The following is a 57,671-nucleotide window of genomic DNA, read 5'->3' as shown; positions in this document are numbered from 1 at the left end:
CCGGTGGTCTCCAACCTCACCGCCGAGCCTGCCACGTACTCCGCCGCCTACTGGGTGCGCCACGTCCGGGAGGCGGTGCGGTTCGCCGACGGGATCGCGTACCTGGCCGGGCAGCACGTCACCCGGTACCTGGAGGTCGGCCCGGCGGGGGTCCTGGCCGCCATGGCGCAGAACTGCCTGACCGGCACCGAGCTCGTGGTCGCCGCCCTGCGCGAGGACGAGGTCGACAGCGCGCTGCGGGCGGCCGGCGACCTGCACGCCGCCGGCATCACCGTGGACTGGGCCGCCGTGGACTGGGCCGCCGTGAACCAAACACCGGGACGAAGGATCACCCTCCCCACGTACGCGTTCCAGCACCGCCGTTTCTGGTCCGAGCCCGCCGTGGCCACGGGCGGCAGCCACGCCGAGGCGACGTTCTGGGACGCCGTCGACAAGCAGGACTCCGCGAGCCTCGCCGACGTGCTCGGTGTCGGCGACGAGGTGCTGAGCCCGGTGTTGCCGGCGTTGTCCTCGTGGCGCCGGCGCCGCCGGGAGTCGTCCACGGTGGACGTCTGGCGCTACCGGATGGGCTGGCGTCCGGCTGCCGAGATGCCTGCCGGGTCGCCGGCGGGGACATGGCTCGTCACCGGCGTCGGTGACGACGTTGTTGCCGCGCTCAGTGCTGCGGGCGTACGGGTTGTCGACGAGTTGTCGCCGGACGTGTCCGCCGTCCTGAGCGGGCTTCCGCTGCTCGGCACGGCCGCGCTGGTGCGTGAGTTGGTCGCCGCGGATGTTGTGGTCCCGGTCTGGGCTCTGACCCGGGGTGCGGTGCGGGCCGGCGAGCGTGATGGTGCGCCCGATCCGGTGCAGGCTCAGGTGTGGGGCTTCGGTCGCAGTGTGGCGTTGGAGGATCCGCAGCGCTGGGGTGGTCTGATCGATCTGCCGGTCGTGGTGGATGTGCGGGCGGGTTCGCGGTTGGTGTCGGTGCTGGCTCAGCGCGACGAGGACCAGGTCGCCATCCGCGCCACCGGCGTCCTCGTGCCGCGCCTGCGCCGGGCGGCGACACCCGCGGCCCACCCGTTCACCGTCCCCGTCGGCACGGTGCTGATCACCGGTGGCACCGGCGCGCTCGGTGCCGAGGTCGCCCGCTGGCTCGCCGGCCGGGGCGCGTCCCACCTGCTGCTCACCAGCCGCCGCGGCCCGGCGGCCCCGGGCGCCGACGACCTCGCGGCCGAGCTGACCGCGCTCGGCGCCGAGACCCGGATCGTGGCGTGCGACGCCGCCGACCGGGACGCCCTCGCCGCCGTACTCGCCGGCGTCCCGGCCGACGCCCCGCTGGCCGGTGTCGTGCACACGGCCGGGATCGTCGACGACGGCGTGGTCACCGCGCTCACCGACGACCGGTACGCGGCCGTCCTGGACGCCAAAGCCACCGCCGCCGACCACCTCGACGCCCTCACCGCGGGCACCGGACTCCCGTTCTTCGTGCTCTTCTCCTCCGTCACCGGCACGCTCGGCGGCGCCGGGCAGGCCAACTACGCCGCCGCCAACGCCCACCTCGACGCGCTCGCGCAGGCCCGCCGGGCCCGCGGTGACGCCGCCACGTCCCTCGCCTGGGGCCCCTGGGCCGGTTCCGGCATGGCCGCCGACAACGAGGTCGTCGGCCGCCGGCTGCGCCGTACCGGCCTGCGTCCGATGCCCGCCGCGCTCGCCGTCCGGGCCCTGGCCGCCGCCCTCGCCGACGGCACCGACACCGACCTCGTGATCGCGGACGTGGTCTGGCCCTCGTTCGTCCCCACGTTCACCGCCGGCCGGCCCAGCCGCCTGCTCGGCGATCTCGCCGAGGCCCGCGGCATCCTCGGGATGCCCGCGGACGGCAGCGCCGGCGGCGGAACCCTGCGCGACCGGATCGCCGCCCTCCCCGCCCGCGACCGGTCACGGACGATCCTCGACCTCGTACGGGCCCGCGCCGGACAGGTGCTCGGCCACGAGTCCGGCACCGCCGTGGACCCGGACCGCCCGTTCCGCGACATGGGCTTCGACTCCCTCGCCGCCGTCGAGCTGCGCAACGCCCTGCAGGGCGCCACCGGCCTGCGCCTGCCCGCCTCGCTGGTCTTCGACTACCCGGCCCCGGCGATCCTCGCCGAGCACCTGCTCACCGAGCTCGGCGTGGCCGAGGCGGCCCCGGTCACCCTCGCGGCGGTCACCGGTCCGGTCACCGACGACGAGATCGTGATCGTCGGCATGGGCTGCCGCTACCCGGGTGGCGTCGAGTCGCCCGAGGACCTGTGGCGGCTCGTCCTCGGCGGCGAGGACGGCATCACCGGGTTCCCCGACGACCGCGGCTGGCAGCTCCCCGCCACGGCCACGTTCGCCCCGGCCGGCGGATTCGTGCACAACGCGTCGCAGTTCGACGCGGGGCTGTTCGACATCTCCCCGCGCGAGGCCCTCGCCATGGACCCCCAGCAGCGGTTGTTGCTCGAAGTCTCCTGGGAGACCTTCGAACGGGCAGGCCTCGACCCGAGGTCACTGCGCGGGCGCCCGGTGGGCGTCTTCGTCGGCGCCACCACCTCCATGTACGGCTTCGGCGCCGACACCGAGGGCCACGGCCTGACCGGCGCCGCGAACAGCGTCATCTCGGGCCGGGTGGCGTACACCTTCGGCCTCGAAGGCCCCGCCGTCACCGTCGACACCGCGTGCTCGTCCTCGCTGGTCGCGCTGCACTGGGCGGTGCAGGCGCTGCGTAACGGCGAGTGCGAGATGGCCCTCGCGGGCGGCGTCACCGTCCTGTCCTCGCCGGTGCTGTTCGAGGAGTTCGCCCGCCAGGGTGGTCTCGCCTCCGACGGCCGGTGCAAGTCCTTCGCAGGATCAGCGGACGGTACGGGCTGGGCCGAGGGCGCGGGTCTCCTCCTGGTGGAGCGCATGTCCGATGCTCGCCGCAACGGTCACGAGATCTTGGCGGTGGTCCGGGGCAGTGCGGTCAACCAGGATGGTGCGTCGAATGGTTTGACGGCGCCGAATGGTCCGTCGCAGCAGCGCGTCATTCGGCAGGCCCTCGCTTCGGCCGGGTTGAACGCGTCGGATGTGGATGTTGTTGAGGGTCATGGGACGGGTACTCGTCTGGGTGATCCGATCGAGGCGCAGGCTCTGCTGGCTACTTACGGTCAGGAACGGGATCGGCCGTTGTGGTTGGGGTCGGTGAAGTCGAACATCGGGCACACGCAGGCCGCGGCGGGTGTTGCGGGCATCATCAAGATGGTTATGGCGATGCGGCATGGTGTGTTGCCGTCGACGCTTCATGTTGATGAGCCGTCGGGTCATGTTGACTGGGCGGCTGGTTCAGTCAAGTTGTTGACGTCAACCCAGTCGTGGGACAGCGATATTCGCCGGGCGGGTGTTTCGTCGTTCGGGATCAGTGGGACGAACGCGCACACGATCATCGAGCAGGCCCCCGCGGGTGATGAGCCGGCTGCGGTCGTCTCCGTGCAGGACGGTCCGACGGCGTGGCTGGTTTCCGGCCGGTCCGCACAGGCGTTGCAGGCCCAGGCATCCCGGTTGCGTGCTCTGGCCGAGCCGGATGTGTCAGCTGTAGCGGGTGCTCTGGCGCGTTCGCGTGCGGTGTTGGAGTACCGGGCTGTTGTCGTCGCGGACTCTGCGGTCAGTTTTGACGCTGGGTTGGCTGCTGTTGCTGACGGTCGTAGTGCCGCTGGTGTGTTCGCGGGTTCGGTGGGGGACGGCCGCCTGGCGATGTTGTTCACCGGGCAGGGTTCCCAGCAGCCCGGGATGGCCGATGAGCTTTACCGGCGTTACCCGGTGTTCGCTGATGCGTATGACGCGGTTGGTGCGCGGGCCGAGATTGTTTCGGATGAGCGTGTTCACGAGACGCAGCACACGCAGATCGCTTTGTTCGCGTTCGAGGTGGCGTTGTTCCGCCTTTACGAGAGCTGGGGGATCGTTCCCGACTTCCTGCTTGGTCATTCGATCGGTGAGTTGGCTGCCGCGCACGTGGCGGGTGTGTTCGATCTGGACGACGCGATCTCGCTGGTGTCTGCTCGTGGTCGTTTGATGCAGGCGCTTCCTACCGGTGGTGCCATGTTGGCGATCGAAGCATCAGAGGCGGATGTTCGTTCGATCATCGGCGATGTTCTCGATGTTGCTGCGGTGAACGGTCCGACGTCTGTGGTCGTGTCGGGTTCGGTCGAAGCGATCGAGGCGCTGAAGACTGATAAGCGGACAAAACGGCTGCAGGTGTCGCATGCGTTCCATTCGCGGCTGATGGAACCGATGCTTGACGAGTTCCGCGCCGTTGCGGAGACGATCACTTACGGACAGCCGCGGATTCCGTTGGTGATGGATGGGTGGGATGCCGAGTACTGGGTGCGTCAGGTTCGCGAGGCTGTCCGGTTCGCCGACGGCATCGCGACGCTCAGCGGGCAAGGTGTGACGCGGTTCCTGGAGGTGGGGCCGTCGGGTGTGCTGGCCGGGATGGCAGCCAGTTGCCTGAACGGCGATGACGATGGCGATGCTGTTGTGGTGCGGGGGGACCGGCCGCTGGAGGCGGTCGCGAAGCTGCATGTGGCCGGTGTCGGGGTGGACTGGACGCGGGTGCTGCCCGAGGCGGGCCGGGCCGAGCTGCCTACGTATGCGTTCCAGCGCGAGCACTACTGGCTGACGGCGCCCGCGGGTGTCATCGACGGCGCGTTCTGGGATGCCGTCGAGCGTGAGGATCTCGCGGAACTGGCGGGCCAGCTCGACATCACCGCCGGGTCCGAGGCGCTCGGGGCGGTTCTTCCCGCGCTGTCCGCCTGGCATCGGCGCCACAGCGGCCGCACGGTTCAGGGTGGACTGCATTATGAGATCTCCTGGGCACCGGTACCGGTCACCGGGGAGCCCGCACTCGCCGGGCCCTGGCTGATCCTGACGTCCGCGGGCAGCGACGCCGCAGGGAGTGACGCCGCAGGGAGTGACGTCGCAGGGAGTGACGTCGCGGGCAGTGACGTTGCGGGTGGTGACGTTGCGGGGATCGGGGCTGCGCTGGTTGCCGCCGGTGCCGAGGTGTCGGTGGCGCGGTTCGGTGACGCTGTCCCGGCCGGGGTTGCCGGGGTGGTGGCGGTGCTGCCGTCCGCCGCCGAGGTTCTGGACCTGGTGCAGCGGCTCGGTGACGGCACGCCGCTGTGGTGTGTGACGCGGGATGCGGAGATCGACGCGGATCAGGCCGCGGTGTGGGGACTGGGCCGGGTCGCGGCCCTCGAGATGCCGCAGCGCTGGGGTGGGCTGATCGACGTTCCGGCGGCGCTCGACGAGACCATGGGCCGGCAGATGGCTGCCGTGCTGGGTGGGCTCGGGGAGGATCAGGTCCGCATCGACGGTGACGGTGTCCACGGGCGCCGCCTGCGCCGGGTCGTCACGGGTGCCCCGGGGGCCGGGCCCGACCTGGACGGGACCGTGCTGATCACCGGCGGTACCGGTGCCCTGGGCGCGGCGGTCGCCCGGCATCTCGCCGCGAGCGGTGTTCCGCGGCTCGTGCTGACCAGCCGCCGGGGGCTCGACGCGCCCGGCGCCACCGAGCTGCTCGACGAGCTGACCGGGCTGGGTGCCGAGGTCTCGATCGAGTCCTGCGACGTGGCGGACGCCACGGCGCTCGACCTTCTCCTGGCCGCCGTGCCGGCGGACCGGCCGCTGCGCGGTGTGGTGCACGCCGCCGGGGTGCTGGACGACGGCACGCTCGGGTCGTTGACACCGGAGCGGCTCGCGGCGGTGCTGCGGGCCAAGGTGACCGCTGCGGCGAACCTCGACCGGGCGACCTCGGCCGCTAGCCTGACCATGTTCGTGCTGTTCTCCTCGGTGGCCGGCACTATCGGCAGCCTCGGCCAGGGCAACTACGCGGCGGCGAACGCGGCGCTGGATGCCCTCGCCCGCGACCGTCAGCAGCGTGGACTCGTGGCGACCTCCATCGCGTGGGGCCCGTGGGCGAGCGGTGGCATGGCCACGGGCGCCGGGATCGCCGAGCGGATGCGCCGCGCCGGGCTGCCCCCGCTGGCGCCCGCCGCCGCCCTGCATGCCTTCGACGATGCGATCCGCGGCACCGCACCCGCCCTGGTCGTCGCCGCGTTCGACTGGCCGGTGTTCGTGGCGTCCCTGTACGCGATCCGGCCGACGCGGCTGCTCGACGACCTCGCCGAGGCCCGGGCTGCCGCTGCCGCTTCCGGCACCCTTGCCACCGGTTCCGAGCCCGGCATCGCGCCGAAGCTGCGCTCGGTCACCAGTTCGGAGAAGCAGCGGCAGATCGGCGCGCTGGTCCGCGCCGAGCTGGCGGCCGTGCTCGGCTACCGGGACCCGGCCGGCGTCGGTGCTACCACGGCGTTTCGTGAGCTGGGCATCGACTCGCTGACCGCCGTGGAGCTGCGGAACCGGCTCGCGACCGCGACCGGGCTCGCGCTGCCGGCCAGTCTCGCGTTCGACTATCCGAACCTGACCGTGCTCACCCGGTTCCTGCTCGCGGAGCTGACCGGCGCCCAGGAGAGCGCCGGACCGGTCGCGCGGGTCGCCGCCGACGCGGGTGAGCCCATCGCCATCGTGTCCATGAGCTGCAGGTACGCGGGCGGCGTCACCGACCCGGAGACGCTCTGGGACCTCGTCATCGGCGGCCGCGAGGGGCTCGCGCCGTTCCCGTCCGACCGGGGCTGGGACCTCGGCACGCTCTTCGACGACAGCCCGGGCAACGCGGGCTCGTCGTTCACCCGGGTCGGCGGCTTCATGGCGGACATCGCGGGCTTCGACGCGGGCCTGTTCGGGATCAACCCCCGCGAGGCCGTGGCGATGGACCCCCAGCAGCGCCTGCTGCTCGAGACCACGTGGGAGACGTTCGAGCGGGCCGGCATCGCCCCGCTGTCGCTGGCGGGCTCCGCGACCGGTGTCTTCATGGGTTCCAACAGCCAGGAGTACGACACCCTGCTGCACGAGTCCGCCGCCGGTCACGAGGGTTACGTGGCGACCGGCAACTCGGCGAGCGTCGTGTCGGGCCGGATCTCGTACGTGTTCGGCACCGAGGGCCCGGCCGTCACCGTCGACACGGCGTGCTCGTCGTCGCTGGTAGCGCTGCACCTCGCCGTGCAGTCGCTGCGGTCGGGCGAGTGCTCGCTGGCCCTGGCGGGCGGCGTCGCCCTGCTCAGCACCCCCGGCATCTTCACCGAGTTCAGCCGGCAGCGTGGCCTCGCCGAGGACGGTCGCTGCAAGGCGTTCTCCGAGGGCGCCGACGGCACCGGCTGGGGTGAGGGCGCCGGTGTGCTGTTGCTGGAACGGCTGTCCGACGCCCAGCGCAACGGCCGGGAAATCCTCGCCGTAGTACGCGGCAGCGCCGTCAACCAGGACGGCGCCTCCAACGGTTTGACCGCCCCGAACGGCCCCTCGCAGCAGCGTGTCATCCGGCAGGCGCTCGCCGCCGCCGGCCTGGAGCCCGCCGACGTGGACGCCGTCGAGGCGCACGGGACCGGCACGCGGCTCGGTGACCCGATCGAGGCCCAGGCGCTGCTGGCGACGTACGGTCAGGATCGTGATCGGCCTCTGCTCCTGGGCTCGGTCAAGTCGAACATCGGGCACACCCAGGCGGCGGCGGGTGTCGCGGGCCTGATCAAGATGGTGATGGCGATGCGGCACAACGTGCTGCCGCCGACCCTGCACGTCACCGAGCCGACCTCGCACGTGGACTGGACGGCCGGCGCCGTCGAGCTGCTCACGCGGGCCCAGCCGTGGGAGGCCGGCGACCGGCCCCGGCGGGCGGGCATCTCGTCGTTCGGCATGAGCGGCACCAACGCGCACGTGGTGATCGAGGAACCCCCGGCCACCCCGGCCCGGCCGGCTCCCACAGCTCTCCCGGAGACTCCCTCGGCGCTGCCGTGGCTGCTCTCCGCGAAAACCCCTGCCGCGCTGCGGGCGCAGGCGTCCCGGCTGGCCTCCCTCGCCGCCGGCCCGGAGCTGGACATCGCGGCCGTGGCCCGGTCCCTCGCGGTCTCGCGCACGGTCCTGGAACACCGCGCCGCGGTGGTCGCCGGTGACCCCGCCGGGTTCGTGACCGCCCTGGAGGCCCTGGAACCGGGTGCCGCGGCGGTGCCAGGCGATGCCGGTGTGGTCCTGGTCTTCCCCGGGCAGGGCGGTCAGTGGCGGGGTATGGCCGCGGATCTGCTCGCGTCCTCGCCGGTGTTCGCCGCCCGGATCGCGGATTGTGAGGCGGCGCTGGCGCCGCAGGTGGACTGGTCGTTGACCGAGGTTCTGACCGGTGACGACGACTGGTGGATGAGCCGCGTCGACGTGGTGCAGCCGGTGTTGTGGGCTGTGATGGTCTCCCTGGCGTCGGTGTGGGAATCCCTGGGCGTCGAGATCTCGGCGGTCATCGGCCATTCGCAGGGTGAGATCGCCGCTGCCGTGGTGGCGGGTGCACTGTCTATCGAGGACGGTGCGCTGGTCGTGGCGGCCCGTTCGCGGCTGTTGCGTTCCCTGGCCGGCACGGGCGGGATGCTCGTCGTCGCGGCAACCTCGGCGCGGGTGGAAGAGCTGCTCGACGGGTTGGACGACGCGGACGTGGCGGCGGTCAACGGACCCACCTCGGTGGTCGTCTCGGGTGGCACGGCGCACCTGGATGAGCTTGTGGCGCGGTGTGAGAGTGCGGGTGTGTGGTGCCGGCGGGTGCCGGTGGACTACGCGTCGCACTCGGCGCACGTCGACGCGGTGAAGGCGGACCTGCTGGCGGCGCTGGACGGCCTGACTGCCCGCCCCACCCGGATCCCGTTCTTCTCCACCGTCACGGCCGCCCCGGCCGGGGGCGAGAGCCTCGACGCCGGCTACTGGTTCGAGAACCTGCGCCGCCCGGTACGTTTCGACGAGACCGTCCGCGCCCTGGCCGCCACGGGTCACCGGCTGTTCGTGGAGTCCAGCCCGCACCCGGTGCTCACCGGCGCGATGTCGGAGCACGCGAGTGCGGTCGGCACCCTGCGCCGCGACGAGGGCGGCTGGGACCGGATGCTGCGCGCGGCCGGCGAGCTGTGGGCCGCCGGTGGCGAGGTGGACTGGGCCGCCGTCCTCGGCAGCGGGCCGACGGTCGCGCTGCCGACGTACGCGTTCGAGCACGAGCGTTACTGGCCGCAGCCGAGCACCGCCCCCGGCGACATGGCCGCAGCCGGGCTCACCCCCGCGGGGCACCCGCTGCTCGCCGCCGCCCTCTCCCTCGCCGACGGCGACGGTCTCGTGCTCACCGGCCGGCTGTCGGTCTCGGCGCAGCCCTGGCTGGCCGACCACGTCGTCCTCGACCGGATCCTGTTCCCCGGCACCGGCTTCGTCGAGCTGGCCCTGCACGCCGCGCACCACGCCGGCGCGGAGAGCCTGCGCGACCTGACCATCGAGGCGCCCCTGGTCCTGCCGCCCACCGGCGGTGTCCAGGTGCAGGTCCGCGTCGGCGCGCCGGACGCCACCGGTGACCGCGGCATCCGGATCTCCGCACGCGCCGGGGACGACGCCGAGTGGACCAGCCACGCCGGCGGCAGCACCGGCCCGGCCCTCGACCCGGCGGACGCCGGCCTGACCGTGTGGCCCCCGGCCGGCGCCGTCGAGGTGGACCTCGACGGCCGCTACGAGCGCGGTGCCGCGGCGGGCCTCGGTTACGGCCCGTCGTTCCGTGGCCTGCGCCGCGCCTGGCTCCTGGCCGGCGAGGTGTACGCCGAGGTCGAGCTCCCCGAACCGGCACGCTCGGGTGCGGGCGGCTACGGGCTGCACCCCGCGCTGCTGGACGCCGCCCTGCACGCCGTCGGGCTCACGCTGCCCGCCGGCACGACCGAGGTGCTCCTTCCGTTCGCGTGGTCCGGCCTCGCCCTGCACGCCGACGGCGCTACCGACCTGCGCGCGCGGATCAGCTCCGCCACCGGGGACGCCGTCACGCTGCACCTCGCCGACGGAACGGGCGCGCCCGTCGCCACGATCGGTGGGCTCAGCCTGCGTCCCGCCGCCGCGGACGTGAGTGCGAGCGCCGACCCGGCCGTACGGGAGACGTTGCTGGCCCTCGACTGGGTCCCGATCGCCACGCCCACCGGCGACGCGCCGTCCGACGCCGAGCTGCTGGCAGCCGAGGGGATGACCGTCGCCGAGGCTCTCACCGCCGTCCAGACGTGGCTGGCCGGCGACAGTACCGGCTCGCTGGTCGTCCGGACCCGTGGCGCGGTCGCGGCCGGTGGACCGGTCACCGACCCCGGAGCCGCCGCGATCTGGGGTCTGCTGCGCTCCGCCCAGACGGAGAACCCCGGCCGGATCGTCCTCGCCGACGTCGACACCACAGCGGGGGACACCACAGCGGGGGACCTGAGGTTGCTCGCCGGGCTCGACGAGCCGGAGATCGCGGTCCGCGACGGCCGGCTGCTCGCGGCACGGCTGACCCGCGCGCTGCCGTCGCGCAGTCTTGTCGCCCCCGCTGAGGGTGCATACCGGCTGGAACCCACGGGCACCGGCACTGCCGACGGGCTGCGCCTGGCCCCCGTACCCGTGGAATCGCTCGAAGCCGGTGAGGTCCGCATCGCGGTCCGCGCCGCCGGTATCAACTTCCGCGACGTCATGCTGGCGCTCGGCATGTATCCCGACCCGGGCACGATGGGTGCCGAGGGCGCCGGCATCGTGCTGGAGGTGGCGCCCGACGTCACCGGCCTGGTGCCGGGTGACCGTGTGTTCGGCATGCTGACCGGCGGGTTCGGCCCGTCCGCGGTGACCGACGCGCCGCGGCTGGCCCGGATCCCGGACGGCTGGACGTTCGCCGAGGCGGCCTCGGTGCCGATCGTGTTCCTCACGGCCTTCTATGCGCTGGGCGATCTGGCCGGGTTGCGGGCCGGGGAACGCGTGCTCATCCATGCCGGTACGGGTGGCGTGGGCATGGCCGCGGTGCAGCTCGCCCAGTTGTGGGGTGCCGAGGTGTACGCGACGGCGAGCCCCGCGAAGTGGGATGTGCTGCGCGGCATGGGCCTGGACGACGCGCACATCGCCTCGTCGCGTGACCTGGCGTTCGCGACGAAGTTCCCGCAGGTGGACGTGGTCCTCAACGCGCTCGCCGGCGAGTTCGTGGACGCGTCGCTGGGGTTGCTGGGAAGCGGCGGCCGGTTCGTGGAGATGGGCAAGACCGACATCCGCGCCGCGGCCACGCTCACGGAGATCCGCTACCGCGCGTTCGACCTCGGCGAGGCCGCCCTGGACCGGATCAGCGCCATGCTCACCGAGCTGCTCGCCCACTTCGCCGCCGGGGAGCTGCACCTGCTGCCGGCCCGTGCCTGGGACCTGCGCGATGCCGCGGACGCGTTCCGGCACATCGGCCAGGCGAAGCACGTCGGGAAGAACGTGTTCACGCTGCCCGTGCCGGTGGACCCGGACGGGACGGTGCTGATCACCGGGGGCACGGGACTGCTGGGCGGACTGGTCGCCGAGCACGTCGTCCGCGCGTACGGTGCCAGGAATCTGCTCCTGGTCTCCCGCAGTGGCGGTGGCGACGACCTGGTCGCGCGCCTGGCCGAACTGGGTGCCACGGCGCGGGTGGTGGCGTGCGACGTCACCGACCGTGACGCGGTGCGTGAGCTCGTCGCCGGGATCGACCTGACCGGGGTCATCCACTGCGCGGGCGTGCTCGACGACGGCGTGTTCGCGTCGATGACCCCCGAGCGGCTGGCGCCCGTGTGGCGGCCCAAGGTCGACGCCGCCCGGCATCTCGACGAGGCGACCCGCGGCCACGACCTGGCGTGGTTCGTGCTGTTCTCGTCGGCGTCGGCGACGTTCGGGTCGGCGGGTCAGGCGAACTACGCGGCGGCCAATGCCTATCTGGACGGTCTCGCGTCGGTGCGGCGTGCGGCGGGTCTGCCCGCGTTGTCGCTGGGCTGGGGCCTGTGGGCCGACGCCTCCACCATGACCGGGCACCTCGGCGAGCGGGAGGTCGCGCGCATCGGTGGCGCCCTGACCCGCGAGCTCGGACTCGCCCTGCTCGACGCCGCTCTGGCCCAGCCGCGGGCACACCTCGTGCCGGTGAGCATCGCGCCCGCCACGCTGCGGGGGGAGCGGGGTGCCGTGCCGGCCCTGTTGCGTACGCTCGCCACGCCCACCCGCCGCCGCACGCAGGCCGCCTCCGCCGACAGCGGCCTCGTCGCCCGGATCACCGGCCGGCCCGCGGCCGAACGCCACCAGATCGTCCTCGACGTGGTCGCGGCGAGCGCCGCCGCGGCCCTCGGTCACGCCTCCGCCGGCGCGGTCGGCCCGGACCGGGCGTTCAAGGACCTCGGCTTCGACTCGCTGACCTCGGTGGAGCTGCGCAACCGGCTCGCCGCCGCGACCGGCATGCGGCTGCCCGCGACGCTGGTCTTCGACTACCCGACCCCGGCCGCGCTCACCGCCCACCTGATCGAGGAGTTGCTCGGCGCCGACGCCCCGGCCGCCCCGGCCCCGGTCACCCGCGCGACCGGCACCGACCCGATCGTCATCGTCGGCATGAGCTGCCGCCTGCCCGGCGGCGTACGCAACCCCGAGGAGTTGTGGGAGCTCGTCGCGGGCGAGGTCGACGCGATCGGCGCGTTCCCGGCCGACCGCGGCTGGGACGCAACGTCCGGCGCCACCTACGCCCGGGCCGGCGGCTTCGTCGACGAGGCCACCGGCTTCGACGCCGACTTCTTCGGCATCTCCCCGCGTGAGGCGCTGGCCATGGATCCGCAGCAGCGGGTGCTCCTCGAAGGCGCCTGGGAGGCGTTCGAGGACGCGGGCATCCCGGTCGACACGCTGCGCGGCTCCGGAACCGGCGTCTTCGTCGGCGTGGCCTCCTCGAACTACAACACCGACGTCCAGGACGCCGACGGGGTGGAGGGGCTGCTGCTGACCGGCGCCGCGACCAGCGTCGCGTCCGGGCGTATCGCGTACAGCCTCGGGCTCGAGGGCCCGGCCGTCACCATCGACACCGCGTGCTCCTCGTCGCTGGTCGCGCTGCACCTGGCGGCCCAGGCCCTGCGGGCGGGCGAGTGCGACCTGGCTCTGGCCGGTGGCGCCACGGTCATCACCAACCCGGGCATCTTCGCCGAGTTCAGCCGGCAGGACGGGCTCGCCGCGGACGGCCGGTGCAAGGCGTTCTCCGGCGACGCCGACGGCACGGGCATGGCGGAAGGCGTCGGCCTGCTCGTGGTCGAGCGGCTCTCCGACGCCCGCCGCAACGGCCACGAGGTGCTCGCCGTCGTGCGTGGCAGCGCCATCAACCAGGACGGCGCCTCCAACGGGCTGACCGCGCCGAACGGGCCCGCGCAGCAGCGGGTGATCCGCGCCGCGCTGGGGGCCGCCGGTCTGCGGACCGCCGACGTCGACGCGGTCGAGGCGCACGGCACGGGCACCGCGCTGGGCGACCCGATCGAGGCGCAGGCGCTGCTCGCGACGTACGGGCAGGACCGCCCCGCCGGGAACCCGGTCCGGATCGGCTCGGTCAAGTCGAACATCGGCCACACCCAGTCCGCGGCGGGTGTCGCGGGCGTCATCAAGATGGTCATGGCGATGCGGTACGGCCGGCTGCCCGCCAGCCTGCACGTCGGCGACCCGACGCCGCACGTCGACTGGTCCGCCGGGGACGCCGAGCTGCTCACCGAGTCCCGCGCGTGGGCGCGTGACGAGCGGCGGGTACGGCGGGCCGGTGTCTCGTCGTTCGGCATCAGCGGGACCAATGCGCACGCGATCATCGAGGAGCCGCCCGCGCCGGCGGTCGTTCCCGCAGCGCCGGCGGTTGACGGGCCGGTGGCGTGGGCGTTGTCCGCGCGTACTCCTGAGGCTCTGAGCGGTCAGGCCGCCGCCCTGAGCGACCTGGTGGTGCGTCGCCCGGAGCTGAGCCCGCTGGAGGTGGCCCGGGCGCTGGCGACCACGCGGGTGGTGCTCGAGCATCGTGCGGTGGTGGTCGGCGGCGACCTGGAGGGGCTGCTGGCCGGTCTCGACGCCGTGCTCGCCGGCGAGGTGCGGCAACCGGTCCGGGGTGGGCTCGCGGTGCTGTTCACCGGTCAGGGCTCGCAGCTGCCGGGCATGGGCGCCGAGTTGTACGCGCGTTTCCCGGTGTTCGCGGCGGCGTTCGACGCTGTCGCTTCACGGGCCGAGATCGTGTCGGATGAGCGTGTTCACGAGACGCAGCACACCCAGCTCGCACTGTTCGCCGTCGAGGTGGCGTTGTTCCGCCTCGTGGAGAGCTGGGGGGTCGTTCCGGACTTTCTGATCGGTCATTCGATCGGTGAGCTTGCCGCCGCACACGTTGCCGGGGTGTTCGATCTCGACGATGCGATCACGCTGGTGTCCGCTCGTGGTCGTCTGATGCAGGCGCTACCTGCGGGTGGCGCGATGTTGGCGATCGAAGCTTCCGAGGCGGAGGTTCGGTCGATCATCGGCGACACTCTCGATGTTGCGGCGGTGAACGGTCCGACGTCGGTGGTGGTGTCGGGTTCGGTCGAGGCGATCGAGGCGCTGAGGACGGATAGGCGGACGAAGCGTCTGCGGGTGTCGCATGCGTTCCATTCGCGGTTGATGGAGCCGATGCTCGACGAGTTCCGCGCGGTCGCGGAAACGATCGAATACGCGCAGCCGTCGATTCCGCTCGTCATGGACGGGTGGGACGCGGATTACTGGGTGCGGCAGGTGCGTGAGGCTGTTCGTTTCGCCGACGGCATCGCACAACTGAGCGCGCAGGGCGTGACGCGGTTCCTGGAGGTCGGGCCGTCGGGTGTGCTGACCGGGATGGTGCAGAACTGCCTGTCCGCGGAGAGCGGCGCGGACACGGTCGCGGTCGCTGCGCTTCGTGAGGACGAGGTCGGCGGGCTGCTGCGCGCGGCTGGCGAGCTGCACGCCGCCGGAGTGACCGTCGACTGGGCCGCCGTGCACGGACCGGCCGGCCCGCGGCGGATCACCCTTCCCACGTACGCGTTCCAGCGCCGTCGTTTCTGGCCCGAGGGCTCCGCCAGGCTCGCGGTGAACACCGTGGACGGGCAGTTCTGGGCCGCCGTCGAGCGCCAGGACATCAGCGGCCTCGCCGGCGTGCTCGGGCTCGGCGACGACGTGATCGGCCCGGTCCTGCCGGCGCTGTCGTTGTGGCGCCGGCGTCGCCAGGAAACGTCCACCGTCGACAGCTGGCGTTACCGGATCGGCTGGCGCCCGGTTGCCGGGCTGCCCGCTCCGGTGCTGTCAGGGACATGGCTGGTCGCCGGCGTGGAGGACGACGTCATCACGGCGTTGACCAGCGCGGGTGTCCGGGTTGTCGACGAGTTGTCGCCGGAGGTGTCCGGTGTTCTGAGTGGGCTTCCGCTGCTGGGTACGGCCGCGCTGGTGCGTGAGTTGGTCGCCGCGGATGTTGTGGTTCCGGTGTGGGCGGTGACCCGGGGTGCGGTGCGTACGGGTGAGCGTGATGGTGTGCCGGATCCGGTGCAGGCTCAGGTGTGGGGCTTCGGTCGCAGTGTGGCGTTGGAGGATCCGCAGCGCTGGGGTGGTCTGATCGATCTGCCGGCTGTGGTGGATGTGCGGGCGGGTTCGCGGTTGGTGTCGGTGCTGGCTCAGCGGGACGAGGACCAGGTCGCCATCCGCGCCACCGGCGTCTTCACCCGCCGCCTGCTCCCGGCCCCCGCCCCGGACACCGCATCCGAGTTCGTGGCACCCACCGGCTCCGTGCTGATCACCGGTGGCACCGGCGCGCTCGGCGCCGAGGCCGCCCGGCTGTTCGCCACCCGCGGCACCCCGCACCTGGTGCTGCTGAGCCGCCGCGGACCGGACGCCCCCGGCGCCACAGAACTGGCCCGGGAGCTAACCGCCCTCGGGGCCCGGGTCACGCTCGCCACCGGCGACGCCGCCGACCGGGACGACCTGGCCGCCGTCATTGCCGCGCTCCCCGACGACCTCCCGCTGCGCGGCGTCGTGCACGCCGCGGGCATCGTCGACGACGGCATGGCAGCCACACTCACCGACGACCGGTACGCGGCCGTCCTGGACGCCAAGGCCACTGCCGCCGACCACCTCGACGCTCTGACCGCCGGCATGGACCTCGAGCTCTTCGTGCTCTTCTCCTCGGTCGCCGGCACCCTGGGCAGCGCCGGGCAGGCCAACTACGCCGCCGCCAACGCGCACCTCGACGCGCTCGCCGAGGTCCGCCGGTCCCGCGGTGACGTCGCCACCTCCGTCGCCTGGGGTCCGTGGTCCGGCTCCGGGCTGGCCGCCGACGCGGCCCTGGCCGGCCGGATGCGCCGCGGCGGCCTCGTACCGATGCCCGCCGGACGGGCCGTCTCCGCCCTCACCGGTGCGCTGACCGCGGCCGACGTCACGCTCCTCGTCGCGGACATCGCCTGGAGCGCGTTCCTCCCCGGCTTCACCACCGCCCGCGGCTCTCGGCTCTTCAGCGACCTGCCGGGCCTGCCGGCCGCCGCCGTCACTACCGCCGGCCGCGCCGATCTGCGCAGCCGGCTGGGCGCGCTGAGCGGACCCGAGCGGGGCCGTGAACTGCTCGACCTCGTCCGCGCCCGGGCCGCCACCGTCCTCGGCCACGCCACGGGCACCACCGTCGACGCCACCCGTGCGTTCCGCGACCTGGGCTTCGACTCGCTCACCGGCGTCGAGCTCCGCAACGTGCTCGCCGCCGCCACCGGCCTGCGCCTGCCGGCCTCACTGGTCTTCGACTATCCGACCCCCACGGATCTGGCCGGCTACCTGCTCACCGAGCTGGGCCCGGTAGCCGTCGGAGCCGCCGAGGTCCGTGGCCCTGTTCTCAGCGGCTCAGTTCTCAGCGGCTCAGTTCTCAGCGGCCCGATCGTCGACGACGAGATCGTGATCGTCGGCATGGGCTGCCGCTACCCGGGCGGCGTCGAGTCGCCGGAGGACCTGTGGCGCCTCGTCATGAGCGGTGCGGACGGCATCACCGCGTTCCCGGCCGACCGCGGCTGGCAGGTGCCGGCGCAGCCCGGATTCGCCCCGGTGGGTGGGTTCGTGCACAACGCGTCGCAGTTCGACGCGGAACTGTTCGGGATCTCGCCGCGTGAGGCCCTGGCGATGGATCCGCAGCAGCGGTTGTTGCTCGAAGTCTCCTGGGAGACCTTCGAACGGGCGGGCGTGGACCCGCGGTCGCTGCGCGGGCGCCCGGTCGGTGTGTTCGTAGGTGCTTCCCATTCCGGGTACGGCGTGGGCGCCGAACTGGACGGGCACGGCTTGACGGGTGCCGCGAACAGCGTGATCTCCGGTCGCGTGGCTTACACGTTCGGTCTGGAAGGTCCGGCGGTCACGGTTGACACGGCGTGTTCGTCGTCGCTGGTGGCGTTGCACTGGGCAGTTCAGGCGCTGCGGAACGGTGAATGTGAGATGGCGCTGGTCGGTGGCGTCACCGTTATCGCCGGCCCGGAGGTGTTCGCCGAGTTCTCTCGTCAGGACGGCTTGTCGTCGGACGGCCGTTGTAAGTCGTACGCGAGTGCCGCTGACGGGACCGGTTGGGCCGAGGGCGCGGGTCTCCTCCTGGTGGAGCGCATGTCCGACGCCCGCCGCAACGGTCACGAGGTCCTCGCGGTGGTCCGGGGTAGCGCGGTCAACCAGGACGGTGCGTCGAATGGTTTGACGGCGCCGAATGGTCCGTCGCAGCAGCGCGTGATCCGGCAGGCTCTGGCCAGCGCTGGTCTCAATGCGTCGGATGTGGACGTGGTTGAGGGTCATGGGACGGGTACCCGGTTGGGTGATCCGATCGAGGCGCAGGCGTTGCTGGCTACTTATGGTCAGGAACGGGACCGGCCGTTGTGGTTGGGGTCGGTGAAGTCGAACATCGGTCATACGCAGGCCGCGGCGGGTGTTGCGGGCATCATCAAGATGGTTATGGCGATGCAGTATGGTGTGTTGCCGTCGACGCTTCATGTTGATGAGCCTTCGGGTCATGTTGACTGGACGGCTGGTTCAGTCAAGTTGTTGACGTCAACCCAGTCGTGGGACAGCAATGTTCGCCGGGCGGGTGTTTCGTCGTTCGGTATCAGTGGGACGAACGCACACACGATCATCGAGCAGGCGCCTGCTGTTCGTGAGCCGATACCGGTTGTCCCGGTGCTGGACGGCCCGACGGCGTGGTTGGTGTCCGGGCGGTCGGTGCAGGCGTTGCAGGCCCAGGCATCCCGGTTGCGTGCTCTTGCCGAGCCGGACGTGTTCGCTGTCGCGGCTGCTCTGGCGCGTTCGCGTGCGGTGTTGGAGCACCGGGCTGTTGTGGTCGCGGATTCCGCGGTCGGTTTTGATGCCGGTCTAGCTGCTGTGGCTGATGGTCGTAGTGCCGCTGGTGTTTTCGCCGGGGCGGTGCAGGACGGCCGTTTGGCGATGTTGTTCACGGGCCAGGGGTCTCAGACGCCGGACATGGCGGTGGATCTTTATGAGCGGTTCCCGGTGTTCGCTGATGCCTGGGACGCGATCGCTTCGCGGGCCGAGATCGTGTCGGATGAGCGTGTTCACGAGACGCAGCACACCCAGCTCGCACTGTTCGCGTTCGAGGTGGCGTTGTTCCGCCTGTATGAGAGCTGGGGGATTGTTCCCGACTTCCTGCTCGGTCATTCGATCGGTGAGTTGGCTGCCGCGCACGTGGCGGGTGTGTTCGATCTGGACGATGCGATCTCGCTGGTGTCTGCTCGTGGTCGTCTGATGCAGGCGCTTCCTGCTGGTGGCGGGATGCTGGCGATCGAAGCTTCCGAGGCGGAGGTTCGTTCGATCATCGGCGACGATCTCGATGTTGCTGCGGTCAACGGTCCGACGTCGGTGGTGGTGTCCGGTCCGGTCGCGGCGATTGACGCTTTGACCACGGACAAGCGGACAAAACGGCTGCAGGTGTCGCATGCGTTCCATTCGCGGTTGATGGAACCGATGCTCGACGAGTTCCGGGCGGTCGCGGAGACGATCACTTACGGACAGCCGCGGATCCCGTTGGTGATGGATGGCTGGGACGCCGAGTACTGGGTGCGGCAGGTGCGGGAGGCCGTCCGGTTCGCGGACGGCATTGCACGGCTCAGTGCGCAGGGCGTGTCGAGGTTCCTGGAGGTCGGACCGTCGGGGGTGCTCGCCGGGATGGCGGCCACCTGCCTGGGCGGCGATGACGTTGTCGTGCGGGGGGATCGGCCGCTGGAGGCGGTCGCGAAGCTGCATGTGGCCGGTGTCGGGGTGGACTGGACCAGGGTGCTGCCGGCCGGGCATCGGGTGGAGTTGCCGACGTATGCGTTCCAGCGTGACCACTACTGGGCTCTTCCGGCCGGTAAGCGACGGGACTGGCGCTACCAGGCCCGGTGGGCGCCGCTCGCCGACCCCGGAACCGCCGTGCTCAGCGGCAGCTGGCTGGTCGTGGGCGAGGACGTCTCCGATGTGGAGACGGCGCTGCGGGCGGCGGGTGCTGAGCTCGTCGTGGCCGGCACCGGTACACCTCCCGCGATCACCGGTGTGGTGGCGTTGCCCCGCTCGGCGCAGGAAGCCCTGGAGCTGGTGCAGCGGTTCGGCGACGACACCCCGGTGTGGTGCCTGACGCGGGGCGCGGACACCGACCCCGAGCTGGCAGCCGTGTGGGGGCTGGGCCGGGTCGCGGCGCTGGAGCTTCCGCGGCGCTGGGGCGGCCTCGTCGACATCCCGCCGATGCTGGACGAGACCGCGGGCAGGCGGCTGGCCGCCGTGCTCGCCGGGCAGGGCGAGGACCAGGTCCGGATCGACGCCGACGGCGTGTACGGGCGGCGTCTGCGCCGGGCTCCGGCCCCGGCGGGCACCGCACCCGTACTCGACGGCACGGTGCTCATCACCGGTGGCACCGGCGCGCTGGGTGCGGCCGTGGCTCGCCGGCTCGCCGGTCGGGGAGTGCCGCGGCTGGTGCTGACCAGCCGGCGTGGCCTCGACGCGCCCGGCGCCGGTGACCTGCTCGCCGAGCTGACCGGGCTGGGCGCCGACGTCACGATCGAGTCCTGCGACGTGGCCGATGCCGACGCGCTCGCCGGTGTGCTGGCAGCGGTGCCCGCGGACCAGCCGTTGCGGGGTGTCGTGCACGCCGCCGGGGTGCTGGACGACGCCACGGTGGAGTCGTTGACGCCGGAGCGGCTGACGGCGGTGCTGCGGGCCAAGGCGACCGCGGCGGAGAACCTCGATCGGCTCACCCGTGACGCGGACCTGAGCATGTTCGTGCTCTTCTCGTCGATGGCGGGCACGATCGGCAGCCCGGGTCAGGGCAACTACGCGGCGGCGAACGCCTACCTGGACGCGGTGGCCCGCCGGCGCCACGACCACGGACTCGTGGCGACCTCGATCGCGTGGGGACCGTGGGCCGGCACCGGCATGGCCGCCGGGGAGACCCTGGCCGGGCGGCTCGAACGGCTCGGGCTGCCCGCGCTCGCACCGCAGGCGGCGCTCGACGAGCTCGACGCCGCCGTCGCGGACCCGGCGCCCGTCGTCATGATCGCGGACGTGGTGTGGGAGGAGTTCGCGCCGGCCCTCACCACCACGCGGGCGAGCAGGCTGCTCGATGACGTGGCTCCCACCCGTACCCACAAAAATGCTGTCGCCGAACGGCCCGCAACCGGACTCGCGGGTCTGCTCGCCACGATGAGCGGGGCCGACCGGGCCGGATACGTCAGCGGGTTCGTCCGCGACGAGGTCGCCGCGGTGCTCGGCCACCGGGACGCCGGGACCGTGGACACCGCGCGGGCGTTCAAGGACCTCGGGTTCGACTCGCTCACCGCCGTCGAGCTGCGCAACCGGCTCGCCGCCGGGACCGGGCTGACCCTGCCCGCCGGCCTCGTCTACGACCACCCGACCGTGGCCGCGCTCGCCCGGTTCCTCCTCGGCCGGCTCACCGGCGACGGGGACACCGGCCGGACCCGCGCCGCCGTGGCCGTCGACACCGCCGACCCGATCGTCATCGTGGGCATGGCCTGCCGCTTCCCCGGCGGTGTGAGCTCGCCCGAGGACCTGTGGCGGATGGTCGACGAGGGCTCCGACGCGATCGGGCCGTTCCCGCAGGACCGGGGCTGGGACCTGGCCGCGCTGCACGGCGACGGGCCCGGCTCGTCGGCCACCCACGAGGGCGGCTTCCTCACCGACGTGGCGCGCTTCGACGCCGCGCTGTTCGGCATCTCGCCCCGCGAGGCCGTCGCCATGGACCCGCAGCAGCGGCTCCTGCTGGAGACGGCGTGGGAGGCCTTCGAACGCGCCGGGCTCGACCCGCACGGCCTGCGGGGCACCGACACCGGCGTGTTCGTCGGCACCAACGGCCAGGACTACACCGCCCTGGCCGCCCAGGCGCCCGGCGGCGGGGACGGCTTCGGTGCCACCGGCACGGTCGCGAGCGTGATGTCGGGCCGGCTCTCGTACGCGTTCGGCCTCGAGGGCCCGGCCGTCACCGTCGACACGGCGTGCTCGTCGTCGCTGGTGGCCCTGCACCTCGCCGGGCAGGCCCTGCGCGCCGGGGAATGCGACCTGGCCCTGGTCGGCGGCGTGACCGTGATGGCGACGCCGTACTCGTTCGTGGAGTTCACCCGGCAGGGCGGGCTCGCCACCGACGGCCGGTGCAAGGCGTTCGGCGCGGACGCGGACGGCACCGGCTGGTCCGAGGGCGTCGGCCTGCTCGTGGTCGAGCGGATGTCCGACGCCCGGCGCCACGGCCACGACGTGCTCGCCGTGGTCCGGGGCAGCGCGGTCAACCAGGACGGCGCCTCCAACGGTCTCACCGCCCCGAACGGCCCCGCGCAGCAGCGGGTCATCCGGCAGGCGCTCGCCTCCGCGGGCTGGACGGCCGGCGACGTGGACGTCGTCGAGGCGCACGGCACCGGCACCCAGCTCGGTGACCCGATCGAGGCCGAGGCCCTGCTCGCGACGTACGGTCAGGAACGTGACCGGCCGCTGTGGCTGGGCTCGGTCAAGTCGAACATCGGTCACACCCAGGCCGCGGCGGGTGTCGCGGGCCTGATCAAGATGGTGATGGCGCTGCGGCACGGGGTGCTGCCGCCCACGCTGCACGCCGGCGAGCCGACCCCGTCGGTGGACTGGGCGTCCGGCCCGGTCCGGCTGCTCACCGAGGCACAGCCGTGGACCGGCCCGGTGCGGCGCGCGGCGGTGTCGTCGTTCGGCATCAGCGGTACCAACGCCCACACGCTGCTGGAGATGGGCGACGAGCCCACCGAGCCCGCCCCGGCTGTTGCCGGGCCGGTGCCGCTGGTGCTCTCCGCCGGTACGGCCGGGGCGTTGCGCGCTCAGGCGGCCCGGTTCGCCGCCGCGGGCATCGCCGGCCTCGCGGGCGCGGCCCGGACGCTGGTCACCGCTCGCGCGCAGCTCGAGAACCGCGCCGTCGTCCTCGGCGGTGGTGAGTCGCTTGCCGCCCTCGCGGACGGTGTCGAGCGTTCCGACGTCATCAGCGGCGTCGCGGCGCCGGGCGGGCTGGCCGTCCTCTTCGCGGGCCAGGGGTCTCAGACGCCGGACATGGCCGCGGATCTGTACGAGCGGTTCCCGGTGTTCGCCGCTGCCTATGACGAGGTGGCGTCGCGGCATGAGGTTGTCGCTGATGAGCGGATCCACGAGACGCAGCACACCCAGATCGCTTTGTTCGCGTACGAGGTGGCGTTGTTCCGCTTGTACGAGAGCTGGGGTGTCGTTCCGGACTTCCTGCTGGGTCATTCGATCGGTGAGTTGGCTGCCGCGCACGTTGCGGGTGTGTTCGATCTGGACGATGCGGTCAGGTTGGTGTCTGCTCGTGGTCGTTTGATGCAGGCGCTTCCTGCGGGTAGTGCGATGTTGGCGATCGAGGCTTCTGAGGCGGATGTTCGTTCGATCGTCGGCGACACGCTGGATGTTGCGGCGGTGAACGGTCCGACGTCGGTGGTCGTGTCTGGTTCCGTCGCGGCGATCGAGGCGCTGAAGACTGATAAGCGGACCAAGCGGCTGCGGGTGTCGCATGCGTTCCATTCGCGGTTGATGGAGCCGATGCTCGATGAGTTCCGGGTGGTCGCGGAAACGATCAGCTACGCGCAGCCTTCGATTCCGCTCGTCATGGATGGGTGGGACGCGGAGTACTGGGTGCGGCAGGTTCGTGAGGCTGTCCGGTTCGCCGACGGGATCGCACAGCTCAGCGCGCAGGGGGTGACGCGGTTCCTGGACGTCGGACCGTCGGGTGTGCTGGCCGGGATGGCGGCCGGTTGCCTGGACGGCGAGGCCGTCGTCGTGCGCGGCGACCGGCCCGTCGAGGCGGCGGCGCGGCTCTACGTGCACGGTGCCACCGTGGACTGGACGGCCGTGGTGCCCGAGGCGGCCCGGGTCGACCTGCCCACCTACCCGTTCGGCGGGGAGCGCTACTGGATCGAGGGGACGCTCGCGCCCCGCGGTGAGGTCAGCGCCTTCGGCCAGGAGGACGCCGGGCACCCGATGCTCGGCGCGGCCCTCACGCTGCCCGACGGCGGCGCGGTCTACACCGGCCGGCTCGCCGTTGCCGGCCAGCCGTGGCTCGCCGACCACGTCGTGCTCGGGCGGATCCTCGTACCGGGCACGGCCTACGTGGACCTCGCCCTGCACGCGGGGCAGCGGCACGACTGCCCGGAGTTGGTCGAGCTGACCCTGGAGGCGCCGCTCGCCGTACCCGCTTCCGGGGCTGTGCGGCTGCAGCTCACGCTCGGGGCGGCGGACGCGGGCGGGGAACGTACGCTCGACATCCGCTCCCGGCCGGAAGGCGGCGACGCTGCCTGGACCCGGCACGCATCCGGCCGGCTCGGCACCGCGACCAGGGCAACCACGGGTGCTGATCTGACGACCTGGCCGCCCGTCGCGGCCGAGCCGATCGACGTCACCACCCTCTACCCCGACCTCGCCGAGGGCGCGGGAATGGCCTACGGACCGCTGTTCCGCGGCCTGATCGCCGCGTGGCGGCTCGGCACCGACGTGTACGCCGAGGTGCGGCTGCCCGAGAACGGCCACGCGGACGCGTCGCGCTACCACCTGCACCCCGCGCTGTTCGACGGTGCGCTGCACGCCATGGCGCTCGGCCTGACCGGCGGCGACGTCCGGGCCCGGCTGCCGTTCGCCTTCACCGGGGTGCGTCTGCATGCCGCGGGCGCGGCCGTGCTGCGGGCCCGGCTCGCCTCGGCGGGCGCCGACGCCGCCACGCTCGACCTCGCGGACGGCACCGGAGTCCCCGTGGCTACGGTGACGTCGCTCGCCTTGCGTGCGGTCTCGGCCGGGCAGCTCGATCGCAGCGGCACGCCCGCGGTGTCCGACGCGCTGTTCCGCGTCACCTGGATCCCCGCGGAACCTGTCGCCGGGCACGACGGGCCGATCGCGATCACCGGCACGGGCACCCTCGCCGCTGCCCTCGCCGCCGCCACCCACCTGAACGACCCGGCCGACGCCGCCGGCCTCGTCCTGCACGTGCTGCCTGTTGCCGGGGACCCGCACACCGGCGTGCAGCGGGCGCTCGCCCTCGTCCAGGAGCGGATCGCCGACCCGGCGACCGAGGACAGCCGGCTCGTCGTCGTCACCCGGGGTGCGACCGCTGCCGGCGCCCCCGACCCGGACACCGATCTCGGTGCGGCCGCGGCCTGGGGCCTGCTCCGCTCGGTGCAGTCCGAGCACCCCGGCCGGTTCCAGCTGCTCGACCTCGACCCGGCACCCGGCTCCCTCGATGCCGTCCGTGCCGCCGTCGCGCTCGACGAGCCCCAGGTCGCCGTCCGCAACGGCGTCGCGCTGGTGCCCCGCATCGCCCGTCCCGCCACGGACCACCTCACGGTCCCGGCGGGCGGGGAGACCGTGGACTACCGGATGGAGGCCGGCGGCGACGGCACTTCGGACGATTTGCGCCTGGTGCCCGTACCCGTGGCATCGCTTGAAGCCGGTGAGGTCCGCATCGCGGTCCGCGCCGCCGGTATCAACTTCCGCGACGTGATGCTGGCCCTCGGCATGTACCCGGAGCCGGGTGTGCTCGGCGCCGAGGGTGCCGGCGTGGTTGTCGAGGTGGCGCCGGACGTCACCGCCCTGGTGCCCGGCGACCGCGTGTTCGGCATGATGACCGGCGGCCTGGGCTCGGCTGCCGTCACCGACGCCGACCTGGTCGCCCTGATCCCGGACGGCTGGACGTTCGCCGAGGCGGCATCCGTGCCGATCGTCTTCCTCACGGCCTACTACGCGCTGCAGGACCTGACCGGGTTGCGCCCGGGGGAGCGGGTCCTGATCCATGCGGGTACGGGTGGCGTGGGCATGGCCGCGGTCCAGCTGGCCCGCCTGTGGGGTGCCGAGGTGTACGCGACGGCCAGCCCCTCGAAGTGGGACGTGCTACGCGGCATGGGCCTGGACGACGCGCACATCGCCTCGTCGCGTGACCTGGCGTTCGCCACGAAGTTCCCGCAGGTGGACGTGGTCCTCAACGCGCTCGCCGGCGAGTACGTCGACGCGTCGCTGGGGCTGCTGCGCGCCGGCGGCCGGTTCGCCGAGATGGGAAAGACCGACATCCGGGATCCGCGATCGGTGCTCCCGGTGCGCTACCGGGCCTTCGACCTGTCGCAGGCGGGACCGGCCCGGATCGCCGAGATGCTGTCCGGCCTGCTCGCTCTGTTCGGTACGGGCGACCTGCGGCTGTCCCCGGTGACCGCCTGGGATCTGCGGGACGCCGGGCGCGCGTTCCGGCACCTCGGCCAGGCCCGGCACGTCGGCAAGAACGTGCTGACGATGCCGGCGCCGCTGGATCCCGACGGCACGGTGCTGATCACCGGCGGCACGGGCGCGCTGGGTGCCCTGTTCGCACGGCACCTCGTGACCGCGTACGGCGTACGCCATCTGGTCCTGCTCGGCCGCCGCGGCCCGGACGCACCCGGCGCCGCCGACCTGGTCGATGAGCTCGCGGGACTCGGCGCGCAGGCCCGGGTCGTGGCCGTCGATGCCGCCGACCGGGACGCGCTGGCCGCCCTGCTCGCGACGATCCCGGCCGCGCACCCCCTGACCGGGGTCGTGCACGCCGCCGGCATCGTCGACGACGGCACGGTCGCGGCACTGACACCGGAGCGCCTCGACGCGGTGCTGCGACCGAAGGCGGACGCCGCCCTGCACCTCGACGAGCTCACCGGCGACCTGCCGATGTTCGTGCTGTTCTCCTCAGCGTCCGCCGCGCTCGGCGCGCCGGGTCAGGCGAACTACGCCGCGGCCAACACCGTGCTCGACGCGCTGGCCGCCCGTCGCCGCGCCCGTGGCCGCAACGCCGTCGCGCTCGGCTGGAGCCTGTGGACCGAGGCCGGCGGCATGGGCGGGCGTCTCGGTGCCGCCCGGGCCACCCGAGCGACCCGCGTCGGCGGCGGCCTCACCACCGCCGAGGGCCTGGCCCTGTTCGACGCCGCGTACGGCAGCGCCGAGGCACACCTGCTGCCCATGCGGCTCGACCCGGCGGCGCTGACCGCCCCGGTGCCCGCGATCCTGCGCGGGCTGGCCCGCACCCCCGCCCGCCGGGCCGACGACGGCAGCACCCCGGGCGCCGGCACGCTCGCCGACCGGATCGCCGCGCTGAAGCCGGCCGAGCGGCCGCGAGCCCTGCGTGACCTGGTCGCCGAGCAGGTGGCGCTGGTCCTCGGGCACACCGATGCGGCGACGATCGGGCACACCAAGGCGTTCAAGGACCTGGGCTTCGACTCGCTCACGTCCGTGGAGCTGCGCAACCGGGTCAGCGCCGCGACCGGCCTGCGGCTGCCCGCCACGCTGGTCTTCGACCACCCGAGCGTCGGCGCGCTCGCCGGCCACCTGCTCGGCCTGCTCGGCGGGGACCTGGCGACGACCGTGGTCACCCGTGCCGCCGCGACGGCCGGTGACCCGATGGTCATCGTCGGCATGGCCTGCCGCTTCCCCGGCGGTGTCGGCTCACCCGAGGACCTGTGGCAGCTCGTCGCCGGTGGTGGCGACGCGATCGGCCCGTTCCCGACGGACCGGGGCTGGGACCTGACCGCCCTGTACGGCGACGGCCCGGCCGCCTCCGCCACCCACGCCGGCGGGTTCCTCGACGAGGCCGGCGGCTTCGACGCCGGACTGTTCGAGATCTCGCCCCGCGAGGCCCTGGCGATGGACCCGCAGCAGCGGCTCCTGCTGGAGGTCGCGTGGGAGGCGCTGGAGCGCTCCGGCATCGACCCGGCGTCGCTGCGTGGTTCGCAGTCGGGCGTCTTCATCGGTACGGCGGCCACCACCTACGGGCTGGGCATCGACCTGCCCGACACGGTGGCGGGGCACATGCTGACCGGCAGCGCGACCAGCGTGGCGTCGGGGCGGCTCTCGTACGCGTTCGGCCTCGAGGGCCCGGCCGTCACGGTCGACACGGCGTGCTCGTCGTCGCTGGTGGCCCTGCACCTCGCCGGGCAGGCCCTGCGCGCCGGGGAATGCGATCTGGCCCTGGTCGGCGGGGTCAGCGTCATGGCCGGGCCGGGGATCTTCACGGAGTTCTCGCGCCAGGGCGGGCTCGCCACCGACGGCCGGTGCAAGCCGTTCGGGGCGGACGCCGACGGCACCGGCTGGTCCGAGGGTGCGGGCCTGCTCGTGGTGGAGCGCATGTCCGACGCCCTGCGCCGCGGCCACGAGGTGCTCGCCGTGGTCCGGGGCAGCGCGATCAACCAGGACGGCGCCTCCAACGGGCTGACCGCTCCGAACGGCCCCGCGCAGCAGCGGGTCATCCGGCAGGCGCTGGCGAACGCGGGTCTCGCGCCCGGCGACGTCGACGTGGTCGAGGCGCACGGCACCGGCACCGCGCTCGGTGACCCGATCGAGGCGCAGGCGCTGCTCGCGACGTACGGGCAGGACCGGCCCGCGGACAAGCCGCTGTGGCTCGGCTCGGTGAAGTCGAACATCGGGCACACCCAGGCCGCCGCGGGCGCCGCCGGCCTGATCAAGATGGTGCTGGCGATGCGGCACGAGACGCTGCCCGCCACGCTGCACGCGGCCGAGCCGACCTCGCACGTCGACTGGTCGTCCGGCGCGGTGCGGCTGCTGACCGAGGCGCGGCCGTGGACCGGACCGGTACGGCGCGCGGCGGTGTCGTCGTTCGGCATCAGCGGCACGAACGCCCACACCGTGCTGGAGGCGCCTGCCGCAGCTCCGGCTCCGGCCACACCCGCGGTGCCGGCCGGCGGGCCGGTTCTGTGGATGTTGTCCGCGCGTACCCAGCCGGCGCTGCGGGCGCAGGCGGCCCGGCTGCGGGACTCCCTCGCCGACCGGCCGGAGGTGGACGTCGCCGCTGTCGGTGCCGCGCTGGCCACGACCCGGGCGGCGCTCGCCGAACGCGCCGTCCTGCTCGCGTCCGACGGTGCCGGCTTCGCCGACGCGCTGGACGCGTTTGCCGTGGGCAACCGGCACCCGGGCGTGATCACCGGGACGGCCCGCGACCGGCGCAGCGCGATGCTGTTCACCGGTCAGGGCTCGCAGCGACCGGGCATGGCCGACGAGCTCTACGAGCGGTTCCCGGCGTTCGCCGCCGCCTACGACGAGATCGTCGCGCGTCATGAGGTGGTCGCGGACGAGCGGATCCACCAGACGCAGCACACGCAGATGGCGCTGTTCGCGTTCGAGGTGGCGTTGTTCCGCCTGTACGAGAGCTGGGGAGTCGTTCCGGACTATCTGCTTGGTCATTCGATCGGTGAGCTTGCTGCCGCACACGTGGCGGGCGTGTTCGATCTGGATGATGCGATCAGGTTGGTGTCTGCTCGTGGTCGTTTGATGCAGGCGCTTCCTGCGGGTGGTGCGATGCTGGCGATCGAGGCTTCTGAGGCGGATGTTCGTTCTATCGTCGGCGACACGCTGGATGTTGCTGCGGTGAACGGTCCGACGTCGGTGGTCGTGTCGGGTTCGGTCGAGGCGATCGAAGCTGTGACCACGGACAGGCGGACGAAACGTCTGCAGGTGTCGCATGCGTTCCATTCGCGGTTGATGGAGCCGATGCTCGAGGAGTTCCGGGCGGTTGCGGAAACGGTCGAGTATGCGCAGCCGTCGATTCCGTTGGTGATGGGCGGCTGGGATGCGGACTACTGGGTGCGTCAGGTGCGTGAGGCTGTTCGGTTCGCTGACGGCATCGCGGAGCTGAGCGCCCGGGGGGTCACGACGTTCCTGGAGGTCGGTCCGTCGGGAGTCCTCGCCGGGATGGCGGCGGGGTGCCTGGACGGCGGTGAGACCGTGATCCGGGGTGACCGGCCGCTGGAGGCCGTCGCCACGCTCCACGCGACCGGGACCGTCGTCGACCGGGCCGCGCTGGCGCCCGCAGCGGGCCGCGTCGAGCTGCCGACCTATCCGTTCGAGCACGAGACGTACTGGCTGACGGGCACGCCGGTTGTCCGTACCCCGGCCGCCGAGCAGCGCTTCTGGGCCGCCGTCGAGGACGGTGACCTGGCCGCGTTCAGCGAGGGGCTGCAAGCGGGTGCCGACGACGACCAGGCCGCGGCGCTCGGTGCCGTGCTGCCGATGCTCGCCGACTGGCGACGCCGGCAGCGGACCGGTGCGGGCCTGGCCGAGCTGCGCTACCGGGCCGGCTGGCAGCCGTACCGGCCGGTGGCGGGCAAGCGCCGCACCTGGCTCACCGTCCTGCCGGAGAACGCCGGTGACTGGGCCGAGCAGGCCGCCGCGGCGGTCGGCGGCCCGCGGGTGACCCCCGGGCCCGAGCTGGACGGCCGGCTCGCCATGTTGACCGCCGAGGTCGACGGTGTCCTGTGGCTGCCGGGCACCGAGGCCGGTAACGCGCTTGCCGCGACGGTGGCGCTGCTGCAACGGGTCAACATCCCACTGTGGACGATGACCAGGGCGACAGACGACGACGGATCCGTCGGGGACGCCGCGATCTGGGGCCTCGGCCGGGCGGCGGCGCTGGAGCTCCCGGAGCGCTGGGGCGGCCTCGTCGAGGGCCCCGGAAGCTGGGACGCCACCACGCTCGCCGACCTGCCTGTCGTGCTGGGCGGGCCCGAGGACCAGGTGGCGCTGCGCGCGGACGGCCCGCTGCGCCGCCGGCTACGGCCCGCGGGTGAGCCCACCGGCCCGGCGCGGCCGTGGCAGCCCCGGGGCACCGTGGTCGTCACCGGCGGGACCGGCGGGCTCGGCGCCCGTACCGCGCACTGGCTCGCCGACCGTGGTGCGACCGCCCTGCTGCTGCTCAGCCGCAGCGGCCCGGACGCGGCCGGAGCGGACGGGCTGCGTACCGCACTCGCTAGCCGGGGCGTGCACGCCGACATCGTGGCGTGCGACGTCGCCGACCGGGACGCGCTCGCCGCGGCGCTCGCGACCGTACCGGCCGTCCGGCCGGTGACCGCGGTGGTGCACGCCGCCGGGGTGGACACCGCGCTGAGCGTCCAGGAGGCCGGCCCGGCCCACCTGGACGCCGTGCTCGCCGCCAAGGTGGCCGGCGCGGTGCACCTCGACGAACTGCTCGCCGGCACCCCGCTCGACGCGTTCGTCCTGTTCTCCTCGATCTCCGGGGTGTGGGGCAGCGGCGGCCAGGCGGCCTACAGCGCCGCGAACGCCGCCCTGGACGCCCTCGCCGCCCGCCGGCACGCCCGCGGCCTGCCCGCCACGGCGATCGCCTGGGGCCCATGGCGCGACGCGGGGATGGCCGCCGGTGGCGACGCCGACAGCTACCTGCGCCGCCGTGGCCTGCACCCCCTCGACCCCGAGGTGGCCCTGCGGGCGCTCGGCCAGGCCGTGGACCACGGTGAACAGGCCGTGGTCGTCGCGGACGTCGACTGGGCGCGGTTCACCAGCACGTTCACGGCCATGCGGCCCAGCCCGCTGCTGATCGAGCTCACCCCGGCCGGCACGGCGGGCATCGCCGCCGACGAGCCGGCCGGGTCCGCCCCGGACGAGCTCGGCGAACGGCTCGCCGCGGCGGCCGGCCCGGAGCAGCACCGCATCCTCGCCGACCTGGTGCTGGATGCCGTCGCCGCGACGCTGGGCCACGCCCACGCCGGGGCGATCGAGGCGACCCGGTCCTTCAAGGAGCTGGGCTTCGACTCGCTGACCGCCGTCGAGCTGCGCAACGGGCTCACCGCGGCGACCGGGCTGGTGCTGCCGGTGGGTCTCGTGTTCGACCACCCGACCCCGGCGGCGCTCGCCGCCGACCTGCACACCCGGCTCTGCGGCGACGACGAGCCGGCCGGTGACGAGGCCGCGGTACGCCGGGCCCTCGCGACCGTGCCGATGGCCCGGCTGCGCGACGCGGGCGTCCTCGACGTCCTGCTGCGTCTAGCCGGAGCCGGCACCCCCGCCGCGACCGAACCGGCGACCACTGACGATCTTGACGACCTCGACCTCGACTCACTCATCCAGATCGCCCTGGAGAACGACGACTCGTGAGCCGGACCCAGCCAGGAGGACAGCGATGACCATCAACGAGGACAAGCTCCGGGACTACCTGAAGCGCGTCACCGCCGACCTTCACCAGGTCCGTGGCCGGCTGCGTTCGGTCGAGGCGGCGCAGCGGGAGCCGATCGCCGTCATCGGCATGGCCTGCCGCTACCCGGGCGGCGTGGACACCCCGGAGGGGCTCTGGGAGCTCGTCGCGAACGGCACCGACGCGATGAGCCCGTTCCCGGCGGACCGCGGCTGGGACAGCTGGCCCGTGCAGGAGTCGATCGCGCCGGTCGGTGGCTTCCTGCACGACGCCGCCGACTTCGACCCCGCGTTCTTCGGCATCTCGCCGCGCGAGGCGCTGGCGATGGACCCGCAGCAGCGACTGATGCTCGAGGTCACCTGGGAGGCGATGGAGCGCGCCGGGATCGACCCCGCCACGCTGCGTGGCAGCCGTACCGGTGTCTTCGCCGGCCTGATGTACCACGACTACGCGTCCCGGATGCTGGACGTGCCGCCCGGCGTCGAGGCGTTCCTCGGCACCGGCAGCCTCGGCAGCGTCGCCTCCGGCCGGATCGCGTTCAGCCTCGGCCTCGAAGGCCCCGCCGTGACGGTCGATACCGCGTGCTCCTCGTCGCTCGTCGCGATGCACCTGGCCGTCCAGTCGCTGCGTGCCGGGGAGAGCACGATGGCGGTCGCCGGTGGCGTCACCGTCATGGTCACCCCCGGCACCTTCCTCGACTTCGACACCCAGGGCGGCTTGTCCAGCAGCGGCCGGTGCAAGTCGTTCTCGTCGGACGCCGACGGCACCGGCTGGGGCGAGGGCGCCGGTGTCCTGCTGCTGGAGCGGCTCCAGGACGCCCGCCGCAACGGTCACCCGGTGCTGGCCGTGCTGACCGGCACCGCCGCGAACTCCGACGGCGCGTCCAGCGGACTGACCACCCCGAACGGGCCGTCGCAGCAGCGGGTCATCCGGCAGGCGCTCGCCTCGGCGGGCCTGGAGCCCGCCGACGTGGACGCGGTGGAGGGCCACGGAACCGGCACCCGGCTCGGTGACCCGATCGAGGCGCAGGCACTGCTGGCGACGTACGGGCAGGACCGCACGGACCCGCTGCTGCTGGGCTCGCTGAAGTCGAACATCGGCCACACCCAGGCCGCCGCGGGCGTCGGCGGCGTCATCAAGATGGTGATGGCGCTGCGGAACGGCGTACTGCCGCGGACGCTGCACGTCGGTGAGCCGTCGCGCGAGGTCGACTGGTCGGCCGGTGCGGTGGAGCTGCTGACCGGGCCGCGCGCGTGGCCGGCGGGCGAGCGGCCCCGCCGGGCCGGGGTCTCGTCGTTCGGGATCAGCGGCACGAACGCGCACGTGATCGTCGAGGAGGCACCACCGGTCGAGGAGCCGGCGGCAACCGGGGAGCCGGTCGGCGGCCCGGTGCCGTGGCTGCTCTCGGCTCGCACCCCGGCGGCGCTGCGGGCCCAGGCCGAGCGGCTGACGGCGGTCGCCGGCGCCTCGCCGTGGGCGGTGGCCCGCACGCTGGCGGGTTCGCGGACGGCGTTCGAGCACCGCGCGGTCGTCGTGGCGCAGGACGGCGACGGTTTCCGCGACGGGCTGGCCGCGGTGACCGGGGCACGGCGCGCGCTCTCCCAGGGCGTGGTGCTGGTCTTCCCGGGCCAGGGCGGCCAGTGGGCGGGGATGGCGGCCGGGCTGCTCGACGAGGACCCGGTCTTCGCCGCCCGGATCGACGAGTGCCAGGCGGCGCTGGCGGGCCTGGTGGACTGGTCGGTGGCGGACGTGCTGCGCGGCGGCGACGACGCGTGGCTGGGCCGGGACGACGTGCTGCAGCCGGTGTGGTGGGCGGTGCTGGTGGCGCTGGCCGAGGTGTGGCGGGCTGCGGGCGTACGCATCGACGGTGTGGTGGGTCACTCGCAGGGTGAGATCGCCGCGGCCGTCGTCGCCGGCGGCCTGAGCCTCGACGACGCCGCGCGGATGGTGGTGCACCGTTCGCGGGTGCTGCGGTCACTCGCAGGCAGGGGCGGGATGCTGCTGATCGGGGCGCCCCCGGCCAAGGTCGGGGAGCTGCTCGACGGTGTCACCGGGATCGGCGTCGCGGCGTTCAACGCCCCGTCGATGACGGTGGTGTCCGGGGACGAGGCCGGGCTGGCCGCGGTGGGCGAGCGCTGCGAGGCGCAGGGCCTCTGGAACCGGCGCGTGCCGATCGAGTACGCGTCGCACTCGGCGCACGTGGACGATGTGCGTACGGAGTTCCTCGCGGGACTGGCCGGGATACAGCCACGGTCCGGGTCGATCCCGTTCTACTCCACGGTGCGCGGCACCCGGATGGACACCGCCGAGCTGGACGCCGATTACTGGTTCGCCAACGTTCGTGAGCCGGTCCGCTTCGACCAGGTGGTCGGCGAGCTCGTCGCGGCGGGGCACGACCTGTTCGTGGAGTGCAGCCCGCACCCGGTGCTGACCGCGGGCGTGGAGGATCACGGCGGCGTCGCGACCGGGACGCTGCGCCGCGGCGAGGGCGACCGGGCGCGGGTGTGGCGCTCCCTGGGCGCGGCGTGGGCCGCGGGCGCGGCGATGGACTGGCCGGGCCTGCTGGGCGCCGGGCCCCGGGCGGAGCTGCCGACCTACCCGTTCCAGCGCACCCGCTACTGGCTGGACAACGCCACCCCCGCCGCACCCGGCGAGGGCGGAGGCGACGCCGCGTTCTGGGGCGCCGTCGAGGCCGGGGACACCGACGGCCTCGCCGCCACGCTGCGCCTCGACCCGGAGGCCGACCACGACGCCCTCGTCCGGCTGCTGCCCGCGCTCGCCGACCGGCACCGCCGCCGGCAGGCCGGTACGGCCATCAGCTCCTGGCGCTACCGGATCGGCTGGAAGCCGCTGCCCGCCGCCACGGCGACGCTGAGCGGGACCTGGCTGGTCGTCACGGCCGGACCCGGCGGCGACGACGTGCTCACCGCGCTCGGCGCGGCCGGGGCCACCGTCGTCACCGTGGCGACCGGGCCCGGCGACCGGGACCGCTACGTGCTGGCCGAACGGCTGCTCGTCGCGGTGGGGGAGGCCGGGGACCTCGCCGGCATCGTCGACGCCACCCCGCTCGACCCGGCCGGCGAGGCGTACCCCGGCCTGCCCGGCGCGACCGCCGGCACCGTCACACTGATCCAGGCCGTGGTGGACGCGGGGCTCACCGCGCCGCTGTGGTGCCTGACCCGCGGCGCCGTCTCCACGGGCCGCGCCGACCCGGTGCGTGACCCCGGCCAGGCCCAGCTCTGGGGCGTCGGCCGGGTCGCGGCCCTGGAACACCCGCGCACCTGGGGCGGGCTCATCGACCTGCCCGGCACCCTCGACGGCCGGGCCGGACAGCGGCTCGCCGCACTCCTGACCGGCGTGGCGGGGGAGGACCAGATCGCCCTGCGCGACTCCGGCGCGTTCGCCCGCCGCCTGCGCCGCGACACCACCTCCCAGGACACCGCCGCGCCGTGGCAGCCCACCGGGACGGTGCTCATCACCGGCGGCACGGGCGCGCTCGGTGCCCACACCGCCCGCTGGCTCGCCGGCCGGGGCGCCCCGCACCTGCTGCTGCTCAGCCGTGGCGGCCCGGACACCCCGCAGGCCACCGCCCTGCGCGACGAGCTGACCGCACTCGGCACCGAGGTCACGATCGCCGCGTGCGACGTCGCCGACCGCGACGGGCTCGCCGCGCTGATCGGCGCGCTGCCCGGCCGGTGGCCGCTGTGCGGCGTCGTGCACGCCGCCGGGCTCGACGCCGTCGAGACCCTCACCGACACCGGGCTCGACTCGTTCGCCGGCGTCGTCCGGGGCAAGGCCGCCGGTGCGGCCAACCTCGACGCGCTGGCCGGGCCCGGGGTCGAGCGGTTCATCCTGTTCTCCTCCGCGGCGGGCATCTGGGGCGGCGGCGGTCAGGCGGCGTACGCCGCCGGCAACGCCTACCTCGACGCGCTCGCCGAGCACCGCCGGGCCCGCGGGCTCGACGCCACCGCCATCGCCTGGGGCACCTGGGCCGGTGCCGGCATGGCCACCCGGGGCAGCGGCGACGAGTACCTGCGCCGCCGCGGTATGAGCCCGCTCGACCCGGCGCTCGCGATGGCCGCGTTCGCCGAGGCGGTGGACGCCCGGGACAGCGGGCTCGTCGTCGCCGACGTCGACTGGGCGCGGTTCACCACCGGGTTCACCGCCGTACGCCCCAGCCCCCTGCTCGGCGACCTCCCCGAGGCCGTGCGGGAGTCCGTCGAGGACACCCCCGCGGAGGACGCGCCGCTGCGGGCGACGCTCGCCGCCGCACCCGCCGCCGAACGGGCCGGCATCGCCCTGGCCACGGTCCGCGCCGCGGTCGCGGAGGTGCTGCGCTACGACGGCGCCGAGAGCATCGACGCCCAGCGCCCGTTCCGCGACCTCGGCATCGACTCGCTCATCGCCGTCGAGCTGCGCGACCTGCTGCGCACCGCGAGCGGGCTGCTGCTGCCCGCCACGCTGGTGTTCGACTACCCGACACCCGCGGTCCTCGCCGGGCACCTGGTCGCCGTCCTCGACGTGGACGACGCCGCCCGCCCGGTCACCGACACGGCTCCCGTCCCGGCCGGGACCGCGTACGACGACCCGATCGCGATCGTCGGCATCGGCTGCCGCTTCCCGGGCGGTGTCCGCTCACCGGAGCAGCTCTGGGACCTCGTCGCGAGCGGCGGCGACGCGATCGGTGAGTTCCCCGCCGACCGTGGCTGGGACCTGGACACCTCCAGCGGGTACGCCAGGGCCGGCGGGTTCCTCTACGACGCCGGTGACTTCGACGCCGGGTTCTTCGGGATCAGCCCGCGCGAGGCGATCACCATGGACCCGCAGCAGCGGTTGCTGCTGGAGACGGCCTGGGAGGCCATCGAACGCGCCGGCGTCGACCCGCGCTCGCTGCGCGGCACCGACACCGGGGTCTTCGTCGGCGGCAACGAGCAGGACTATTCGTACGCGCTGATGGGCGGGGCGGAGAACACCGAGGGCCACCTGCTCACCGGCGTCAACTCCAGCATGCTGTCCGGGCGGCTCGCGTACACGCTGGGCCTGGAGGGTCAGGCGCTGACGCTCGACACCGCCTGTTCCTCCTCCCTGACCGCCCTGCACCTGGCCGCGCAGTCGCTCCGGCGCGGGGAGTGCCGCTACGCGCTGGCCGCCGGCGTCACCGTGATGTCCACCCCGTTCACGTTCGCCGAGTTCAGCAGCCTCGACGGGCTCGCACCGGACGGGCGCTGCCGCCCGTTCGCGGAGGCCGCCAACGGCACGGGCTGGGGTGAGGGCGCCGGTGTGCTGCTGGTCGAGCGGCTCTCCGACGCCCACCGCGCGGGACACACCGTGCTCGGTGTGCTGCGCGGCAGCGCCCTCAACTCCGACGGGGCCAGCAACGGCCTGACCGCCCCGAACGGCCCCGCCCAGCAGCGGGTCATCCGCCGGGCGCTCGCCGACGCGGGCCTGCACGGCGCGGACGTGGACGTCGTCGAGGCGCACGGCACCGCGACGACGCTCGGCGACCCGATCGAGGCGCAGGCGCTGCTCGCGACGTACGGGCAGGACCGGCCCGCGGAACGACCGCTGTGGCTCGGCTCGATCAAGTCGAACATCGGGCACACCCAGGCCGCGGCCGGCATGGCCGGGGTGATCAAGATGGTGCTGGCGATCGGCCACGGCGTCGTCCCGCAGACCCTGCACGTGGACGCACCGACGTCCCATGTGGACTGGTCCGCCGGCGCGGTCGAGCTCATCACCGAGCCGCGGTCGTGGCCCGACACCGGCCGCCCCCGCCGCGCGGGCGTCTCCTCGTTCGGCGCCAGCGGCACGAACGCCCACGTCATCATCGAGCAGGCCCCGCCCGCGCCGGAGCCGGCCGCACCGGAGGGCACCGGCATCCCGCTGGTCCCGGAGCAGGCGCCCTGGCTGCTGTCCGCCCGCAGCTCCGCGGCGCTGCGGGCCCAGGCCCAGCGGCTGCGCGCGCACGTGACCGCCCACCCCGAGCTCGGCGCGGCGGACATCGCCGCCTCCCTCGCGCTGGGCCGGACCCGGTTCGAGCACAGCGCCGTGGTGCTCGGCGACGGCCCGCTCGCCGGTCTCGCCGCGCTCGCGGACGGGGAACCGTCGGCCGCCGTGGTCACCGGCGTCGCCCGGGGCGACAGCGAGATCGTGTTCGTCTTCCCCGGCCAGGGCTCGCAGTGGGAGGGCATGGCGCTCGAGCTCTACCGCACCGCGCCGGCCTTCCAGGACCGCTTCGAGGCCTGCGCCCGGGCCCTCGCGCCGCACCTGGACTGGTCGCCGATCGAGGTGCTGACCGGCGTACCCGGGGCACCCGGCCTGGACCGGGTCGACGTCGTGCAGCCGATGCTGTGGGCCGTGATGGTCTCCCTGGCCGATCTGTGGGGGGTCTATGGGGTACGCCCCGCCGCCGTGATCGGGCACAGTCAGGGGGAGATCTCGGCCGCGTGCGTCGCGGGCGCACTCAGCCTGGACGACGCCGCCGCGGTGGTGGCGCTGCGCAGCCAGGCCCTGGTCGGACTCGGCGAAGGAGGAGGTGGGATGGTCTCGGTGGCGCTCGGCGTCGACGCGGTCCGGGAACGCCTCGCGTCCTGGCCGGGCCAGCTCTCCGTCGCGGCCGTCAACGGACCGTCCGCCGTGGTCGTCTCCGGTGACGTGACCGCGCTCGACGAGCTGATCGCCGCGTGCGAGGCCGAGGACATCCGGGCCCGCCGTATCCCGGTGGACTACGCCTCTCATTCGCACCACGTCGAGCCGCTGCGGGACGGGATCGGCCGGCTGCTCGCCGGGGTGACCGCCGGCGAGTCCCGGGTGCCGTTCTACTCCTCGGTGACCGGGTCCCGGATGGACACCACCGGGCTGGACGCCGGTTACTGGTACACCAACCTGCGCCAGACCGTGCTGTTCGAGGACGCCGTACGGTCCGTGCCGGGCAGCCGCCGGATCTTCATCGAGATCAGCCCGCACCCCGTGCTCACCCCGGCGCTCGCCGACATCACCGGCGGCGACGGTGTCGCGATCGGCACCCTGCGCCGCGGCGAGGGCGGCCCCGGCCGGATGCTCGCCAGCGTCGCCGAGGCCCATGTGCACGGCGCGGCCGTCGAGTGGAGCGCCGTGCTGGGCGGCACCCGCCGGGTTGACCTGCCCACGTACGCGTTCCAGCACAGCCGTTACTGGCCCAGCCCGCGCCCGGCCGAGGACACCGGCCGGCCCGGAGCCGCCGGCACGGTGTTCGAGCAGAGTTTCTGGGACGCCGTCCACCGCCAGGACGCGACCGCGCTGGCGGGCACGCTCGCCCTGCCCGGCGACGAGGTGGCCCCGCTGCTGCCGGCCCTGGCCCGCTGGCACCGCGGCACCACCGAGTCCGCGGCGCTCGACCAGTGGCGCTACCGGATCGAATGGCGGGCCACGGCCGAGGCCTCCACCCCTGCGCTGACCGGGCGCTGGATCGTGGTCGTCCCCGCCCGGCACGCCGGTGACGAGTACGTGACCACCCTGACCAAGTGCCTGGCAGGCGTCGGCGCCGAGCTGACCGTCGTCGGGGTCGACGCCGCCGACGCGGACGCCGACACGCTCGAACCCGTGCTGCGGGCGGCGATCGAGGCGCCCGGCGCCCCGGCCGGGGTCCTGTCGCTGCTCGCCGAGGACGAGACGCCGCACCCCGACTACCCGGCGCTGACCTGCGGGCTCACCGCGACGCTCGCTCTGCTGCACACGCTCAACGCGCTCGACACCACCGCGCGGCTGTGGTGCGTGACCCGGGGTGCCGTCGCCGTCGCGGGCACCGAGACGGTCCGCAACCCCGAACAGGCCGCGATCTGGGGCCTCGGGCGGGTGGCCGCGCTGGAGCGCCCCGGCCGCTGGGGTGGCCTCGTGGACCTGCCGCCGGTGGTCGACGCCCGGGCCGTGTCCCGGCTCGCGGCGGCGCTGAGCGTCACCGGCGGCGAGGACCAGCTCGCGATCCGCTCCGCCGGGGTTTCGGTACGCCGCCTGGTCCGCGCCGCCGTGGGGGCCACCCCCGCGCCGCGCACGTGGCGCCCGGAGGGCACGGTGCTCGTCACCGGTGGCACCGGTGCGCTCGGTGGCCACGTGGCGCGCTGGCTCGCCGGGCGGGGTACCCCGCACCTGGTGCTCGCCAGCCGCAGCGGCCCGGACGCACCCGGCGTCGCCGCCCTGCTCGACGAGCTGCGCGCCGCCGGGGCCACCGCCGAGGCGGCGACCTGTGACCTGTCGGACCGGGACCAGGTGGCCGCGCTGGTCATCGGTCTCGCCGACGCGGGTACGCCGATCCGCTCCGTGTTCCACACCGCCGGCATCGGCCAGCTCGCCGACCTGGACGAGACCGACGTGCACATGCTGGCGCACATCGCGACCGGCAAGATGGCCGGCGCCCGGCACCTCGACGAGCTGCTCGACCCCGCCGGCCTCGACGTGGTGGTGCACTTCTCGTCGATCGCCGCCACGTGGGGTGTCGGCATGCACGGCGGGTACGCCGCCGCGAACGCCTACCTGGACGCGCTGGCGATCCGCCGCCGCGCCGAGGGCGTACCGATGATGTCCATCGCGTGGGGGCCCTGGGGCGGTGGCGGCATGCTGCCGGAGGCCGCGGGTGAGGTCATGCGCCGCCGGGGCGTGCCGCTGCTCGACCCCGCCACGGCCCTGGCCGCGCTGGAACGGGCCCTGGACCGCGACGACACGTTCATCGCGCTCGCCGAGGTCGACTGGGACCTGTTCGTGCCCGCGTTCACCAGCCTGCGCCCGAGCCCGCTGCTCGACGATCTCGCCGAGGTGCGCCGGATCACCGAGGCGGCCCGTGGCGCGGCGGCCGACGGCGCGGACGGGGCGGCGGGTGCCCGGCACGAGGTGCGGGACCGGCTGACCGCCCTGCCCGCCGCCGAGCGCGACCACGCCGTGCTCGACCTGATCCGCCGGCACGCCGCGGTGGTGCTGGGCCACACCGGCGGCGAGGCGATCGAACCCGACCGGCCGTTTCGCGACCTCGGCTTCGACTCACTGATGGCGGTGGAGCTGCGGAACCGTCTCGGCGAGGCCACCGGGCTGTCGCTGCCGGCGACCATGGTGTTCGACCGGCCCACCCCGGTGGCGCTGGCGGAGTTCATCGCGGCCGAGCTGGTGCCGCCGGAGGCGGACAACCCGCTGCCGACACCGCAGGAGCTCGACCGGCTGGACGCGGCCCTGTCCGCGCTGGCGGACGACGACATCGAACGAGTGCGCATCATGTTGCGGCTCGAGGCCCTGCTCTCCCGGCACGCCGGGCCTGCCCAGGGTGGAACGGACGACCAGAAGTTGCTCGCCAAGCTCGGCTCCGCCTCGAACGAGGAGATCTTCGCGTTCGTCGACGAGGACCTCGGCCTCGGCTGAGCGGCGGGTCCGGCACCAACTCCGGAGGGATCAACGTTCGATGGCGGACGAGGACAAGCTACGCGACTACCTCACCCGGGTGATCGCGGAGCTGCACGACACGCGCCAGCGTCTGCGCAGCGCCGAGGCCGGTGACCAGGCGCCGATCGCGATCGTCGCGATGGGCTGCCGCCTGCCCGGCGGGGTGAACAACCCCGACGACCTCTGGCGTCTCGTGGTGGACGGCGGTGACGCGGTCGGCCCGATCCCCACCGACCGGGGTTTCGACATCGCCGACTTCTACGACGCCGATCCCGCGAACTCGGGGACCGCCTACGCCGTCGAGGGTGGGTTCGTGCACGACGCGACCATGTTCGACCCGGCGTTCTTCGGCATCAACCAGCGCGAGGCGCTGGCCATGGACCCGCAGCAGCGGATGGTGCTGGAGGTGTGCTGGGAGACGGTGGAACGCGCCGGGATCGCGCCGAACGCGCTGCGTGGCACCCGTACCGGCGTCTACATGGGTGCCAGCGGGCAGGGGTACGGCGCAGGGATGCTGCACGCGTTCGCCGGGTCCGAGGGGTACATGGTCACCGGCGGTGCCACCTCGGTGGTGTCCGGGCGGGTCGCGTACACGCTCGGCACCGAGGGGCCCGCGGTCACCGTGGACACCGCGTGCTCGTCCTCGTCGGTCGCCCTGCACCTGGCCGTGCAGGGGCTGCGCCGGAAGGAGTGCACGATGGCGCTGGCCGGCGGCGTCACGGTCATCCCGAACCCCGCGGGCCTGGTCGAGTTCAGCCGCCAGCGCGCGCTGGCCTCGGACGGCCGGTGCAAGGCGTTCTCCGAGGCCGCCGATGGCATGGGCATGGCCGAGGGCGCCGCCGTCGTGATGCTCGAACGCCTCGACGACGCCCAGCGCAACGGCCACAAGGTGCTGGCCGTGATCCGCGGCTCGGCGGTCAACCAGGACGGCGCCTCCAACGGGCTCACCGCCCCGAACGGGCCGTCCCAGCAGCGGGTCATCCGGCAGGCGCTCGCCGACGCGCGGCTCTCCCCGGAGCAGATCGACGTGGTCGAGGCGCACGGCACCGGCACGGCGCTGGGCGACCCGATCGAGGCGCAGGCACTGATCGCCACGTACGGCCAGTCCCGTCCCGCCGGCCGGCCGCTCTACATCGGCGCGCTCAAGTCCAACATCGGCCACACCCAGCAGAGCTCCGGCGTCGCCGGGGTCATCAAGATGGTGCTGGCCATCCGGCACGGCCTGCTGCCCCGGACGCTGCACGTGGAACGGCCCAGCTCCCACGTGGACTGGTCGGCGGGCGACGTCTCGCTGCTCACCTCGGCGCTGCCCTGGCCGGTCACCGGCGAGCCGCGCCGGGCCGGGGTGTCCGCGTTCGGGATCAGCGGTACGAACGTGCACACGCTGATCGAGGAGGCGCCGCCGGTCGCGCGTACGCCCGTCGGTGAGCCCGCCCGGCCGCCCGCGGCGGTGCCGTGGGTGCTCTCCGGGCGCTCCGAGGCCGGGCTGCGCGCCCAGGCCGAGGCGCTGCGGCGGCACCTCGACGGGGCCGAGACGCACCCGGCCGACATCGGCCTGTCCCTGGTGACCACGCGCAGCCGGCACGAGCACCGGGCGGTGATCGTCGCCTCCGACCGCGACGGCCTGAACGGTGGCCTCGCCGCGGTCGCCGGCGGCACCGCCGCCCCGTCCGTGCTGACCGGGGTCGCCGCCGCCGGCCGGACCGCCTTCCTGTTCCCGGGCCAGGGCGCCCAGCGCGCCGGCATGGGCCTCGGGCTGCACGCCGCCTTCAGCGTGTACGCGGAGGCGTTCGACATGGTCTGCGGCGGCTTCACCCCGACGCTCGAACGCCCGCTGCGCGACCTGGTCTTCGCCGCTCCCGGCTCGGGCGAGGCGAAGCTGCTCAACCGTACGCTCTACACCCAGCCGGCCACGTTCGCGATCGGCGTGGCGCTGTCCCGCCTGTTCGCCTCGTGGGGCGTCACGCCGGACTTCCTGGTCGGGCACTCGGTCGGTGAGATCACCGCGGCGTACGTCGCCGGCGTGCTCTCCCTGGAGGACGCCTGCGCGCTGGTCGCCGCGCGCGGCCGGCTGATGGACGAGCTGCCCGCCGACGGGCTGATGCTGGCCGTCCAGGCCGACGAGGCCGAGGTACGCGCGGCACTGGCCGGCCGCGAGGCACTCGTCGACGTGGCCGCCGTCAACGGCCCGGCGGCGGTGGTGGTCTCCGGGCACGCGACCGCGGTCGCCGACCTGGAGCGGCGCTGGCGTGCCGAGGGCCGCCGTACGTCCCGGTTGAACGTGTCGCACGCGTTCCACTCACCGCTGATGGACCCGATCCTGGCGGAGTTCGGGTCGATCGCCCGGCAGCTGCCGCACGGCAAGCCCGTCATCCCGCTGATCTCCACGGTGACCGGCGCGCCGATCACCGACGGTCAGCTCGACGGCGACCACTGGGTCCGGCACACCAGGGCCACCGTCCGCTACGCCGACGCCATCGACCGGCTCCACCGCGAGGGCGTGACCCGCTTCCTGGAGCTGGGGCCGGACGGGGTACTGACCGGGATGGCGCGCTCCACACTCGACACCCGGACCGGTAGCCGCCCGCCCGTGCTGGCCGCCGCGGTCCGTGCCGGCCGTCCTGAGCCCGAGGCCGCCCTGCGCGCGCTCGCCGAGCTGTCGGTCGACGGCGCCGAGGTGGACTGGCCCGCGACCCTCTCCGGGTACGGCGCCGCACCCGTCGAACTGCCCACCACGGCGTTCCAGCGGCAGCGGTACTGGCCCGACGCCCCGCTCCTTCCCGAGCCGGCCCCCGTGGCCGCGGTCGCCGATCCGGTCGAGGCCCTGTTCTGGGATGCCGTCGAGCGTGACGACACCGACCGGGTCGCCGCGACGCTGGGCCTGCCGGCCGGCGAGGGACTGCCCGACGTCCTGCCCGCGCTGTCCCGGTGGCGCAGGCAACGCCGCGCCGAGTGGACGGTCGACTCGTGGCGCTACCGCGTGCGCTGGAAGCCGCTGACGGACCTGGCGGACAGCCGGTTGACCGGCACCTGGCTGCTCGTCGTCCCCACCGGGTACGACGCCGGCGCCGTCTCCGGCGCGGTCCGCGAGGCCGGTGCGGAGGTGGCCGAGCTGGTCGTCACGGGCGTACCCGACCGCTGGACACTCGCCGAGGACCTGCTCACCATGGCAGGCCCGGAGCCGTCGTACGCCGGGGTGCTGTCCCTGCTCGCCCTGCCGGCGTCCGCCGCCGGCGACGCCCCGACGGCCACCCTGACGCTGCTGCAGGCGCTCGGCGACGTCGAGTTCGCCGCGCCGCTGTGGTGCCTGACCAGCGGAGCGATCTCCGTCGGCCGGTCCGAGCGACTGCGTGACCCCGCCCTCGCCCAGGTCTGGGGCCTGGGCCGGGTCGCCGCCCTGGAGGCGCCGCACCGCTGGGGCGGCCTGATCGACCTGCCGGAGGAGCTGGACGAGCGGTCCGGTGCCCGCCTGGCAGCCGTGCTCAACGGGGCCGAGGACCAGGTCGCTGTCCGCCCGTCCGGGGTCTTCGGCCGCCGGTTGCAGCGCGCCGCGGTGCCGGAGCCGGCCGAGCCCTGGCGCCCGGCCGGGACGGTGCTGATCACCGGTGGCACGGGTGCGCTCGGTGCCCGGTCCGCCCGCTTGCTCGCCGCCCGGGGCACCCCGCACATCGTGCTCGTCAGCCGGCGTGGTGACGCCGCACCCGGCGCCGCCGAGCTGGCCGTCGAGCTGACCGCGGCCGGATCACGGGTCACCGTGGCGGCCTGCGACGTCGGCGACCGGGCCGCGCTGGCCGGGGTGCTCGCCGCGATCCCCGCGGACCTGCCGCTGTGCGGCGTGGTGCACGCGGCCGGGGTGGAGACCATCGCCGCCCTGGCCGACACGGATCCCGCATCGTTCACCGCGACCGTCGCCGGCAAGGTCGCCGGCGCCGCCCATCTCCACGAGCTGACCGGGGACCTGCCGCTGGAGCGGTTCGTGCTGTTCTCCTCCGGCGCCGGTGTGTGGGGCGCGGGCGGGCAGAGCGCGTACGGCGCCGGCAACGCGTACCTGGACGCCCTCGCCGAGTTCCGCCGGGGCCAGGGGAAGCCGGCCACCGCGATCGCCTGGGGCCCGTGGGGCGGCGGCGGGATGGTCGACGCCGAGGGCGGCGAGGAATACCTGACCCGTCGCGGCATGTCCCCGATGGACCCGGAACTCGCGATGACGGCGTTCGCCTCGGCCGTCGACGGCGGCACCGAGGACCTGACCGTCGCGTCGATCGACTGGGCCCGGTTCATCGCGGTGTTCGCGGTGGCCCGGACCAGCCCGCTGCTCGGTGACCTGAGCGAGGTGCGGCAGGCGCTGACCGCCGCCGGGCCGGCCGAGGCGGGCACCGACGCGGGCGCCGAGGTGCGGGACCGGCTGGCCGCGCGGCCCGCCGGCGACCGCCCCGCGATGCTGCTGGAGGTGATCCGCACGGAGGCCGGCCTGGTCCTCGGGTACGACACCGCCGACGCCGTGGACGGGCTGCGCCCCTTCCGTGACCTCGGCTTCGACTCGCTGACCGCACTGGAGCTCCGTAACCGCCTGTCCACCATCCTCGGGGTGTCGTTGCAGGCCACCCTCGTCTTCGACTATCCGACCCCGGCCCAGCTGGTCGAGCACCTGCTGGTGGAGATGGGGCTGGGCGCCGGCACCACCACCGGCCCGGCCGCGCCGGTCGCCGGTGACACCGGCGAGCCCATCGCCATCGTGTCGATGAGCTGCCGGTTCCCCGGCGGCGTCGACTCGCCCGAGGGGCTCTGGCGGATGCTCGTGGACGGCGCCGACGGCGTCACGGCGTTCCCGCCGGACCGGGGCTGGCCGGAGGTGGCGCTGAACGGCTTCGCGCCGTTCGGCGGATTCCTGGACGGCGCGGGGATGTTCGACGCGGCGCTGTTCGGGATCTCGCCGCGCGAGGCGCTGGCCATGGACCCGCAGCACCGGCTGCTGCTGGAGACGTCCTGGGAGGCTTTCGAGCGGGCCGGCATCGATCCGCGCTCGCTGCGGGGCACCGCCACCGGCGTGTTCGTCGGCGGCAGCACGATGGGGTACGGCGCCGGCGCTGAACTTCCGGCCGGTACCGAGGGATACCTGATGACCGGCAACGCGACCAGTGTGATGTCGGGGCGGATCGCGTACACGTACGGTCTGGAAGGGCCCGCCGTCACGGTCGACACGGCCTGCTCGTCGTCCCTGGTCGCCGTCCACCTGGCCATGCAGTCGCTGCGCCAGGACGAGTGCGGCATGGCACTGGCCGGCGGCGTCGCCGTGATGTCGACGCCCGGGGTGTTCGCCGAGTTCGGCCGTCAGGGCGCGCTCGCGGGCGACGGCCGGTGCAAGCCGTTCGCCGCCGCGGCCGACGGCACGAGCTGGGCCGAGGGGGCCGGCTGGGTGCTGCTGGAGCGGCTCTCCGACGCCCAGCGGCTCGGCCACGAGGTGCTCGCGGTGATCCGGGGCTCCGCCGTCAACCAGGACGGCGCCAGCAACGGGCTCACCGCGCCGAACGGTCCCTCGCAGCAGCGGGTGATCCGGCGGGCACTGCTCAACGCCGGTATCGGCCCGTCCGAGGTGGACGTCGTCGAGGCGCACGGCACAGGCACCACGCTCGGCGACCCGATCGAGGCGCAGGCGCTGCTGGCCACGTACGGAGCGGACCGCCCGGCGGACCGGCCCCTGTGGCTCGGCTCGGTGAAGTCGAACATCGGCCACCCGCAGGCCGCCGCCGGTATCGCGGCCGTGATCAAGACGGTGCTCGCGCTCGGTCACGGCCAGCTGCCCCGCACGCTGCACGTCGACAAGCCCACTCCGCACGTGGACTGGTCGTCGGGGGCGGTCGCGCTGCTGACCGAGCAGGTCGCGTGGCCCCGCGGAGCCCGGCCGCGCCGGGCCGGGGTGTCCGCGTTCGGCATGAGCGGCACCAACGTGCACGCGATCATCGAGGAGGCGCCGGCCGTCCCGGCGACCCGGCCCGGGTCCGGCGTCACCCACCCGGTGCCGTGGCTGATCTCCGCGAAGAGCGCCGAGGGACTGCGCGCCCAGGCCGCGCGGCTGTCCGGGTACGCGACGGGCTCCGACGCCGGTCCGGCCGACATCGGCTGGTCACTGGCGACCGGGCGCGCCGCACTGGAGTACCGGGCGGTGGTCGGTGCCGCCGATCGCCCCGCGATGATCGCCGGACTGTCCGCGCTGGCGTCCGGCAGCGTCCCCGCGCAGCGGATCCGGGCCGGCCGGCTCGCGTTCGTCTGCGCCGCACAGGGCGTGGCCGGACCCGCCCGGACCGCCCGGGCCCTGCTCGACGCGTTCCCGGCCTACGCCGAGGCTTTCGACGCGGTCTGTGCCCGCTTCGACAACCTGCTCGACTCCTCGCTGCGGGCCATGGTGCTGCGGGAGGACACGGGCCCCGGCGAGCCGCTCCACGAGGCCGCGGCCTGGTTCGCGACCCAGGTCGCGCTCTACCGGCTGCTCGGGTCCTGGGGCCTGCACCCCGACGTGATCGTGGGGGAGGAGGCCGGGACGATCGCCGCCGTGCACCTGTCCGGCGCTCTGTCGCTGGACGACGCGTGCGCACTGGTCGCCGGTTCCCGCACCGCGGTGACCCCGGACAAGCCGACCGTCACCCTGGTATCGGCGGTGACCGGTGCGCCCCTGGACACGGCGCCGTTGTCCTCGCCCGGCGACCTCACCGGGACGGCCCTGCACCGGCTCGCCGAGGACGGCGTCACCCGGATCCTGGCACTCGGCGGCCCCGCCACCGCCGCGGCGGCGAGCGACACCCTGCTGAGGGTCGCGATCACGGACGACGGCGGCGACCCGGTCCGCGTGGTGCTCGACGCGGTGGCCCGGCTGCACGAGGACGGGGCCGCCGTCGACTGGGCTGCCGTGCTCGCGCCGTGGGGCGCCCGCCGGGCAGCCGTGCCTACGTACGCGTTCCAGCAGGAGTGGTACTGGCTCACCCAGGCCGCAGTCACCGGAGCCGCGGTCAATGGGGCCGCCGCTGCGGTTGCCGCAAGCGTCGAGCGGGTCGTGCCGGACCAGGGTGACGCCGCGCTGCCGGAGGTGCCCGAGGTCGTGGACATCAGCGGGACGCTGCTCGCGCTGACCGGCCCGGAGCGGTCGGCCGCCGTGCTGGACCTGGTCCGGGACAACGCCGCGGCCGTGCTGGGGATCGCGTCGAGCGCGTCGATCGCCCCCGCCGACGTCTTCCTGGAGCTCGGCTTCGACTCGATGATGGCGGTGGAGCTGCGCAACCGGCTGGAGACCGCCGGCGGGTTCACGCTGGAGAGCACGGTCATGTTCGACCACCCGTCGGTCGAGTTGCTGGCCGGGCACCTGGACCAGCAGCTCGCGGGTACGGTGCGGGCCGTGGCGCCGGTGCTGGGAATCTCCCCGGACGACGTGAACCCGGTCGGCGTGTTCAACTCGCTGTTCCTCGAGGCGATCCGCACCGACCAGGTCCAGGAGTTCCTGCGGATGGTCGTCGACGCCGCCGCGTTCCGGCCGGTGTTCCACAGCCGTTCCGAGATGAGCGACCCGCCGCGCTCGGTGTACCTGGCGCGGGGGAAACGGCAGCCCCAGCTGATCTGCCAGGCCGGCACCACGGCGGCGGGCGGCCCGCACGAGTTCGCCAGGCTGGCGGGCAGCTTCCGCGGTGAGCGGTCGGTATCGGTGCTGCCCCTGCCCGGCTTCGGCCGGGGCGAGCTGCTGCCGGCCGACATGGGAGTGGCGTTCGACTTCCTGGCCGAGGAGCTGCTGGAGACGGCCGCGGGCGAGCCGTTCGTGATCGTCGCGCACTCCGGCGGCGGCCTGGTCGCCCACGCGCTCGTCAGCCACCTGGAGGAGCGGGGCATCGAGCCCGCGGGGCTGGTGCTCATCGACGTCTATCCGATGTACCGGCCCATCTACGACGTGTGGAAGAACGAGCTGTCCATGGGCGCGCTGGTACGCAAGGAGCAGTACGTCCCGATGGACGACATCCGCCTCACGGCGCAGGCCGCGTACGGCAAGGTGGTGGTCGCGTTCGCCCCCCGGGAGATCCGCACACCGACGCTGTTCCTGCGCGCCACGGAGCCGCTCGGCCCGTGGGATCTCGAGGAGGACTGGCGGTGTGACTGGGAACTGCCGCACACGCTGGTGGAGGTGCCGGGCACCCACTTCTCGATGATGGTGGAGCACGCCGACACCACGGCGCAGGCGATCTCGGAGTGGATAGCGACGCTGGGCTGAATTACGAAAGGTCCCGTACCGGCCGGGAGGCTGGTACGGGACCTTTTCGCAGGAGACGCGTGTTGTCAGTCCTTGGCGTAGCCGAGCCGCAGCGGCAGCTGGCGCAGCCCCAGCAGGAACCGGAAGTGCGAGTACCACTCCAGGTCGTCCGAGGCCAGCTCGATGGTGGAGTAGCGGCGCATCATCTCGCGGAACGTCAGCACCACCTCCAGCCGGCCGAGCGTCGCGGCGATGCAGTAGTGCGGGCCGGAGCCGAACGCCAGCGACTTGGTCGTCCGCGTCAGGTCGAACCGGTCCGGGTCCGGGTAGTGCGCCGGATCGCGGTGTGCCGCGCCCATCACCACCATGACGATCTGCCCGGCCGGGATGACCTTGTCGCCGAGCGGTACGTCCAGAGTGGTCCGGCGCGCCTGGATCTGCAGTGCGGTGTCGTAACGCGCGAGCTCCTCGAAGCCGGAGTCGAGCCGCTCCGGTTCGCGGCGGACCAGCTCCATCTGCTCGGGGTTGCGCAGCAGCGCCAGCATGCCGTTGCCGATGACGTTCACCGACGTCTCGTGCCCGGCGTTGTACATGACCAGCACCTGCGCGACGATGTCCTCGTCGCTCATCTGCTCGCCGTTGGCGTCGGGCTCGGCGAGCATGCTCAGCATGTCGTCGCGGGGGTTCTTCCGCCGCTCCGCGAGCTGTTCCATGACGTACGCCTCGAACTCGGTCGCGGCGCGGTTCATCCGGACCCGCATCTGCGGGGTGACCACCGGGTCGACGACGTCGGCGATGGTGTTGGTCCACTGCCGGCAGCGGACGGCGTCCTCCGGCGGGATGCCGAGCAACTCACCGACGACGGCTACCGGCAGGGGCAGCGCGAGCCCGGAGATCAGGTCCGCCTCGCCCTCACCCATCGCGTCGATCATGTCGTTGACCATCTGGACGATCCGGGGCCGCATGCGGTCGATCGCGCTCGGGCTCAGGCCACGCGACAGCAGCCGGCGGATCTGGCGGTGCTCGGCGCCGTCGCGGGAGAAGCTCCACCGCCGGTTGCTGCGGACGACGGGACTGTTCGGGCCGCCGCGGGCACGGACCCAGTCCTCCTCGTGGGTGAAGTTCGCGGTGACCCCGGGCGCACGCAGGAACGTGTCGCAGTCGTCGTAACGGGTCAGCACCCAGTAGCCGTGCGACGAGTAGTGGATCGGGTCGTTCTCGCGGAACTCGCGATAGTAGTTGTAGCGGTCGTTCTGCAGCCTGGGGTCGCGCAGATCGAACGAGTGCCGCGTGGGCGAGAGCATCATCGCAGCCAATCTGGTCAGGACCGTAAATGGGACCGGACCTACCGTCCTCATCCACGCCGATCACGGTCAACCCCTAACCGCCCCGGCAAGTGAGCGCCGGGGCCCCGGCTAAGGGTCTCGGGGCCCCTCGCTGGGGTGTTGCTCGGGCGGGGCGGGTCGCTAGCGTGCTGGGCCAGGTGGTGACGTTCCGTGGTGCGGCAACGCATCCCCGATCAGGCAGAGGTCCCACAGATGGCAGACAACGACACGCTCCGGGACTATCTGAAGCTGGTCTCGGCCGACCTGCACCGGACCCGGTCCCGGCTGCGCGAGGTCGAGGACGCCGCGCGCGAGCCGATCGCCGTCGTGGGCATGGCGTGCCGTTACCCGGGCGGGATCACCGGCCCGGACGAGCTCTGGGACCTGGTCGCGGCGGGCGGCGACGGCATCGGTGACTTCCCGGACGACCGTGGCTGGGACCTGACCCGGTTGTTCGGCGACGACCCGGACGCCGGGACGAGCTATGTGCGCCAGGGCGGGTTCGTCGCCGGCGCCGGCGAGTTCGACCCGGCCTTCTTCGGCATCTCGCCGCGCGAGGCGCTGGCCATGGACCCGCAGCAGCGGCTGCTCCTGGAGACCTCGTGGGAGGCCCTCGAACAGGCCGGCATCGCCGCGGACACGCTGCGCGGCAGCCGCACCGGCGTCTTCGCCGGCACCAACGACCAGGGCTATCCGGCGCTGCTCGCGCTCTCCACCGAGGACACCGGCGGGCACGTGCTGACCGGCGGCGCCACCGCGGTCACCTCGGGCCGGATCGCGTATGTCCTCGGTCTCGAGGGCCCCGCCGTCACCGTCGACACGGCCTGCTCGTCATCCCTGGTCGCCCTGCACCTGGCCGCCCAGTCGCTGCGCACCGGCGAATGCGACCTGGCGCTGGCCGGGGGTGTCACCGTGATGTCCACCCCCGGCGTGTTCACCGAGTTCAGCCGGCAGCGCGGGCTCGCCTCCGACGGGCGCTGCAAGTCGTTCGCGGCGGCCGCCGACGGCACCGGCTGGGCCGAGGGCGCCGGCGTGCTCGTCGTCGAGCGGCTCTCCGACGCCCGCCGCAACGGTCACCGGGTGCTCGCCGTGGTCCGCGGCTCCGCGGTCAACTCCGACGGCGCCTCCAACGGCCTGACCGCCCCGAACGGCCCGTCGCAGCAGCGCGTCATCCTCGACGCGCTCGCGCAGGCCCGGCTGTCACCCGCGGACGTGGACGCCGTCGACGCGCACGGCACCGGCACCGTGCTCGGCGACCCGATCGAGGCGCAGGCGCTGCTGGCGACGTACGGCAGCAACCGGGAGCAGGCCGAGCCGCTCTGGGTCGGCTCGGTCAAGTCGAACATCGGCCACGCGCAGTCCGCCGCGGGTGTCGCCGGTGTCATCAAGATGGTCCAGGCGCTGCGGCACGGGGTGCTGCCCCGCACCCTGCACGTCGACGAACCCACCCCGCACGTGGACTGGACCGCCGGCGACGTGCGGCTGCTCACCGAGCAACGCGACTGGCCGGAGACCGGCCGGGCCCGCCGGGGCGCCGTGTCGGCGTTCGGGGTCAGCGGCACCAACGCGCACGTGATCCTGGAGCAGGCCCCCGACGAGGAACCGCCCGCGGCGGCCGGGGCGCCGGTGAGCGGGCCGGTCGTGGTGGCGTTCTCCGCGCGTACGCCCGAAGCCCTGATCCGTCAGGCCGACCGGCTGCACGCGGCTCTCCTGGCCGACCCCGCGCTCACCCCCGCCGACCTCGGCCGCTCGCTCGCCGGGACCCGCACCGCGCTGGAGTACCGCGCCGCCCTGGTGGCGGGCGACCGCGATGAGCTGCTCGCCGGCTTCGCCACGCTGACCGCCGGCACCGAGGAGCCCGTTCTCGCGCGGCCCGGGAAGCTTGCGTTCCTCTTCTCCGGCCAGGGCGCTCAGCGCACCGGGATGGGACGCGAGCTGTACGCCGCCGAGCCCGTCTTCGCCGCCGCGTTCGACGAGGTCACGGCGCTGCTCGACCCGCACCTGGACCGCCCGCTGCGCGACGTGGTGTTCGAGGGCGCCGACGGCGAGCTGGACGAGACCGCGTGGACCCAGGCCGGTTTGTTCGCGCTGGAGGTCGCGCTCGCGCGGCTGCTCGGCCACTGGGGTGTCACCCCCGACTACCTGCTCGGCCACTCCATCGGCGAGATCGCCGCCGCGCACCTCGCGGGCGTGCTGAGCCTCGCGGACGCGTGCGCGCTGGTCGCCGCGCGGGGCCGGCTCATGGGCTCCCTCCCGGCAGGCGGCGCGATGCTCGCCGTCCGGGCCGGCGAGGCCGACGTCCGGGCGGCCCTGGAGCCGTACGCGGGCCGCGCCGGCATCGCCGCGGTCAACGGCCCCGAGGCCGTCGTGGTCTCCGGGGCCGGCGAGGCCGTGACCGAGCTCGCCGCCGCCTGGGAGCAGCGAGGCGTCAAGACCCGCCGGCTGCGCGTCTCGCACGCGTTCCATTCGGTGCTCATGGAGCCGATGCTCGCGGAGTTCCGCCGATTCGCGGCGTCCCTGACCTACGCACCGCCGCGGATCCCGGTGGTGTCCAACCTGACCGGGGAGCCGGTCGACGCGTTCGACGCGGACTACTGGGTGCGGCACGCCCGCGAGGCGGTCCGCTTCGCCGACGGCCTGAGCTGGCTGCGCGAGCACGGCGTTACCGTCGCGGCGGAGATCGGGCCGGACGGCGTGCTCGCCGCGCTGGCCGCCGAGGCGTCCGACGCCGGTCCCGCCGTGATCCCGGTTCTGCGCCGCGGCCGCGACGAGCGGACCATGCCCCGGCACGCGCTCGCCGCGCTGCACGTGGCCGGCGCCGTCGCCGACCTCACGGCCCCGCACGGCGGCGGCGGGCGGGTGGTGGCCCTGCCGCTGTACCCGTTCGAGCGGGACCGCTACTGGCCCACGATCACGGGCGCCGCGGGGGACATCACCGCCGCCGGCCTCGGGTCCACCGGCCACGCGCTGCTCGGCGCCGGCGTCACGCTGGCCACCGGCGACGAGCTGCTGTTCACCGCGCGGCTCTCGGTGCACACCCACGCGTTCCTCACCGGGCACCTCGTGCACGGGCGCCCCGCGCTCAGCACGGCGGCGCTGATCGATCTCGCCGTGCGCGCCGGTGACCGGGCCGGCTGCCCGGCGGTTGCCGAGCTCACCGTGCTGACGCCGGTCGTGCTGCCCGACGACGCCGCGCTGCACCTGCAGGTACGCGTCGGCGCACCCGACGACGACGGCTGGCGGACGCTGACCGTCCACTCGCGCCCCGCGGACGGGCCCGACGGCTGGACCGACGGGCCGTGGACCGAGCACGTCACCGGCGTACTCGCCCCCGCCGGGTCGGACGCCGGTGACCTCGGCGACCTGCGGGTCTGGCCGCCCACCGGCGCCGAGGCCCTGCCGGGGGCGACCGGGGTGTGGCGGCACGGCGAGGACACCTATGCCGAGGTACGTCTGGACGAGGCCGAGGCCCGCGACGCACCCCGCTACGGCCTGCACCCCGCCCTGCTCACCGCCGCGCTGAGCACGCTGCCCGGCGACCCGGCGCTGGCGGTGCTGGCCACGGACATCATCCTGCACGCCACCGGGGCGGAAGCCCTGCGCGTCCGGCTGCGCCCGCTGCCCGCGGACCCCGGCTCGGTGGCCGTCCTCGCCACGGACCTCGACGGCGAGCCGGTGCTGAGCGCCGGCCGGCTTGAGCTGACCCCCGTCGCGGACGTCGTGCTGCCAGGCGGGAACGGCCAGGCCCTGCCGCTGCTCGAACCGGCCTGGCTGCCCATCCCGGCCACCGCCGGGGACACCGCCGACCTCGTCCTGGCACCGGTCATCGGGCACCCCGCGACCGCCGCGGGCATCCGGGCCGCCACCGCGGAGGCGCTGGATCTGCTGCACCGCTGGGACGCCGAGGAGCATCCCGCCGGCGCGCGCCTGGTCTTCGTCACGCACGGCGCCACCGACGCCGCGGCCGGGGACATCGACCTCGCGGGCGCTGCCGTGCACGGGCTGGTCCGCAGTGCACAGACCGAGAGCCCCGGGGCGTACCAGCTCGTCGACCTGCCCGCCGACGGCTCCGGCGACGTGCGTTCCGCGGCGGCCACCGGCGAGCCCGAGGTGGCCGTCCGGGACAGCGCGCTGTTCGCGGCACGCCTGCGCCGGGCCGGCTCGGAAAACGGCGGGCACCCGGTCCTCGACCCCGAGGGCCCCGTCCTTGATCCCGAGGGGACGGTGCTGATCACCGGGGGCAGCGGACGGCTGGGCTCGCTCGTGGCACGCCATCTGGTCACTGTGTACGGCGCCCGTCATCTGGCCCTGGCCGGCCGTCGTGGCGCGGGCTCGCCGGGCACCGCCGAGCTGATCGCCGAGCTGGCCGGGCTGGGGGCGGTCGTCACGGCGTACGCGTGCGATGTCTCCGACCGTGACGACGTCGCCGCCCTGCTCGCGGCATTGCCCGCCGACCGTCCCCTGACCGCGGTCTTCCACGCGGCCGGCGTGGTCGACGACGGCGTCGTGGCGTCGCTGACCCCGCAGCGGCTCGGAGTCGTGCTGCGCCCCAAGATCGATGCGGCGCTGCTCCTCGACGAGCTGACCCGCGACACCGGCCTCGCCGCGTTCGTGCTGTTCTCCTCGCTCTCCGGGCTGCTGGGCGGCGCCGGCCAGGGCAGCTACGCCGCCGCGAACGCCGCGCTCGACGCGCTCGCCGCCCGGCGGCAGGCAGCCGGACTGCCCGCACTCAGCCTCGCCTGGGGTCCGTGGGCGAGCGGTGGCATGCTGGCCCACCTCGCCGAGGGCGACCGGGCCCGGATGGCCCGCTCCGGATTCCCGCCCGTCACCGACGAGCAGGGCCTGGCACTGCTGGACGCCGCGCTGCGCGGTTCCGGCCCGGTGCTCGTGCCGACCGGCCTCGACCTCGCCCGGCTGCAGGCGCACGCGGCCGAGCTGCCGCCGCTGCTCAGCTCGCTGGTCCGCACGCCCGCCCGGCGTACGGTCGTCCGGGGCGGAAGCGGCACCGGCCTGGCCGCCCTGCTCGCGGGCCTGGCCCCCGCCGACCGGCTCCGTCTGGTGCTGGACCGCGTCCGCGCCGCAGCCGCCGCGATCCTCGGGCTGAGCGGCGCCACCGCCGTCGCCGCCGACCGGCCGTTCCGCGAGCTGGGCCTCGACTCGCTGACCGCCGTCGAGCTGCGCAACCGCCTCGCCGCCGCGACCGGCCTGCGACTGAGCGCCACGCTCGCGTTCGACCACCCCACCGCCACGGCGGTCGCCGGGCACCTGCTCGCCGAGCTGGACGGCGAGGACCGGGCAGCGCCCGCGCCGGCGCCCACGGCGACCCGTACCACGGAGCCGGTGGCGATCGTCGGCATCGGCTGTCGCTTCCCGGGTGGCGTGGCCGGACCGGACGAGTTCTGGCAACTGCTGGCCGACGGCGCCGACGCGGTGGGCGCCCTGCCCGCGGACCGCGGCTGGGACCTGGACCGGCTCGGCGCGGCGGGGTACACCCTCGAGGGCGGCTTCGTCGACGGTGCGGCCGACTTCGACGCGCCGTTCTTCTCGATCGTGCCGCGTGAGGCCGTCGGCATGGACCCCCAGCAGCGGCTGCTGCTGGAGACCTCCTGGGAGGCGTTCGAGCGGGCCGGGATCGACCCGGAGGGCCTGCGCGGCAGCCGCACCGGCGTCTACGTCGGGGGTGCGACCACCGGCTACTCGCTCGGGCCGGTGGAGGTGCCCGAGGGCAGCGCGCCGTACCTGCTGACCGGCATGGCGACGAGCGTGCTGTCAGGGCGGTTGTCGTACACGTTCGGGCTGGAGGGTCCGGCGGTCACCATCGACACCGCGTGCTCCTCGTCGCTGGTCGCCATGCACCTGGCCGGCGAGGCGCTGCGGTCCGGCGAGTGCGACCTGGCGCTGGCCGGCGGCGCGACCGTGATGCCGACGCCGGACATGTTCGTGGACAGCATGCGCGGCGGGGCGCTCGCCCGCGACGGGCGGTGCAAGGCGTTCGCGGCCGACGCGGACGGCACCGGCTGGGGCGAGGGTGTCGGCGTGGTGGTGCTGGAGCTGCTCTCCGACGCACGCCGCAACGGCCACCCGGTGCTGGCGGTGCTGCGCGGCTCGGCGATCAACCACGACGGCGCGAGCAACGGCCTGACCGCCCCGAACGGCGGGTCGCAGCAGCGGGTCATCCGCAGCGCCCTGCAGCACGGCGGGCTCGGCTTCGCCGACGTCGACGCGGTGGAGGCGCACGGCACGGGCACCGCCCTCGGCGACCCGATCGAGGCGCAGGCGCTGCTGGAGACGTACGGCCGGGACCGCGACACCGCGCAGCCGCTCCGGCTGGGCTCGGTGAAGTCCAACCTGGGCCACACGCAGGCCGCCGCGGGTGTCGCCGGCGTGATCAAGATGATCATGGCGATGCGGCACGGGGTGCTGCCCGCGACCCTGCACGCCGACCGCCCGTCCGAGCACATCGACTGGTCCGGCGGCACCGTCCGGCTGCTCACCGCCGCCGAGCCCTGGCCGGCACGGGAGACCCCGCGCCGCGCGGCGGTGTCGTCGTTCGGCATGAGCGGCACCAACGCCCACCTGATCCTCGAAGAGGCGCCAGCCGAGCCGGCCGCCCCGGCGGCGCGCCCCGGCCCCTGGCTCTTGAGCGCGCGTACGGCGGCCGCCCTGCGCGCCCAGGCGGGCCGGCTGCGCGAGTTTCTCGACGGCAACCCCGGCCAGGACATCGCCGCGATCGGCCACGCCCTGAGCACCACCCGGGCCCGGATGCCGCACCGCGCGGTGCTGCTCGCCGGTGACCGCGACGGCTACGCCGGCCTGCTGGCCGCGCTCGCCGAGGAACGGTCCGTGCCGGGCCTGGCCACGGGCGTCGCCGACCCGCGGGGCAAGGTCGCGTTCGTCCTGCCCGGCCAGGGCTCCCAGTGGCCCGGCATGGGCCGCGCCCTGCTCGCCACCGAGCCGGTGTTCCGCGCCTCCGTCGAGGAGTGCGACGCGGCGCTGCAGCCGTTCCTGGGCTGGTCGGTGGCCGAGGCGCTGGCAGCCCCGGACGACACCTACAGCGACCGCATGGCCGACGTGCAGCCGCTGCTGTTCACCCTCATGGTCTCGCTCGCGGCGCTCTGGCGCTCCCACGGCCTCGTCCCCGACGCGGTTGTCGGGCACTCCCAGGGCGAGACCGCGGCGGCGTACCTCGCGGGCGGGCTCACCCTGCGCGACGCCGCCAAGATCGTCGCGGTGCGCAGCCGGATGCTCGGGCACCTCGCCGACACCGGCTACCAGGGCGGCTCCGACCACGGCGCGATGGTCGCCGTGCCGCTGCCCGTCGCCAAGGTCGAGGAGCTGCTCGCCGAGCGCGAGGGCCTGTTCCTGGCCGCGATCAACAGCCCCC

At 74.2% G+C, this 57,671-nt stretch carries 5 protein-coding genes (2 of these 5 cut by a window edge); 4 read left to right on the top strand and 1 reads right to left on the bottom strand.

The genetic code is table 11. The features are described 5' to 3' along the window. The 3 genes in view from Aco04nite_RS49310 to Aco04nite_RS40355 are tightly spaced (at most 40 nt apart) and all read left to right on the top strand, a layout consistent with a single transcriptional unit that may run on beyond the window. On the top strand, window positions 1–31,299 hold the 3' portion of the coding sequence (locus tag Aco04nite_RS49310) for a type I polyketide synthase (RefSeq protein WP_280519480.1). Its footprint begins 8,238 nt before the window's first position; the window shows 31,299 of its 39,537 coding nt (coding positions 8,239–39,537); its start codon lies off the left edge, out of view; its stop codon occupies window positions 31,297–31,299. A gap of 31 nt (window positions 31,300–31,330) precedes the next feature. Then, a complete protein-coding gene (locus Aco04nite_RS40360) occupies window positions 31,331–40,717 on the top strand; it encodes a type I polyketide synthase (RefSeq protein WP_438874986.1) in 9,387 nt (3,128 codons plus the stop codon). A gap of 40 nt (window positions 40,718–40,757) precedes the next feature. Beyond that, window positions 40,758–48,983: a type I polyketide synthase gene (locus Aco04nite_RS40355; RefSeq protein WP_213002515.1), complete on the top strand. Its 8,226-nt coding sequence runs from the start codon at window positions 40,758–40,760 to the stop codon at window positions 48,981–48,983. Window positions 48,984–49,048: 65 nt separating this feature from the next. Here Aco04nite_RS40355 and Aco04nite_RS40350 read toward each other — a convergent pair whose 3' ends face one another. After that, entirely contained in the window at window positions 49,049–50,269 is a 1,221-nt protein-coding gene (locus Aco04nite_RS40350) for a cytochrome P450 (protein ID WP_213002514.1), read from the bottom strand. A gap of 231 nt (window positions 50,270–50,500) precedes the next feature. Between Aco04nite_RS40350 and Aco04nite_RS40345 the strand changes: the two genes are divergently transcribed. Beyond that, window positions 50,501–57,671, top strand: the 5' portion of a protein-coding gene (locus Aco04nite_RS40345) for a type I polyketide synthase (protein WP_213002513.1). The gene runs 7,901 nt beyond the window's last position; 7,171 of the gene's 15,072 nt are visible here — the first part of the coding sequence; its start codon is at window positions 50,501–50,503; its stop codon lies beyond the right edge, outside the window.

The sequence above is a fragment of the Winogradskya consettensis genome (assembly GCF_018332715.1).
GTDB classification, from domain to species: Bacteria; Actinomycetota; Actinomycetes; order Mycobacteriales; family Micromonosporaceae; genus Actinoplanes; species Actinoplanes consettensis.
This window is presented reverse-complemented; position numbering and strand designations above follow the sequence as displayed.

Excerpts from the sequence above, each read along its gene's own strand:
- Aco04nite_RS40355 (WP_213002515.1), top strand. The coding sequence starts at position 40,758 with ATGGCGGACGAGGACAAGCTACGCGACTACCTCACCCGGGTGATCGCG.
- Aco04nite_RS40350 (WP_213002514.1), bottom strand. The coding sequence starts at position 50,269 with ATGATGCTCTCGCCCACGCGGCACTCGTTCGATCTGCGCGACCCCAGG.